Source organism: Pasteuria penetrans (assembly GCF_900538055.1).
Classification (GTDB): Bacteria; Bacillota; Bacilli; order Thermoactinomycetales; family Thermoactinomycetaceae; genus Pasteuria; species Pasteuria penetrans.
This window is the reverse complement of sequence record NZ_UZAC03000004.1, coordinates 1-57,671: the sequence shown is the minus strand read 5'-3', so window position 1 is coordinate 57,671 and position 57,671 is coordinate 1. Positions and strand designations below refer to the sequence as shown.

The window sequence follows — 57,671 nt, the reverse complement described above, 5'->3', positions numbered from 1 at the left end:
GAAGGAAAAATGACTTACATGGATGGATGGGAGGATGCCACATCTGCCACCCATCTTTATGAGGCATGCAGAGGACGCTTTAAGGAAAAAAATGCACCCTAGAGGATAACACCCCCCCTAGAACGAGAGAACGGAGGGAGTATGCGATACGTCTGGCGGAAAACATAGGGTACCCCTCACTATGAAAGGGGGAGAGCCTTGCTTCCGGATCATGGGATTGTCAGAAAAATATCCTGCTGTTGTGATGGGAACATAGGGTTGGGATGAGGGAGGGATGCTTAAGAAATAGTAAAATAATCGCGGAAAGAAAGGAATAGGGTTCGCTATAGAAAAACGCTGGTGTAGGAACACAACCAACCCCCTGGAACAGGGGGGGGTCATGCGATGTGGCTTTGGTAAGAGAGGTAGGGTATCTCTATTGTAGAAGCGGGGGCTTCGATTCTGGACCACACGGTTGCTGGAAAATCCCCTGTTGTTGTGGTTGGACCATGGGGTTGGAATAAGGGGGGGGTCCATAAGCAATAGGATACCCAGCCGCAGAGGCAGAGAACTGTTGCCCACCGTAAGAGGACTGCTGAGGTGCCCCCCAAGATGGTGACTGGGAACCATATGCCTGTTGTGGATACTGTGGATGACCAAATTGTGAATACGGCTGTATACCGTAGGAAGGGGGGGAAACCATACCACCCGCACTGCACGAGGGACCGGGGGTAGAAGGACTAAAGGATTGTTGCGCCTGCTGCTGCGGATTCCATGATTGCTGTTGGGGGGGTTGTGGTTGTAAACCCCAAGGTTGTGATTGCGGTGGCTGGGGTTGTTGTGGTTGAATTTGGGGACCTGAAACCGACAGTTGTCCTAATTCCATCTGGCAATTCCTCACAATCTGATTGAGTTGCTGAATCAATTGGACGTTCGTTGATTCCTGTTGTTGCTTTCGTTGTGTCGTTTGAAAGTTGATTTGTTCCCGCTGCTGTAATTGTTGAATAATCGTTTGCAACTGGGTAAGGTTAGCACATACACGCGAAACAGCATTCTTGACCTGCGAATAGGGCATAAAACGAAGTACCCCCCCTCCTTTGCCAATTGTGACGCGAACCCACCGAAAAGCGGGCACAGAATCTATTGTGATGCAGACAGACCCGATTCATACCTCATCCACATGATTTTTCCAAGAAACCAAAGAAGCCAAAAATCAGGTGTTGATAGCTAGGTGGGAAGGGGACATCCACAATAGGAATTTTTACTTGTCCTAAATTTCTATACCATAGGACTCCATTGTGTGGGTTGATGGCCTACCGACGACTGTGGTGGTACAGGGTACGGAACAGCCGCAGACCACGGTTGTTGCCTGCCATAGTAGGCATCGGACAACTTCTGTCTTCCATAGGCATTGGGATCATACCCAGGACCCACCCGCTGTTTCCCATAGGCATCACTATATTCCCAACCTGGTGGTTGCCTCCCCGGGGGATATCCCCATCCCAACTGTCGACCTCCATAGATAGTATAAACACCGGGATGGTTTGATTCGTAGACCAACTGGGAATTACAAGATGACGAATGCATTGGTCGCGTGGGTATGAAATTACCAATCTCCTGCTGACAACTCTGAACTAACTGTTCTGCCTGACGTGCCAATTTCATTGTGCTGGCTTCGTACTGTTGTTTTTCCTGTGTAGTTTGGTGGCTATAGGCCTCATATTGCGCAAGATGTTGGACCAAAATTTGTAATTTCTCCAAATTAGCTACCATACGTATTACCTGTGGAAACATCGAAATCTGAGGTAGGATAGCGGACGCTTGGGAAACTTCCAGCTGACAATCGCGTATATGCTGGCCCAAACGTTGGACAAGCTGTACACTTTGCGATTCGTTTTCTTCCTTTTGTTGTGTAGTACGTTGGTTGGTTTGCTCATACTGCTGCAGTTGTCGTACATTAGTCATGATTTGCTCAATATTTTCATTCAGTCGGGAAAATGCAGGATAACACTGCATACGCAACCATCGCCCCCTCGGAGTTTATCGATCACTGTGGGAATTCCTCCTAACGAAATGCTATGTTGGACATTCCAAACGGACGAAACAACATCCTGTCTATCATCGACAGACGAATCCGATGAGATGGAAAATCCCCATTGCTGTTACTAAACGGAAGAGGTGGCAAGCTGAGGGGAAAAACACTGTTGCTGGGAAGAATTAGGATAGGAATCTTGTCCATGGGAAGCACTGTATGCATAGTGATAAGGAAAAAATGAAGGAGCTACGGTCGGCTCGACAGGGAAGAACGAACGAACTGCAGCACGATGCGCCATATGACACGCAATTTGATTGATCTCCTGCTGGCAATTTCGTACATATTGTCCCAGTTGCTGAACGAGATGCACACAAGTCGATTCCCTCTGTTCTTTATGCTGTGTCGTTTGTTGGTTGGACTGTTCCATTTGCTGTAATCGTTGGGAAATTACCTGAATCTGCCCCAGATGGGCGTTCAGGCGGGCCGCAATTGCGGAACAGGCGTAAAGAGATGGGGGATACATCGTTGAACCACTCCTCTTCTCAATTTCCATTGCTGGGTAAAAGAATAGACAGTCTTACACGCCATTATAGGGTAAATTTCAATCCCTTATACGTAAGGAATACCGTGTTTTAACTATCTGTTCCCCACTGTATAACATCGATTTACTTAATAATCAATAATGTTCCTTTTTGTAAAATTTTATAAATGGCACTATCCCTGTAGGCGTAAGGTCAAGGAACACAGGTTTAAGCCAAAACCAGACCCCAAGGGGAAGGGTCGCCAATATTTTTTTCTGGACCCGGATTCCCTACCTGAAAATAGGTTCCTGCTATGAAGTAATGAAATTGGCGGTCGGTATGAAGGACCCCGAATGGGAAGTAAGGTGGCAGCGCTAGATTGGAATTTTTAACTGGTCGTCGATCTCACATCACCCTGGGATAGGGGATTAGCCCAAAAATTGTATTGTGAGGAATCCAATTTGTAGAAATTCTCGATTGGGAAAAGTTTCCTCAGATAGTACCCCTGAATTTGTGTAACGAACCCCTTTTCCTATGTTGATTTTTCTGTTACAATGGTTCTCAAAATAGTGTTTCCTTGTGCATTGCCGGGGTGGCGGAACTGGTAGACGCACAGGACTTAAAATCCTGCGATCGTTTCGATCGTGTCGGTTCGATTCCGACCCTCGGCATTTCGTTTGTTAGTGTGTTGTTCGTATCCCATATGCTGGACACAAATCATGGGGCTCGTTTGATCCATGGATCGGTGGAATATTTTTAGCTGTACCGAGTCCCCCGCCTTACCGAATCATTATGGTAAAATCACCGGGGGATCTCAATTAGGTACGTAATACAATGAAATCACCAGATCTGATGCAAAAGCAAAATTGCCCCGCTGTTCCCTGTTTACCTATTGGTTTTCTATTTTTAGAAAATTTTGTTGAATGGATATGCAAAGAATAAATTGGCGGATAAAAAAAGGATCTTGGCCGTATATCGGACCTGGGGGTTCAGTCCCAGGGGTGAGGTTGGACCATGGTTCGATAGGTCCAATGCACCGTGGTAGGTTTCTATGTTTATATCTGCCGATTCCACGGCGATTTCGGTGGTTCAACAAAAAATAACCAGTCGTACGAAATTTTCAGGTGCAGTCCCCCAGAAAGGGGTACCTTTCCACCCCAAAGCACTTACGCCGGAAATACTCAAAAATACTGTAATATTCTAATAAGTTTGATATATTTTTTCGCAGTAGCACCGTGTGTCAAGAAGTCGTTCAAGAGATGAAGGTTGCTCGGCCCTTCGTAACCGGCTGGTAGGTAGCAGGTTACAAACCGCATAGTGCTGCTGGGGTCAAATGCCCTGGTTGTGAGCGATCTAGGAAAAGGCAGGGCATGACCCTGTCAGGTGGGAATCGGGGAGATCAGCGAAAGCGAACCGTTCAAAGACGCATCGAAAAGCGCAGTCCATGTCAAAACCGAGGTGGGGTGCTAACGTCGGGATGAACCGTGGGGGATGACCTATCTTCTGCCCCGGTGGCATGCGGTGTATAGGCGGGATGAACCCGATGTAGGCTCTTGATCGGAACTTGAGAGATCGTCGTACGGCGTCTGGCTGTCGCCAGATGGAAAAAGACCGAGGATAAAACCGAGGTTCCGTGCACGAAGTCGGATCAGCTCATAGTAGTGAGGAAGCTTCTGTAATGGAAGTGGAGCGAAGGGGCTGACTCATTCTGCGAAGGACAGTTAGATGAGAACTTTAGTGGGGAATCCACGGAAGGAGATCAAACGACAATTTTAGTAGGAGATCCACTAGAGGAGGTCACTGGAACCTCGAAGCAACATCCTCATAATCGAAGTAGGACCTAAAGGGTCTGAAGATTGGGATGGGATGAGAAGAGCCGGTCGACATCTGCCTAGATTTGGATTCTCTCCCACCATTGCTCTTTACCCCAGCAACACTAGGCGGTTTGTAACCTGCTACCTATCAGCCGGTTACGAAGGGCCGAGCAACCTTCATCTCTTGAACAACTTCTTGACACACGATGCATCCTCGAACGGTTTCGTTGAGCTCCCTAATCCCCACCGAACGAGGATTTCAGACCCCCGCCTTTGCCTAAACCGATCACCCCCCGGGACGTTTCTACAGCGTTGGATAGTTGGAATCCTTTCTGCCCGAAGGGCCGTTTACAACCTCCATTGCTTACATAGCTCACTTGACACACGTTTGGGGGGATTTTTTATAGAAAAGTAGTAAATAATACTGAGGACCAGGAACATCTGGAAAGATCCCATGTTGTAATGCTTTGCTTGGCATATAATGACTTAAAGTTGAAATTAAATATAAATTTTCTCCATACCAAGGGAGGATACGAATGTAGATATGGAATTCATCATAGAAATGAAAGAAATGATAGAAAATATTATAAAAAATATTGCGGAATCGACTCCTCTCCTGGCTTCATTTTTGGCGGGTATAATCTTCTTTTTCTCTGGTTGCTTTTTTCCCTTATATCCCACCTATTTGGCCTATATAACAGGTATATCCGTAACTTCCCTCCGGGAAGGAAAAAAGACCTGGGCCGTCTCCCGTGCTCTGGTCATGCACAGTCTCTGTTTCGTGGCGGGTGTATCCTTGATATTTTATATACTTGGATTTGGGACAAGTGCCGCCGGTTCCTGGTTCAGCACTTTTTGGAGCAACCAACAGGGTACCCTGCGCATCATAGGTGGTGTCGTCCTGATCCTTGCAGGTCTTATTATGGCGGGGGTATTCCAGCCCACATGGTTGCTCCGCATGCAACGACACGTTGATATTCCCAACAGACCTGTGGGCTACATAAGTTCCTTCCTCATCGGTCTGGGTCTTGTTTCCGGTTTGTCCCCCTGTTTTATGGTCGCAATGGGTCCGATATTTACCTTCATGGACCGGGAACCTGATCAAATATTCAACTGCATGACCTTGTTGTCCCTGGGTTTTGGTACTCCCTTCCTACTGTTTTCCTTTTTCCTGGGCTGGATGAAGTTTCTCGTTCGTTATACACGAATGATACAGACCATAGGTGGTTCTATCATGGTGTTCCTTGGATTGTTGCTGATTGTAGGTAAGTTGCATGTTTTAAATTATTAAATATTTTATTTTTTATCCAATAATCCCCTTCGAGATCGATGTACCCAATAGCCCTCTCGGGAACCAGATATGGTGCCTCCCCGATTCCATATGGTAAATGGGGAGGCACGCAACCCCCTACCCGAACGCAGCTGTATTTAAACTGTATTTAAATAGTAATAATTTTAAAATAAATTAAAAGACGGATTAAATAAGGCTTACATATAGCATGAATTTATTAATATATAGAATGTTATGATTATATAGAAGCAAAACCGGAAGGTAAGATAGGGGAGGGCCTAAATGGCCAACCAGTGCCGTCCATACTTTTGACCCAACACCCATAAGAGCCGCATAATGCGAGAGTATTACGTGTGGTTTTGTGAGAGGGTTGGCTGAGATGCTAGCCCTACTCGACGTGAGAGACTCAGCTGAAATGATAGGCTTACTCTCGACATTTAAAACGCATTACGAACAAAGCTCGCTACTATCCTGATGACAGGGCCGCTTATCGGATATCCACCCTCTTCTGTCTCCGTGATCACCAAAAACGGCAGGGAACAACGGACCAGAAGATAGCATGAACCATAGGGAGGCTCTTGGCCAAACTTCGGACCTGGGGGTTCAGTCTCAGGAGTGAGGGCTGAACCATGGTTCGATAGATCAAATGCATCGTGGTAGGTTTCTGTGTTTATATCTGCCTAGATTCGGATTCCCTCCCCCTGTATTCCAAAGTATTCTTGTGGGAACACAGTAGGACATATACGTTGTTTTTATAAAATTTAAGTTTTATATGTTATAATAATTGGCAACTCACCCTCTATCAGGGAATAAGGGGTTGTCGAGATGAAAACAGAACTAGATTTCCCAAGGCCCCCCTTTTCGGACGAAGTGAAAATCATGAAAATAGAGAAATTAGGGCCCACAGGATCAGATAAAATGAGAATTCGTTATATCCTAAAGTCCATTGTCAACCGTCCATCCCCGGGAATCAGGTGTTCCTGTGAGGATTTGGGAAATTTGGGACAAAAATTTGTGAAAGCGGGACTCGACAAGAAACGGAAAATAAAACACGGCATCCTTGGCTTATGGGAAATTGAATCCGTTATGAAACCCCAACGATGGAGATGTACCTACTGCGAGGACAAATTCAACCATGTGTATGCATTTGTTGGGAAAGGGAAAAAATATGCAGATTTTTGTAGGGAAATGTTCTCATCAACGGCAATACTATCTTCAGCAGCGAAAGCAGCAAGGTTACATGGAATACCGGTGAGAACAGGTTATACCCTATTTTTTGATGAATTTCTTCCTAGAAAGAGAAAAGAACTCGAGGAAAAGGCCATTAGGCAGGCCAGGGAACAGGGACGTTGTTTGACCATCGGTATAGATGATACATCGACAAGGAAAGGTAAGAACTACGCAAGCTATATCTATGATACAAAACTTGGGTCTGTATTGGCTGTGATAAAAGGCCGAAAATATGAGGAACTTATGGACTACCAGAGGCAAAATCACCACCTACATGAACTTGATCCAGCGGTTATTGCCATGGACCGAGCCCCTACCTATACTAAGTTTGCTCTATCGGAATTCCCTAACGCGCTTATTGTGTTTGATCGCTTTCACATCATCAAGAATATAAGGGATCTTACCTTACACCCCCCTCTGAAAGTCACTCTTAGGGATAAGCAATTTGCCCCCACCATAAAGGAATTGTTACTTGACCTACTATGGAAAAATTATCGGGAGGAACTTTCCGATCAAGAGAGGAATATTCTTAATGAATTACTTAGTTGTTCAGAAAAATTAAAGAATAAGTATGAATATATTACAGATTTGTTATCATTTTACAAGAAAAAAGAGAAATTCTTCCCCCGTGATTTCTTTGTTTTCCGCTGGCATTTGTCTTGTCATCTGCACTGGGAATGGGTGGACTGTATGTATAAGGAACTCGAAAATGGGAAATATCTGTCCAGGATCAAAGGGTTCGTAAAGGACGCCCTGAAGAAAAAACACAGAGGGTTACTTCCCGAATCCAAGAGGCTACTCCTGGAAAAAATATTTCATCTTGCAGATTGGCATAAACTTGGGGAAGCCTACGAATTTATAGAGGATGTCGGAAAATGGTATGACACCGATTATCCCACTTTTACCGAGGCTTACAATAATCTGCACGCTCTCATCGGGGAAGGATTACAGCACGACCACAAGAACATTAGAAAAGGTGCAGAGAGCCTACAGAGGGGGCAACAGTCCATTGCAAATTACCATCGAGGAGACAAGGCTACCAATGCTCTTATAGAGGGAAAGAACTGTGCCACCAAGCTTGACTTTCGCCAACGTTTTGGGGTTCGGATTTGGAGGAACTATGAGAACCTTGCTATCGTATGTCGCAATAGCCACCTGGAAAACGATCAGGGGGTAAATTGCCGGAATGTTTCATAATATTAATATAGTGTTTAATAAACATAAAATAAAATAAAAATGCATTCAATAATTTTGGATACATAATAGAAAAAAGCACATACTTTTGTTTCTATTTATTTTATAAATTAATAGAGACAGATGCTCTTCGGCATGGGCTCGTGTACAATAAACTGAATAAACAAACTAATTATGGGGAAGAATGGGTCCCACCTAATTCATCCTTAAAACTCAGAGTAGAAAAAAACCGCCCAAGGATATTCCGGGTCCGAAGTTTGGCCAAGAGCCAATATTATTACACAATATCGATATCAATAAACATATTTTTGGGTAGTAATACTTATAGACGTAAATAGGAGGGGGCTGTTCGCACCCCTCATCAGCATAAGAATTTATGGAATGCTTGTCGGGGGACTCCCCTTCAAGGACTATGAAACCATTGCCCACCAAAATGTAAGAATAATAATAAAATTACTACATAATACCACCCTTCATCGTAAGTATGGCCTTGCCCATAGGAAATCGAATCAGGGTACGTGAGACAAAAACAACAGGGAGGGCATGGGCTCCCCGAATCCGCATATTATTTTCTACCCATCTCCGGTACGACGATGATGGGTACGCCAATTAGGCCCCTGCACGCTATGGACTACCACATGGGGCTGAATACGTTCCAACAACCGCTTGGCCTTGATGGCCTCCATTCCCCCACGTTCTGTACAAGCCAAATGTTGTTCCAATTCCTCAAGACAGAGATTGGAAGTATATACCACTGGCTTTCCCTCCGCACTACGGTATTGAAGAATGGAACCCAGTACCTCATCCCTCTTCCAAGGTGTCAAAACCTCTGCACCTATATCATCCAAAATGAGCACGTCCACCCCCTTAAGGGCCAATAACCGTTCCCCCACGCGATTCTCTGAAATCGATTCCTGTAAATTACGAAGAAAATCAGGAACATAAAACATATAGGATGAATGGTTGCTCTCCGCAAGGCAATTGGCAATAGCACCGGCGATATGACTCTTACCGACACCAAAAGGACCATAAAGATAGAGACCCTGAATAGGACATTTTCCCTGTCGTACCGCACTACAAAAATTGATAGCAGCCGTAATCGCATCCACCCGTTGATCATCCACAAGGAGGGAGGAAAAAGAAGCGCTTCTTACATCACGAGGAATGCGGTGAGTGCGAAAGAGCAAATTCCTCTCCGTCTCCTCCCGTTTCTGTTGCAACAGGGGACAGGCCCGTAGTACGAGATCTACAGACCCACGATGAGCCACCAAATGTGATACGTAACCTTGTACAGAATTAGGACAACGATCCAAACCCGGACAGGAACGACAGGAACTCTGTTCCCGCAAAAACTGATGCACACGTGGTAGCGATTGCAACAGAGACTCTTTCTCCATTTCCGGATGATCCTTACAAAAACTAAGAACCTTCGGGTGATTCAACAACTTCTCACAATCCACCCCTACCTGTCTGCGTAGCTTCTCTGGCACCGCTTCCAACCAGGACTTCATGAGGATACCCCCTCTGACTCAGATCCTCGTCCCCCCCTCCTTCCATAATCATCTAGTGTACGCAACAGCGCTTCCACCGTTGCTTTTCCCTCTTCTGATTCACGTGGCAAACCACCAGGGCCCTTCCCCCCCCCTGACGATTGTAGAACAGATTCTTGCTGCTCAATGGAACGTGGTAATCGGAGAGCACGGGTTGCTGTTTTCCGGGTTTTTCCCCGGATCACCTTGAAATCGGGCTCTCGACGCGCCTGTTGGACTGCTTGTTCCAATGTTTGAATACCCAAGCGACGCCACTGCGCTGCAATCTTCTCCACCAGAGGGCGTGGCAGACGTTGATCATAACGCAACATAACAAACTCCAGTAAAACATTAACCACGGCTGCTGGCAACTGATGGGCATTCAATAGTTCCTCTACCAAACGAATCTCACTCTCTGGGACCTTTGCACCCCTCTGATAACGGGCCAACAAACGCAGGGGAGAAACCGTATTCAGAAGGGAAAAATGGACAGCCTCATCGGGGGTATGGGCCAACCCTGTTGAAAGCCAACGCTGCTGGTCTTTGATTTGCTCATTTCCTTCTTCGGGGCAAGGAACTTCCCCCGGCAACGAACTGGAAGCGATGGATTCATGCCGATCCTCCCCAGTACCTTGTTGGATCATTTTCGTCACAGGTGATGCTGATCGTTGCTGATGCAACGTGCGCGCATAGAACTCAAAACGCTCCACATCGATCACACCATCATTTTTCACAATACTTGGGTTTTGTGATATTTTAATAATATCCCAATTGTTCAAATTATAAATAAACTTTATGTGAGATATCCGTTTCCGCAAACTCTGATTCCACTGAATAGAAATTCCACCCGGTAGTTCCTCCGGCAATTCCTCCAGCACTGGGGGGGGGTCCAATTCCTGAGATCCATCCGAATCCAATCCACTAGATTCATCCTCAGAAGGAGCATCGGAAGAACCATGGTGGGTAAAGAGAGGGGATTCTGGATCTCCTGGATTTGATACAACCTCGGTGTTCATCTCCCCATGATCAGACCCTATGATGGGTTCCTCCGTTTCCTCAGTCAGAGGACAGATTCTCCCGAAAACTTCATTAAAATCCTTGGTTAACTCCACGGGATCTTCTTCCTCGTCCAATGAATCCAGCACTTGGGGCAAAAATCGATGCCGGAGGATTACGGCCCGTCGTTCCCCGATCTGTCGAACAAGAGCAGCAAATAGAGGCTCATTTCGGAAAAATTCCTCCGGACTACATGGAGATAGAAGTTCGTAATCATAATAAAATTCCCCCCCATTGGAACGGTCAAAGGTCCGCAACAAACCTACGCCTTCTAAGCGATAACGAGCTTTTACAAGGCAGGGAGAAGAAATACCACATGTTTGCAAAAGATCCTTGGTGGGGCGTACCATCGAAGCCCCAATACGGCGGGCAGGTAAATGGTGGATGAGGGTTTGGTACAAAGCAATACCAATACTCCCCACCAGTGGTTGATAGAGACACAATAAACAAGGGAGGTCTACTAATAAGAGCTGGCGTGTTTTGCAACGCCAACCGGTTTGGCGATCTAACACGGCATATATCCCCCCTCACACGCCACCTATCATTGTACACCCAGGAGCCTTATCTTGGAAACATCCTTCCCCATTTTACTATATTCCTTCTCTTTCGATCAGAATATATTTTTGCAGGCCGTAAAATCATAAAACACTTGATATGCACACCATCCTGGAAATCCTGTGTTACCCCTACGGGATGAAATCGTACATATCGTACTCCAAAGAGACATCTAAGATCACGGGCGAAATAACCTCCCCAGTGACACCAGGCTTGTCCCAATCCCACATCATTCCGTCCCCAGGTTGTCCCCAGGGAATTTTCCATAAAAAGGGAAGACAAACCCCCTTCTACATATGGATAGGAAGGGGTTGCGGTGATCCCCCCATCGTCATTCCATGAATATAATGTAACAAGTCAACAACTCGACAAGCATAACCCCATTCGTTGTCATACCACGCTAATATCTTAGCCTGATGGTCTCCTACCACTGTCGTCAGCAAACCATCAACAATCGCTGAATGGGGATCACCGTTGCAATCAGCCGAAACTAGGGGGGCCTCCACAAAACTCAAATATCCCAAAAATTCCCCCCCCGCCGCCATCTGTAAAACCTCATTGATCCGCGATCGATCCACTGGCTGGGTCAAGTGAACCACCAAATCAAGCAAAGAAACATTGGGAACGGGAACGCGTACAGCTAACCCGTGCAATCGCCCTGCCAACTCGGGTATAACCTCACCAATCGCCTCAGCCGCACCCGTTTTAGTAGGTATCAATGTCAAGGAAGAAGCACGAGCCCTCCGTAAATCCTTGTGCGGATTGTCTAGCAGCTGCTGATCATTGGTGTATGCGTGCACTGTTGTCAGTAATCCGTACTCAATACCAAAATAGCGATGAAGAACCTTCACAATGGGAGCCAGAGCATTGGTAGTACAGGAGGCAGCGGAAAGCAATTGATGTTGCTGTGGATCATACCTATCATGGTTGACCCCCATAACAAGGGTTGCATCCAAATCCTTCCCAGGAGCGGTCACCACTACCCGCTCAGCACCTGCCACCAAATGGCCCGCGGCGCCCTCACGATGTACGAAACAGCCCGTTGCTTCCACAACTACCTCAACACCCAATTCCTTCCACGGTAGTGCACGCGGTGATCGTTCCGACAGGCAACGGATCCTCCGGTCTGCCAATTGTAAAGAATCACCCTCTACACCCACATCGTGCACAAAACGACCATGAACCGTATCAAAGGTAAGCAAATGGGCTAGGGTAGCGGGTGGGTGACAAGCATTGACCGCAACAACCTCTATATTGGGACAGGTAACGGCGCGTCGTAATACCATTCTTCCGATACGACCCAGCCCATTGATACCCACGGAGAGAGCCATAATGAATTACACCCCCCGAAAGCAAATTTCTTCCCCATTCGTACATACCCATACAAGATTCCCTTGGCAAAAACCTCAACAGTCCCCATCCCTAAAATCCTCCCATAACCGGTTCACCTGTTCCTCTGTCTCCGCCCGGGTACCCTGATTGTCAATGATCCAAGTTGCGTGGGATCGCTTTTGCTCTATATCCCATTGTGCAGACAATCGCTGGGTAATCCCCACCTCGGGGAGACGATCCCTCATTCGTAACCGCTCCCGCTGTACCGATTGGGGCACATAAACCAACACAATTCCCTCGGGGAAATAGGATACCCAACAGGCCTCGAAGAGCAAGGGTACCTCCCAAACAATGAAACGGGGGAGAAAACGTTTCAAAATAACCCTCTCCTCCTCCCGCATCCCTTCCAGGATACAGGGGTGTAACAACTCCTCCACACGACGTCGCTGTTCTGGACAGCTAAAGATACAACCAGCTAGAGCATTACGCTGTAAAACCCCATTCTCATCAAAAAAACGGGACCCGAACACTACTCGTAACCTTCGCCATCCCTCAGCACCGGGCTGTACAATAGCACGGGCAATCCTATCAGCATCGATCACGTGCACCCCACGGAAACGAGCTAGCATGGCGGCCACTGTACTCTTACCCGTAGCTATACCACCCGTCAAACCTAACCTCCCCTCCCATGATCGCACATCAGAAACCATGACTCCCCCCCTTAGTCCGGGTAACTGGATGGTTAGTTGATACGGGTAGGCGGGGGTTGGCAACGGGGACAACTATGCGTACCGCGACCCACAATCACCTGTTTCTCAATCGGGGTTCGACAGTGAAAACATGGCCGGCCTGCCCTTCCATAAACACGCAGGGCAGACTGAAATCCCCCCATCGTACCATCGATGTGTCGGTACGAACGTACCGTAGTGCCACCGGTACGTAAAGCTCTCCCGAGCACACAACGAATGGACGCGTGCAAACGTATCATTTCATCCTCCCGCAAACTACCTGCCCTACGCAATGGATGCAATCGCGCCAAAAACAACGTCTCATCCGCATATATATTCCCCAAACCCGCAATGTGCTGCTGATTGAGCAAAAATCCCTTGAGGGAACCACGGCGATTTCGCAAAATTTTCCGTAAATCCTCCCAATTCCATCCCCTATCCAGTGGTTCAAATCCAAGATGTACCAACGGGGGGCATTGAAAAACCGTAGACAGGGGAACAAGATCAAAGGTACCAAAGGTACGTACATCGCGGTAACGGAGTTCACGTCCATCGTCCAATCGGAAAATCATATGGGTATGTTTGTCTAATGTTTCCACAGCCATAGCGATATGGTAGCTTCCCTCCATACGCAAATGGGAAACCAAGGCCCAAGGAGGTACAAGTAAAAGTAAAAACTTTCCGCGACGCTGAACGGCTGTAAATTCCCTATCCTCAAGGGCCGCTGTGAAATCCTCTAGGGTTGGGGAACGGACCAATCGTGGTAAACGAACCTCCACCGATGCAATCCTACGACCCACTAACTCAGGAACCAAGGCCCTCCGAATCATCTCCACCTCGGGTAACTCAGGCATTTTTCTTCGCCTCATACCAATTCGGACCCGTGGCCACATGAACCACTAGGGGAACAAGAAGGGGGTAGGTATTTTCCATGATACGGCGAACATTTTCTGCCACATGGGATAACTCAGAAGATGGGCCCTCCAATATGAGCTCATCATGAATCTGCAACAATAGGGAGGATTGTAGGCCCTCGCTTCGCAACCAAGCCTGCAATTGCACCATAGCTTGTTTGATCAAATCAGCCGCCGAACCCTGCACGGGGGTATTGATTGCCATTCTTTCTGCCATCCGTCGACTCGGTGCATGCGGGGAACAAAGATCAGGCAAGGCGCGTCGGCGTCCGAGGAGGGTAGTCACAAAACCAGATTCCCTAGCTCTCTCAATGATTTTCTCCTGGTATCTCTTGATCCCTGGATAGGTTGCAAAATAGCGATCGATGAAGGAACAGGCCTCGGAATGGGGTACATTCAATTGCTTGGACAAACCAAAACCGCTCATTCCATACACAATACCAAAGTTGATTGCCTTCGCCTGATGACGCATGGATGGTGTTACAGCCTCACGATCCACCCCAAATACCTGTGCCGCCGTTTCCGTATGTACATCATGGGATTTCAGAAAGGCAATCCGCATAATCTCATCCTGAGAGAGATGGGCCAAAATACGCAACTCGATTTGTGAATAATCAGCAGTCAACCAAAACCAATCCGATTGTGAAGGAACAAAGGCCCGGCGAATCTTATGCCCCGCCTCCAAGCGGATCGGGATATTTTGCAGATTGGGTTCCGTACTACTCAATCGACCCGTTGCAGCTACTGCGGTTTGAAAGGTAGTGTGAACTCGATCCCCATCCCCTAACTCCCGTTGCAATCCCTCCACATAGGTAAAGCGAAACTTCCCCAATTGGCGGTACAGTATGATGAGTTCGATTACCTCATGTTGGGGAAGCAAAGAAGTCAATACATCCATATCAGTGGAAAAACCCGTTTTCGTACGTTTTCCTGTGGGTAATCCCAACTTTTCAAATAAAATGGTGGCCAATTGCCGAGGGGAATTGAGGTTGAAAGTAGAACCCACAATCCCATAAATAGTTCGTTCCAGATCTTCCATTTGCTCTACCAATTCTAGCTTCTGTTGTTCTAGAACGGCCCCATCAATTCGGACCCCGCGTAGTTCCATCGCCGCCAGAACTCCCAACAAGGGCTGTTCCACATCATGCAACCACTCCCACAAGCCCTGCTCCCTCACCCTATCCATAAGAACAGGGGCTAAACAAGCCAAGCTAATAGCCTTCTTACCTATATGACGCATCATGACCCCATTGAGGACCCAACGACGTTGGGAATCCCTAGTATATACATTTCCATCTTCCAACAGCGGGGTAGAAAGGAAGGAAGCGGTAAGGGACGCCAAACTAGGCTGCGAACGTGTGGGATTCAACAGATACCCAGCCTGAAAAGTATCACATTGAATCCCTTCCAAGGACCAACCTACCCTTTGCAACAGAATGGAACTCCGCTTACCATCATGCACCCACTTAGGAACCATCGGATCAGCCAAATAACGGCGTAAACCATCCACTGACTCCATATGGTCCCAGGGCACACAGTATGTAGTTTCACCATCCGACAAAGCCATGGTAAGCAATGGACCCCGGTGTGGATTGGCTGAGGCACCCTCAAAAACAAGAGAACGGGGCTTATCCAACGAAAGCCAGTGGGTAAGGGATTTTCGTTGCTCTTCTGTTCCCACAAACACAACAGATTCCTGTTCTCCCTCTACAGCAGGTTCCTCTCCCTCGTTGGTGGAATTCGTAGAATCCCCCGAGGGCAACCGGGACAACAGGGACTGAAAGGAAAGCTCAGTAAAAAGAGCGGAAACCCGTTCCCAGGGGGCCCCGGAAAACCCTAGCGTATCCAATGGCTCCTGAGGTAAGGGTGCATCCGTAACAATCGTTGCCAATTGCTTACACAACAGAGCATGCTCCGCATATTCACACAAATTGATCTCCCAGCGTCTACTACGTTTTTCCAATTGCTTTACATGCTCGATAGCATTTTCCAAACTAGAAAAACGTTGGAGTAAAGTGAGGGCTGTTTTGCTCCCGATCCCAGGCACACCAGGAATATGATCCGAAGCATCCCCCGCCAAACCTTTAGCATCAATCAATTGTGTAGGGGATAGACCAAAATGATCCCGTACTGCTTGTTCATTGTAGCACTGCGTATGGGAAACACCTTTACGCATCAAATGAACTTCCACCCGGTCCCCCTCCACCAATTGGAGGAGATCCTGATCCCCCGTCACGATCACTACCCGCAATTCGGGGGCCCAACGACGCGTCAATGTACCCACAATGTCATCTGCTTCGTAACCCGGCAGGGAGAATTCCCGTAAACCAAATGCCGAAAAGAGTCGACCCAAACCCGCTATTTGCATGGCCAACTCGTCCGGCATTTTCTGTCGCTGTGCCTTGTAATCACTATAGACCCGGTGGCGAAAGGTAGTTTCCCCCACATCAAGAGCCACCCCTACATGGGTAGGCTGCAGCTCTCTCAATACCCGTAGGAGCATAGAGGCGAATCCGTACACCGCCTGTATGGGCCTCCCCATCGGGTCCGTCAGGGGAGGAAGTGCAAAAAAAGCTCGAAAAGCAACACTATAGGCGTCCAATAGGAGGAGTCGTTTCATATGCCCCTACGACAACTCCCTTCAATTCAAATCCGCTGAATGTCCCGTCTCCGTGTACACAACATGCTCAGCAATATTCGTCGTATGGTCTGCAATTCTCTCCAAATAACGGGCTACGAAACAAAATTGTAGAGCTATGAAAGCCGATGCACTACCACGAGGAAAATAGGAGCCCCACTCCAGTAAAGCATCACGATAGCACCGATCTACCTCATCATCTGCCTCTGAAACAACATAAGCACGTTCACTATCGCCCTCCACATAACTAACGATACCAGAACGAATCATTTGCTGTGTCAACTCGGCCATTTTCACGATAGGGTCCGTTGGTAACAGAGTGGGATCCTGATCCCGCAATACCATAGTCACATCAGCGATGTTGGTGGCCAAATCAGCCATACGCTCAAAATCAGCCGCCATCCTGAGTGTAGATATTAACTTCCGTAAATCCTTCGCAACAGGTTGTTGGGTTGCAATCAACTTGATCACAGTATCATCAATGGTGGCTTCCAAAGTATCAATAGTCTGATCAGAATCGCGAACCTGCTGAGCCAAAGCAACGTTTTGTGTTAGGAGGGAATCCACCGCCTGCTCCACTGCTGTAGCCACCTTCTCTCCCATACCCAGAAGCATCCTTTTCAAATCGGCTAATGCTTGATCAATGGAGCGTGTTCTTCCACCCATTCTCTACCTCACTTTTCCTTACCTTTCTCGTCGACCCCCTTACCGGCGATCGACGGTATCCTAAATTTCAACCAAAACGACCCATGATATAATCCTCCGTACGCTTTTCACGCGGGGTAGAAAATAATTTTGCTGTTATAGCGCACTCCACCAGTTCCCCCGCCAAGAAAAAGGCCGTCTGATCAGAGATTCTTGCTGCCTGTTGCATATTATGGGTCACGATCACAATGGTATAATGCTGTTTTAATTCTCTTAACAATTCCTCAATTTTGGTGGTGGAAACAGGATCCAGGGCAGACGTTGGCTCATCCATCAGCAAAATATCGGGCTCCACCGCCAGGGCACGAGCAATGCAGAGACGTTGTTGCTGTCCTCCCGACAAACGGGTAGCGCGATTTTGTAGACAATCCCTAACCTCATCCCACAGGGCCGCCCGCTTTAAACTATGCTCTACCAGGGAATTCAGGAGTTTACGCTCACGTACACCATGAATCCGTGGACCATACGCCACATTATCATAAATACTCTTGGGAAAAGGATTGGGGGCCTGAAAAACCATTCCCACCTGACGACGCAACAAGCCTGTATCTACACCAGGACGATAAATATCCTCCCCATGAATACGCACTGCACCCGTCATGCGTACGTTGGGAAACAGGTCATTCATACGATTGAGGGTACGTAGAAAAGTTGACTTTCCGCAACCCGAGGGCCCTATAAGCGCCGTGATACTGCAAACTGGCATCGTTAGACTAATGTCTTGCAATGCATGTTTATCCCCATAATACAAATTGACACGCTTAGCCTCGATGGCTGGTGGTTTCACCAGAATTCCCCCCTTCGCACAAACTCCCTAAGGACGAGATCGTTCCCTGATGATCAGAGCAATGATATTAAAGGCAAATAATCCTGCTAGGAGAACCACAATGCCCGCAGAGGCTAAGTTTTGAAAATCGTTTTGCGACTCCGAAATCCAGTTATAAATTTGAACGGGCATAGAAGTAAAATCATCCAAGGGTGTTATGGGTAGCCGTGTGAGAAAGGGAACCACCCCAATGAGAATCAGAGGCGCCGTTTCACCGAAAGCCCGCGCTACGGCAAGCAACATACCGGTTACCATCCCGGGAAGAGCACGGGGTAAAACCACCCGACAAATCGTCTGCCAATGAGTGGCCCCCATAGCATAGGAGGCTTGGCGAAGAAAATCGGGCACACCACGAATTGCCTCCTGGGCCGCAACAACAACAATCGGCAATACCATGAGAACCAATGTGAGTGCGGCCGAGAGAACACTCGTTCCGAGATGCAACGCACGAACAAATAAGGTAACGCCTAACATTCCATAAACCACAGAGGGTACAGCCGCCAGGTTAGACAAATTAAGCTGCACAAAGCGGGTCCAACGGCTAGGTTTAGCATATTCCTCCAGATAAAGTGAGGTGGAGATGGCCAGGAAAAAGGCAATCGGTATCACGAGAAGTATCATAAAAACCGAACCCCATATGGCCCCTAAAAAACCCGCACGGGAGGGTAAACGCGAGGGCATTACCTCGGTGAAAAAGGTAGTAGTAAGCCAGGGCAAACCTCGTTGTACCACATCAACAAGCAACCAAAAAACAATACCAACACCCAGCCAAGCTGCCATACCACACAGCGCATAGACTAATCGATCCAACCATTTACGACGCCATTGCCATGACAATCGCGTTGGGATTGAATCCTGCCCAGGGGAAAACGGCGAAGCAGCGGAGGAAGAAGCGGAGGAAGGGGGACGCACGGGATCCGGTGAGACAGCCATTACGCATGCCTCCTCTGTAAAAGACGCGTTACCCTAAGGGCTATGGAATGCAGGAAAAAGGTGAATAAGAAGAGCAATAGACCCACTGCATACATGGAATGATAGGGTAATCCTCCCTTAGCCGTATCCCCATCGGATACCTGGGCCATAAAAGCCGTCATCGTTTGCACGGCCTCTAGGGGGTTCAAAGTCAAATTAGCCGTCGCCCCAGCGGCAATAGTTACAATCATGGTCTCACCAATAGCCCGGGACAATGCAATGGCAAAGGAGGCTACCACACCAGAAACGGAGGCCGGTAGAATGACACCCCAAGCCACCTCAAAACGCGTGGCCCCCAGGGCATAGGCGGCCTCACGGATACGCGGCGGCACATTGCGCATGGCATCCTCACTCAGGGAGGCAATGATGGGAAGAATCATCAAACCCACTACGATCCCGGCCGACAAAGCATTGAAGAAACCAATCTTTGGGAAAATAGATCGCAGGGAAGGTGTAACCGCCATGGAGGCAAAAAAACCATAAACAATGGTGGGAATGCCGGCCAACAATTCCAGAAAAGGTTTTAGGATTCGACGCGATCGAGCCGAAGCATACTCGCTCAAGTAAACCGCTCCCCCCAGTCCCAAAGGTACGGCCACTAGGACGGATACCCCTGTTACCAATAAGGTTCCCACAACCAAGGGTAGGACACCGGCCCGCTGCTGGTCTGCCGAAAATAGGACCGTCCACTTCGTGTCCGTCAGGAAGGTTTGAACCGGTACGATTCGAAAAAAGGGAATAGACTCCCAAACTAACGTAATCACGATACCTAACATAGTTAGGACAGAAAGTAAAACGGAGGAAAAGAGTACCCAAGGGACAATTCGTTCCCTGCGCTGTTTTCTATTGTCGACGGTTCGAAAACGAAACATTGGTTGCCGCAAAACGGCTCCCCCTCCTCATTTTCTAGAAAGCCGCTGTTCCCAAGACGAATATTCTTGCGATGGAAGGGGCACTCCATGCACACCGATGAATACAACCCTCCCCCGCAGGAAAAAACGCAAGAATTCCTGTATCTCCGGTCGATATAAAACTTCCTCATTCACATATAGATAAAGCTTCCTCGTCAACGGATAAGAACCGTCTGTTACCGTTTGTACAGTGGGGGCAATCCCATTCACTGCCAGGGCCTTCAATTTATCCCTATTTTCCGCATAATATCCGAAGCCCAAATAACCTAAGGAAAAACGATCACTGGCAACAGCCTTAACAAGGATATTGTCTCTACCACTTTGTTGATAATCCGTACGACTGAACTTTTCTAAACCCGTTATCAACTTTGTAAAAGACTCAAAGGTTCCAGAGGCCGTATCTGGACCATACAAAGTCAGTTTCTCATCTGGCCAGATGGAATTGAGATCACGCCAAGTGTGAACCTGGCTACCCGGCTGCCACATCCTACGTAGCATACCCAGATCAATTTCCCCTAGGAGAGGATTGTCCGGATGAACAATCACAGCGATACCATCACGAGCTAAGGGAAATTCGACCCATCGAAGACCCCTAGCAATGGCCTGTTTTCGCTCTTCCGCATTGATAGGCCGCGAAGCGGTAGCAATATCGATCTGACCCCCGATGAGTTTACGGATACCCCCCCCGGTCCCCGAGGTGCCTACCTTGGGACTGACCCAAGGGTACTCACGACTGAATTCCTCCGCTGCCGCTTGCACGATGGGATAAACGGTACTTGAACCATCCATATAAACCGTCCGCTTGGCGTCTGAGGGGGATTCCTGACAACCCCCAACAAAAATCATCACGAGTATACCTAAGCTTACCAACAATACAAGCAAGGGAACTGACGTGCGCCGACGACACCGTGTTGCCAAATCCCTGCCCCCTTACCCCGCCTACACTGCCTTCAAAACTTGCAACACGCTGCGGACAGAATTTACGGAAAATTCCAAAGCCGACTTTTCCTCCGAAGTGAGATCGATGGTTAGAATCCTCTCCACCCCACTCGCACCCAAAACGGCGGGCAGACCCAGGTAGAAATCCCTGTAACCGTACTCACCCTGTAGATAAACAACAGCAGGCAGAACACGCTTGCTATCCTGTAAAACGGCCATTGTCATTTCCACCAAAGCGGCACCAGGGGCAAAATAGGCACTGCCAGTTTTCAGCAATTGGACAATCTCGCCGCCACCCTTTCGAGTCCGTTCGACCAAAGCAGATATTTTGCTTTCATCCAACAACTGAGTAAGAGGAACCCCACCCACGGTCGTATAGCGGGTGAGCGGTACCATAGCATCGCCATGCCCCCCTAACACGAGACCACAAACATCTCTGGGGGCTACGCCCAATGCCTCCGATACGAAGTAACGAAAACGGGCCGTATCCAATACACCCGACTGCCCGATGATACGCTGCGGGGGGAAACCAGTGGCTTTGAAAACCACATACGTCATGGCATCAACCGGATTACTCAATACGATGACCACAGCATCAGGGGCAAACCGGGCAATATTCTTCCCAATTCCATGAACAATCTGCTGGTTCGTCACTACTAAATCATCACGACTCATCCCGGGTTTACGAGGAATACCAGCCGTGATGATGACCACATCGGCCCCTCTCAAGAGTTCCATTTCACTACCACCCTGCAAATTTCCTGTCGTTTGCAGAATGGGACTCGCCTCGGCCAGATCAAGACTCCTGCCCCTCGTGGGATCCTCCACCTCCGGTATATCAAGCAAAACAATATCCCCTGCGCCCTCCTGTGCCAAGAGTAACGCCGTCGTCGTACCTGTGGCACCCGCACCTACAACCGCTATCTTTCTACGCGAACAGGCCATCGTGACTGATTCCTCCCAAAACAAATTTTTCCCCACCATACATTCAATCCCCCATACATGCAATGACCCGATCGGCAAAGCCAGAACAACGGACCCGAGTGGCCCCCTCCATCTGGCGAGCTAAATCATACGTTACGGTTTTTTGGGAAACGGCGGCCTCAATACCCTCCTCCACCTTTTCTGCAGCCCGCGTCCAACCGATATGGCGAAGCATCATGGTACCAGACAAAAGCAACGAACTAGGATTTGCCCTATCCTGCCCTGCATGTCTGGGTGCTGTACCGTGAGTAGCTTCAAAAACAGCGTGCCCCGTAACTTCGTTCAGATTGGCCCCCGGTGCTACTCCAATTCCGCCTACCTGAGCAGCAAGTGCATCTGAGAGATAATCCCCATTCAAATTGAGCGTAGCAATGCAATCATATGCCCTAGGACGCAACAGAATCTGTTGTAAAAAGGCATCAGCAATGACATCCTGGATTACAATCTTTCCCTCTTCCACAGCCCTATCGGCCGCCGACTGGGCTGCTTCCACCCCCTGTTCCTTTGCTATTTTCTCATACTGCAATCCGGTGAAAGTCTTCCCTCCGAACTCACGCTCTGCCAGCTCATAACCCCACTTTTTGAAAGCACCCTCCGTGTATTTCATTATGTTACCCTTATGAACCAGAGTAACATTTTTCCTCCCCCAGCGAAGGGCATACCCGATGGCGGAACGAACCAGTCGTTCCGTACCCTCACGGGACACAGGTTTGATACCGATCCCGCAGGAGTCAGGAAAACGAATCGTTGAAACCCCCATTTCCTCTTGTAGAAAACGAATTATTTTCTTGGCTTCAACGGAGTCTGCCTCCCATTCGATCCCAGAATAAATATCCTCTGAATTCTCCCTGAAAATAACCATGTCCACATCACCAGGTCGTAGAACAGGAGAAGGCACGCCCGGGATATGGCGAATGGGACGCAAACACACGTAAAGATCCAATTCCTGCCGTATAGCCACGTTGAGGGAACGAATCCCTTCCCCTACGGGTGTGGCCAAAGGGCCCTTGATAGCAACCCGATAACGTCGTAAGGCATCCAATGTGGTCCTCGGCAACCAACTCCCCACCCGTTGCTGGGCTTTTTCACCAGCATACACCTCATACCAAACAATTTTCCTCTTTTTTCCATAGGAACTGGTTACCGCGGCGTCGAGCACCCGGCGCGTAGCCATCCACACATCGGAACCCACGCCATCCCCCTCGATGTAGGGAATGATCGGCTGATCGGGTACCTGTAAAGAAGAATCCTTCCATGAAATAGGCAACCCTTCGGAAACCGTTTGCAACTCCGCCATGAAATCCCCCCTACACTCGTTTTTCAATACTTACATAGGTATTATCTGTAGCACCCGTATAGGCGGCCCGCGGACGAATCAGACGATTGTCAGCATACTGTTCCAAAATATGAGCAGTCCACCCCACCATACGACTCATGGCAAAAATGGGTGTGAACAAATCCCGAGGGATCCCAAGATAGGCATAAACAGAACCGGAATAGAAATCAACATTGGCTTTCAAATTTTTTCTATGATTCATGAGTTCCTCAATGGCCACCAAAATCTCGTACCATGTCTTATCCCCAGCACGTTCGGACAATTCCTTGGACAAAGCACAAAGATAGGCAACACGTGGATCCCCGTCCCGATACACACGATGGCCGAAACCCATGATTTTTTCTCTTCGCTCCAAACGTTTTTCAATGAAAACCCCTACACGATCGGGGGAACCAATTTCCTCTAGCATGGCCATCACACGCTCATTCGCTCCCCCGTGCAGGGACCCTTTCAATGCACCCAAAGCAGCCACCACCGCGGAATGCATATCCGCCAACGTACCCGCTGTTACCCGCGCTGCGAAGGTGGAGGCATTGAGCTCATGGTCCGCATGCAACACCAGTGCCTTATCAAGAGCGCTTACCTCCACGGATGGGGGCTCCTCACCCCTCAATAGGTACAAAAAACCACGGGCAATACCCATGTTCCGGGGTAAAGGGATCGGCTTATGTCCAGCCCGCAAACGAGCGTAAGAGGCAAGAAGGAGGGGGAATTGGGCCGTGAGTCGAACAGCCTTACTCAGACTTGCTGCCGTAGAAATATCCTCCGCCTGGGGATCATAGAGGGAAAGCGCAGAAACCATAGTCCGCATGACCGCCATCGGATTGGCGTCACGGGGTATAGACCGCAAAAGCTGTTGAATCTCCTCCGACAGAACAGCCTCCTCATGGAGTTTTTCCTTCAGGGCATGAAGCTCAGGGGAGGTGGGTAACCTCTCATACCATAGTAGATAGGCAACCTCCTCGAAAGTGGCATGATTTACCAGATCATCAATGCTATAACCGCGGTAGGTAAGTACACCGTCCACAATAGAACTAATTTCCGATGAGAGCGCTATGACATCTTCCAAACCCTTCTTTACGGTCATCCATTCTTCACCCCTTCCCCTTAATCAATGGGATGCACCCAGCCCAATCTATACGCTTACCACAATCCGAATGGACAAAATTTGCAATGGCACTCTCGCCCCCCGAGCCACCCCATGCGAAACTTCCGTACCCCTCTGTTATACGCCACGGACTCCCACCATTTGCCCTCTTTACGTCCCAACCTGTGACTGCTGCTTATCCAAGGTAAAAACCAGTCTTTCAGGGCCAATTATAGCCAGTCCATCCAAGCAATTCAAATGAACGGCTACCCAGAAGATTATCCGTCCCATAAATTCTAACGAGGACACCCTATTAGGTCAGCAAAAAAACCATCCGCGAATTGTGAAAAAAAAATCCTAACGATCCGCGCTGGAAAAAGAACGACGGTCGCGTTATCCTCAGAAGGGTACAAGTCAAGCTACCCAGAATGGAGGAACAATTGGTGACATCCTTTTCTATACCCCCACCTTGGAAACGTGCGTTCATTCTGCTCATCTGGTTTCTCGCGCTGTTTCTCTTTCTTTGTTACGGCTTAGGACTCATTTATCCTTTTCTACTGGCTTGGATTGTAGCTGCCTTCTTACATCCCGTTGTTGTCTTCCTGGAAAAACACCTTCGTTTGCCACGCTGGCTCGCCATTCTACTCGTACTCTCTTGCATAGTGGTTGTCACTCTTACAGCAACTACCCTATTGGTCATCGAAACGATAAAGGGATTCGCTTATTTCATGTCCCTCCTGCCCGAACTTATGAACGAAATACAACGGGAAATCCTTTTCCTTCAAAATAACCAAACAGTACAGGAACTTTCACGAGTTTTTCAGTCGCACTTCACCGAGTATCAGTCTCATTTTTTGCAAAAAATAGTGGATAGCTTAAGCTTCTTTACACAAAAGGTAACGGCACTCATTGCCACATCGATACAGGGGATTTATAATCTACTCACTCATTTCCCCTCTTTTCTGATTTTCTCCATCTTCTCCCTCCTAGCCACTTTCTTCATTCTACTCGATTGGTACCTCCTTCGTCATTGTCTGCGCGGACTCTTGCCTCATCGTGTACGGAACAAATCCGGTGTTGTACTCAGCGACATCCAAAAAGCCCTTGTGGGATTCGTACGTGCCCAGATTCTACTCATTCTCATAGCCTTCGTAATCATACTCACGGGACTGTGGATTCTTCGGGTCCCCCATGCCATTACCGTCGCGCTCTGCATCGCAGCAGTAGACCTGCTTCCCTATCTGGGGGTGGGGGCTGTTATCATTCCCTGGTCGATCTATCTATTCATAATAGATAGCTATAAGATGGCGATAGGCTTGTTGATCCTATGGGGTATCGTTTTCCTAACGCGGCAATTCATTGAACCCAAGCTGGTGGCCACCCATGTGGGGATGTCCCCTTTGCTCACCCTCATAGCCATTTTCGTTGGCTTGCAGATCTTCGGGTTCATTGGAATCCTGATCAGTCCCTTGATCGTTATCTTCCTGCTAGCCCTGAGACGAGCCCATGTTTTTGAAGACCTTCGCATGTATATACTCACAGGTTCACCCCGTCCCCAGAAACGCCCCCATACGGACTGAGTATCTCCACCCAAAATAGGGCCCTAACAAAATCCGAATCCATCTTGTCCATGGGATCAAGTGGATTGGCTCTGATCATAGAGAACCACCACAATTATAGAATCGCAATTCATCCTGAACAAGGGGGCAAATACCCGACGAAACACAACAAATGGGGGTGATTCTGAACCCCCCTGGTGAAAAAATAATGGCCAAAACAAAAACAACCGAACCAGGGCCTTGTATTTCCAAATACCACATCATTCATTTGGGAGAATTCAGTAACCGAAGGAGAACAAACCATAAGGAGGGGAGAAAAAACAACGAATCATCTGTCCCTATGGACCTCATGACATGAAAGAAACTCTTGCATTCCCCATGGTACCTACTAAGTTGTGTATAACAAGGGGGGCCTACCGGATGACTTTAAATGGTCTTAAACACTAGTTTGTGATAACCTCTTTGGGAGGATAAACGCCTTTTATGGAGGTTCTTGGAAGAACATGATCTTTAGTGTACATCCTTCACTTGGTCGATTTTTCATAAAAGGGATCCCAATGAAAACCATCGTGCCAATGGATTCATCAGTCCTAATGCCTGGGAATGATCCTACAATTTTCTGCACGGGGATTCCCAAACACTAGAATTTGTCCTCCCAAAATCGCACAGATTTTTTATTTGGGTTGGGATCATCACATACTATTGCGATGGATCCTAATTTCCTTGAAAACCTCTGTCCTCAACGACATCTCCATAAATACTGATATACAATGATATTATTTTTAATGTATAATTACGTCAAATTGAACCATAGACGCATAAGATCGTGTGGATTTATGAGACAAAAGGGAATGAACGCTATAGTAAATCCAGGGATAAGAAAAGCTAATGGGACCCTTATGACCCATCATGCTACGCCCAACGGGCGGGACCGACGATGGGACGAACGAGGGCGAGATCGATGAGGGGATGAATGAGAGGGTCGGATACTCAATTTCTTAATCCTATGTTTTTTGGATAATGATGGTGTACTAGGACGCTCCCTCGGAGGCGACCCTGCGTTGCGAATGAAATGTGGGTTGGTACGGGGAAAAGTATGGGTGCCCTGTGTTTGAATCACACTAAACTGTCTCTTAAAATTCTTTTGCGATGAAACATGCGAAGATAAATACCACCAGAGGCTCATGCCCCCACACAAACCCAATATGAGAGCTAAGTTCATCCATTGCCAACGTCGACAGGGAATCCAACGTTGGTAGACATGTTCAGACAACGGATCATACCCCCTTTTTCGCAATGGTACGGCCGAGAATACCCAATGAGGAGGAGAGCAGGAATACAATCGAAATGCTACTTCCCGAAAACAGAACCCCGTGGGCCGGAGTAATCGTCCCAACCTGTGTTTTCATGTATTAAGAATATTGTACAGAGGACATGAATCCAATCCCTGTAAAACACATGATCTGTGAGACATCCATAGCCCAAGTGGGCCAACCCACCGCGAATGAAATTCCTCGCACCTGTGCCCAAATAGTAAAATGATCTCTTTTCGATCCTAAATATTGACTACCCACGCGCACCCAAAATTGAGGGAACCGTGGGATAGCCCCCTATTGAAAGGTGATACCCTAAATATAGGGAATGATGCCAATGGATGGAAATGAATGGACCTAACTATACGAAATTATAATCCTATAGGCAATGAATCGCAACTTTTTCAACATAAAAGGAATAAATGTACACCAATGAATGGGTCCAAACCCTCCATAGATTCTGAGTCTGTTGCACTATTCATATTCAAAGTTATAGTTTATCATTTTTACTTCAAAGCCTATTTCCCAGTATAAAAAATCACTCGCATGCTGAATCAAACTGATTAGCCTGATCCTTCCCTCGTCTTTGATTGTAAGGAGGAGTGGCGCAGACGGCGGCAAGAGGGGTCTTCCCATCCGGAATACGGTCCCCATCGCCCATCGAGAATCGAATCGGGGATACACCAACGCTTTGTACTATAAAAATTATTATATAAATAAAAAAATTCAGGTAATCACCCTATACGAATCGTACCTTTTGCCTCCCCCTCCTTACTAGCTCTGTGACAAAAGCCCACTTCTTGTTTTGCTCCAATTCCGGCAATAAACCAATAGCATCTTCTCTCTCCATTTCCAACATTCGCTCATCCGCCGCGGATCAACAAAGGGAAAGTGAGACAGACCACTTCGACGAACATCTAAAAACTCCCCTGATTCCCCCCAAATCCCTTTCCGTAACCATAAATCCATCTTGGAAGGATTTTAAAATCCCTATTCTCTTCACGCTCTGCTCCGTCTACGGATCGGCAACAAATACACATATAGAAGACTTTACTTCCCAACCCCACACAACCCCGCAACGGATACAACTGTGCCCATCCAAAACAATCAGCCGCTTCAATGATCATCATCGTCACATTGGAATCATTTGCACCCACTCCGATCACTGTCGTAGCCACCACACCTATACATCCATTCGACACAAAAGCCTGTATTTCCTCTTCCCTTTGCAGGGGATCCAAACGATTATGTAGTGAGCCCATCCTATGGGGGACAAGCTGTTTTTCAACTCCTGATACCGCTGCCCTGCATAGTCAATATCCCCCTCATGTATAATATAGCCTCAATCCTCAGACCAACTATAGTAATCTTTCACCCCGTTCCCATACAACCCATAAACATTTCACAAGCTGTGGGCTACTTCGCTGACCGTGCCCAAAATAGGTATCCACAGGCTTTCCTCTCCTCGATCTCTCCCATAACGAGGATATATCCCATTCTTCGAAAACCGTTACCGTCGGGGTGCGGGGGAATGGGTGTCGTCGCATAGTCATAACACAACAGGCCTGGGTAGAAGTCCCCTAGCATACAAAGCAGCACGCCCAAACGATACCCCCCCATCCGTCACCACTAGCCCTAACCTGGTAAATTCTACATGATCCTAAATCAAACATGCGTCCCTACAACCACATCCGCCCAACGACACGGTGCCTTACGTTGAGCCCGTGCCAACATCCAAATGGTCAACAAAACGAGACGACCCCCCAAAAAGGTACCATCGCATTAGGGCGGTGTAATGTTGACATGTCAAGATCCTCGTCGGTACCATACAGGAACCCTGATGACCACTGGACACATTGACATATAAAGCGAGTACTGCGACAACAGTTCTCCCTATACCCATATTCCCTTGAAGAAAACAATGCCTAGATGGGGGAATATAGATCCCCTTAGCGTCCAATGAATACCAATGGACGAATAGGTTCCCATACTTTTCTTGCATGTACTGAATCCACCTGCGGTCCTTTCGCATGCTATTGGGTTTCTTGTACTTTTTTTGGGCCCGCCAAGTCAAAACATGGTCATCGAAACTGCGTAGAGCTTTTCTTAGATGTGAGGGATAAAGAGCTCCATATCGGTATCCTGGTAGCAAGGTAACCCCCAACTCATCACATACCAACCGGGGAAAATAACAGGGGTAGGATGGCGACCTACCCCTATCCCTCTGCGATTTTGGGAGTGCAACCCAAAATAACCATTAGTAATCAATTTTCACGTGCAATCTTCCGAAAAGTGATACTTTTAACCGAAAATTACTTATTAATTAGAATAGAAATATTTATATATATTGTTTTTATACTTAATTAACAATGTAAATATTTACTTAATATATTTTTTTATTCTTAATTTAAATATTATGGTTGTTTTTATACTGTTTTCTGCAGTAGAATCATTCATTTGTATTGTAAAGAGGGGACGCGACTAAGGTACCGGGGCCCATTTTATCGTTTGCCTCCCGATGACCCATCAAGATCCAGAAACCCCTTATTTTCTCAATTCCTATCCCTATTCTTAGTGAAACATTCGGAGGGTTGCAATCCTGTAACTCTTTAGTTTATAATTCGAAAGTAACTTTTCCTATTTTGATCCTATTCAGAGAGTCGGGTTTGTATTTTGGAGATGGTACAAAAAGAAAGGGGATTGCAGTTTATGAAATTTCCTAAGTATAGAGGGTTTGACCTCAAAAACATAGCTTGTTTTCTTTTTCTATTAGGGGGGCTCTTTCTGGGCTTAACTGACGTGTCGGCTGCTTGTACGGGGAGAAACGTTGATTGCGCTGCACAGTATGCCACTTGTATGAAGAAAAACTACGAAGCGCAATGCTATGCGAGTTGTATGAATAAAAAATACGAGGCCAAATGCCCTGCGAAGAAAAAAAGGAGTATTAAGAAGGTTAGCAGACGTACATGTCATACACCCCCCCAACCGTGTTGGTCCAGATGTTAGATCCCTTGGTGTAATAGAAAAACCCAAAAACAGGTTCCACATAAGGGTCGACGTAAAGATTGTTTCGTAAGGATTCTGCCTATTTGGGTACCAGTCTGGTATTGCATTCTTCGTGCCCCTTTCTGTTGTGTTTGTTCGGGTTCCTGTCCGAATATCGTCTGATCCAACCCGCGATCAACCCCTCTTTCTGAAGATGACGGACGACCTGGGATCAATTGTAAGCCAATTTCTTTGCCCGTTCTCACCTGTGCATACTCCATCCTACCGAGTATCTTTCGTCCTAGCGACTTACAAGCGATCCCTTTTATAGAGGAAATAAGACCCATCCATTTCTGAAGAATCTCCATAGGTCTTTTCGTTTGAGTGGGCTACAATCCCGTGCCCATTCCCCCCGAGTTAGTGGTACATGAGGTTGGTCGAGGGTCTTGCCACCAGGGCACTGATTGGTCTTTCCATCCTCTCCCTTCCTGAACCAGTTTTGATCCTATTTTCAGGGAATCGGGTTTGTATTTTTGGAGTGAATATGGTGCAACAAGAGAGGAGATGTGCAGTTTATGAAATTTCCTAAGTATAGAGGGTTTGACCTCAAAAACATAGCTTGTTTTCTTTTTCTATTAGGGGGACTCTTTCTGGGCTTAACTGACGTGTCGGCTGCTTGTACGGGGAGAAACGTTGATTGCGCTGCACAGTATGCTACTTGTATGAAGAAAAACTACGAAGCGCAATGCTATGCGAGTTGTATGAATAAAAAATACGAGGCCAAATGCCCTGCGAAGAAAAAGAGGAGTATTAAGAAAGTTAGCAGACGTACATGTCATACACCCCCCCAATCGTGTTGGTCCAGATGTTAGATCCCTTGGTGTAATAGAAAACCCCAAAAACAGGTTCCACATAAGGGGCGACGTAAAGATTGTTTCGTAAGGATTCTGCCTATTCGGGTACCAGTCTGGTATTGCATTCTTCGTGCCCCTTTCTGTTGTGTTTGTTCGGGTTCCTTTCCGAATATCGTCTGATCCAACCCGCGATCGACCCCTCTTTCTGAAGATGACGGACGACCTGGGATCAATTGTAAGCCAATTTCTTTGCCCGTTCTCACCTGTGCATCCTCCATCCTACCGAGTATCTTTCGTCCTAGCGACTTACAAGCGATCCCTTTTATAGAGGAAATAAGACCCATCCATTTCTGAAGAATCTCCATAGGTCTTTTCGTTTGAGTGGGCTACAATCCCGTGCCCATTCCCCCCGAGTTAGTGGTACATGAGGTTGGTCGAGGGTCTTGCCACCAGGGCACTGATTGGTCTTTCCATCCTCTCCCTTCCTGAACCAGTTTTGATCCTATTTTCAGGGAATCGGGTTTGTATTTTTGGAGTGAATATGGTGCAACAAGAGAGGAGATGTGCAGTTTATGAAATTTCCTAAGTATAGAGGGTTTGACCTCAAAAACATAGCTTGTTTTCTTTTTCTATTAGGGGGACTCTTTCTGGGCTTAACTGACGTGTCGGCTGCTTGTACGGGGAAAAACGTTGATTGCGCTGCACAGTATGCTACTTGTATGAAGAAAAACTACGAAGCGCAATGCTATGCGAGTTGTATGAATAAAAAATACGAGGCCAAATGCCCTACGAAGAAAAAAAGGAGTATTAAGAAGGTTAGCAGACATACATGTCATACACCCCCCCAATCGTGTTGGTACAGATGTTAGATCCCTTGGTGTAATAGAAAAACCCAAAAACAGGTTCCACATAAGGGCCGACATAAGGGTCGACGTAAAGATTGTTTCGTAAGGATTCTGCCTATTTGGGTACCAGTCTGGTATTGCATTCTTCGTGCCCCTTTCTGTTGTGTTTGTTCGGGTTCCTTTCCGAATATCGTCTGATCCAACCCACGATCAACCCCTTTTTCTGAAGATGACGGACGACCTGGGATCAATTGTAAGCCAATTTCTTTGCCCGTTCTCACCTGTGCATCCTCCATCCTACCGAGTATCTTTCGTCCTAGCGACTTACAAGCGATCCCTTTTATAGAGGAAATAAGACCCATCCATCTCTGAAGAATCTCCATAGGTCTTTTCGTTTGAGTAGGCTACAATCCTGTGCCCATTCCCCCCAATCGTGTTGGACCAGATGGTAGGTCTCTTGGTGTAATAGAAAACCCCAAAAGCAGGTTCCCCGTGGGGCCAATGTGAAAATTGTTTCATAAGGATTTCTGCCTATCCAGGTACCAGTCTGGTAGGGTCTCCGCTGTTTATAGCGGGTGGATGAACAGAGGCTTTAGGATATGAAATTATTGCATGAATCAGGCAGGCAGTATTATGGAGTAGCATATGGAGAACGGATTGATCCCTTTGCTCTGCCGCTGAGTACGTTCGGTCGGTCAATCTTACGGTTCTTCCCCCCGTTTTGTTGGGTTTGCCAACGCACTGATCCGCAAAGGGGCACTTCTTGCAATCCTCCCTATTGAAATAAGCCACACTGGTCCCGCTCCCTGGTTTTCCCCCTGGTTTGTACCGGCTGTTCTCGGGTTCCTTGTTTGCCGCGCATCGTGTAATTTCCTTTGTTCTTTTGTCTCGCACAAACGTGCTTGCCCTCAATTGATTGGGGTTCTCCCTTTGGCCCGTCATATTGGTGAAACATAGGGAAATACCCTTTGATTGGGCCAGCTCGCTGATCTCATGGCTGTAGTACCCTCCATCGGCACACGACTGCATTCCAACATGGGAAACCCATGTTTCTATGTACTCCTTCGCAAAGGTCGTATCTGGATGCAGGGAACCTCTCAGATCAAAGAAGGAAATCAGGCTTATTCCCTTCTCTCCATCACGATCCTCTACGATCTGGCCGGAATATCCCCAACATTCCTGTTTGTTCTTCTTCCTGTACTGAGCATCAGGATCATAAGGGCTTTGTAGACTACCAGAACGCACCTTGGGGAGCATCCTGAGATTTCCTTGTTCATCCTCCTCCGTCTGTTCCCAGATCATCCTTTCTAGCAATGCATACTCCTTGGTTGATCTGATTTCGTCATATTCAGAGGCGTAGTTCCTTATAGCCAAGCAAACTCCAACTAGCTCCGCAGTCCTATGATTGCTGACAATCGATGTCTGTTTGTTTGCATCCCTTTTCCAAAAAGACCCCCCACTCCGCGGGGAGGGGAATCTGAAGTTCAGCCGAGATACAAACCACATTTTTTGCCACCAGATAAATCATTTCATTATGGGTTACTTTCCTTATGTTGCTGTTGATTAGTGTGCTATCCATTCTACGGCAGGTGGATATCATACCTACTATTGACTTTGAAAAGGTGGTGAAGTTCTGAAAGGAACCCTGTGTACCATTGCATCTTGCTTTCTCCTCGTATGCCAACAACCGTTTCCTGCCATCATATAATGTCCTTCTACCTATAAGGGGCTTTCCTTTCTTCCCCCCCAGAGCTTCAAAAAATAGTCCCTCCCGTGGGAGACGTTCGATCAATTCCCTGTCGGTCCACCCGAAGGTCTCTTTAACGAACTCCATGGTTAGGGTAAATTGGTGGAACACCAGTGCCACTGATCCGCAAAGCATTCCATCCATTCCTCTACCTTTTCCAAATTCGATTGTTCCATGGTACAATGCTTTGAGACCATCTGTTATCAACCTCCTTTTTTATGATATAAAGAGGATTGTATAGAAATAACAGATGGTCCTCAAGTTTCTTTAGCAGTAATTTTCAGGTGAAACATAAAAGTTGTTTCGAATGTGTATGGGAGGAAGGGGTCACATCTTGTTTTGTGTATATATTTCAGAATATTATTATAAATATCGATGGCCCAGCCGTAATTCGAAAACCGAACTGCTATGGATAATATTATTTCTTAAAAGTATATATAATTATTTTTATGAATCCGCAAAGGATCATTTCCCATTTTTATTGGAACCTCAAGAAACAATTGTGAACCTTGTTAACAGCACCAGCACCAGCACCAGTGATAATTCCGGCTCTTGGCCAAACTTCGGACCTGGGGGTTCAGTCTTAGGAGTGGGGGCTGAACCATGGTTCGATAGATCAAATGTATCGTGGTAGGTTTCTGTGTTTACATCTACCCAGATTTGGATTCTCCCCCACTGTATTCCAAGGTATTCTTGTGGGAACACAGTAGTACATATACATTGTTTTTATAAAATTTAAGTTTTATATGTTATAATAATTGGCAACTCACCCTCTATCAGGGAAAGAACTGTGCCACCAAGCTTGACTTTCGCCAACGTTTTGGGGTTCGGATTTGGAGGAACTATGAGAACCTTGCTATCGTATGTCGCAATAGCCACCTGAAAAACAATCAGGGGGTAAATTTCCGGAATGTTTCATAAGATTAATATAGTGTTTAATGCACATAAAATAAAATAAAAATGCATTCAATCAATAATTTTGGATACATAATAGAAAAAAGAACATACTTTTGTTTCTATTTATTTTATAAATTAATAGAGACAAATGCTCTTCGGCATGGGCTCGTGTACAATAAACTGAATAAACAAACTAATTATGGGGAAGAGTGGGCCCCATCTAATTCATCCTTGCAATCCAGAATTAGGAAAAAACCGCCCAAGGATATTCCGGGTCCGAAGTTTGGCCAAGAGCCGATTCTTCCAGCATCAGACTGGGTATCCGCTCCATCTCAATATCTATTACACCCCTGAATCCCGCAGTGGTAGAGTCCTGTCCAACCCATTATTTTCTGAATTTACAATAAATTAGTGATCAAAGGAACCTTTATAAATATAAGATAAATACCCCTGGGATACAAAAACAGGAACAGTGTCATAACAAAATGTTATTATGTTACTCAATTGCTTTACGAAAAGGTGAGACTAGATTCATAGATAGGGCATTCCCCACAAGAAATTACACGGTCCCATCACTATGAATAAAAATAGAATGATATAATAAAATACTATATAAACTTTATTTAAATAAAAATGTATACCCCTTTTGTTAGCCACCCTCACTATAGTGACATAGGTAAAAAAGGGGGGAAGAGCTAGAAAACCGAAATATATGTTTTATATTTTAATATAGTAAATTTATTTTATATAGTAGTCCATGGGGGAAGCACCTCAAATGGGGGGAAATCCTCCCCCAAAAACCCTGTTCAGAAATTCACACCCCCAACGGGATGCTGCCCCATTCGGGCGGGCGCCGGAGCAGATTGCAGATTGAGGAAAATGGGCGAAACGCAAATATATTGGTCCCACGGATCCCCATTGCTGTTTCCATACATCCCCATACCCACGAACCGAAAATGCCTTTAATGGGTTTCTGCAACTTTACCAACAAACCCACCCTACTACACTACACCTTGGACAGACCGGACCAACAACGTTCATATCCGCAAGGAAAGGGTTCATATCGCCTACGGTTCCATGTCCAAGTTGGGGAACTATATACGCTAGACTGCAGACGCGCAACCATCCCTCTCTCCCAAGAAGTTAGGAAACCTTTATGCCATTTCACACCCAATAGTGTAGAAAGACCATCTGCCAGGGAACTACAGAGAACGGAAACACAAGGCAATGGGGACAACAGATCCGACAACGGCACCGATGCGATCATCTGTTGCTGTGCTAGCCGATACCAAGGATGGGTTTTTCGCACCCCCCCCAACCGCCCATGATCTGTTAGCCGCAAATGACGCAAACGAAGAGAACCGTGTTGTAGGACAATCCCACGAGAACAAATCTGAGCGTTACCCCCTAACTTTCGCCCACCAATCACCAGGGAACCGGAGGCTATCATAGAAAAACAAGCAGCCGCCCTTCCCCCCATTGTGGTAGAACGAGCCGCTGATACATCCACCCACACACCCATTTTTGCCAAACCAACGGCCAAACCAGTAGCCAAAAAACGTGTCAACCCGGCTACTGAAGTAGGTAAACCGGGATGATAACGGGAAAGAACAAGGGAATAGGTAAGCTCTTCACCGTGCCAAACAGCCCGTCCCCCCGTAGGACGTCGAACCATATCCACTGACCCAAGTAAAACATTTCGCTCTACTTCCCCTGCCCGTTGTCCTCCCACCATGTCCTGAAAACGTCCCAGGGATAACGTTGGCCGCTTCCATCCGTAAAAACGCAGGGTAGGTGGCCCGTGGTGGCTATGCATCGATCCCAATAGGGCTTCATCCACAGCCATATGATAAGCCGCATCCCCAATCTCGTAGGCTAACAAACGCCAGGGGGAATCCACCCCCCCAGGTTCGCTGATGAGTTCCCTTCCCCTTTCATCCTCCATTTCTCTTCACCTCCCCCATTTAGAAATGAACCCCCCAAGGGGTAAAAAAAAACACCCTGCGAAGGCCATTTCAGACCGAAGCACAACACCTTCACCCCGTAATTGGATGAATCAGGTCCAGCCCTTCCCCACTAAGATTCATTGTGAACCCATGCAAAGGAATTCAGGAACTTCAACGATCCTCCTGCAGGAATTTCCCAATGCTATGGGCTTACATCCGCAACATGAACCCAACCTCATGGTTGGTACTTTCCAAATCAATAGGACCATCGATAGCACCGCCCTCTTTGCATACAATAACAACCTGGGCGGCTCCAGGGAAAGGGATAGGCAATCCTCGCTTACGCTACCAGGAAAATAAACCATATACCGAAGCCGCCCATAACAAACATGTACAGACAACCTGTTTCCCGCACACAAACCATGATCCTATCATAGGGGACGAGACCCCCCAATAACAAATCATGGAGGTAGCCTCCCCATGCTCCCTTGCCCTGTTTTTTTTGAACGTACCTGGCTATCATTTTTCCGGAAAGCCCGTGAGAAACCTGTCTCCTATGAACAATGGTCCCTGGCCATTGAGGCAGCAAAATACAACTGCCTACCCCCCTTTGATGAATTACAGGCACCCGCGGAATTACCTTCGCTCCAACCGTTACCTCACCAAATCGCGGTTGCTCGTAAGGTAATCCATGAGCTGCATGGCCGGGCAATCCTAGCAGATGAAGTAGGGTTGGGAAAAACTATTGAGGCGGGCCTCATTCTAAAGGAATATTGGTTGCGCAATCAAGTAAAAAGGGCCCTCATCCTCACCCCATCCTCCCTAGTCTTGCAGTGGGTGAAGGAGTTGACAAACCGGTTCCAATTACCTGCCCGTGCACAGAAAAAAAACTGGATGTGGGAAACAGAATCCCTACTAGTAGCCTCCCTCGATACCGCCAAACGTCCCCCTCATAGAGAAATCATTCTATCCCAAAAGTACGATCTATTGATCGTGGATGAGGCCCATAAACTAAAGAACCCACGCAGTCAGAACTGGCTTTTCGTAAACCGGATGGCTAAGATCTATTGCCTGCTATTGACAGCCACCCCCCTACAGAATCGATTGGAAGAACTGTACAACTTAGCACGGCTTCTTTATCCCGGTCGCCTGGGATCCATTAAGGAATTTTCGAAGCACCATGCATGCAAACAGAACGAAATAGACCATGTCCCTGAACTCAAAGAGGAAATCTCCCGAATGCTCGTGCGCACGCAGCGTACGCAAGTACAAAGATACCTGCCGCAAATACAAAGGAAGGTGTATTGCATTCCTATTTCCCTTACAAAAATGGAAAGAACCCTCTATGATGCTGTTACTCAGTTCGTTTGTGATCACTACCACCAACAAAAAATCCCCCTATTACAGCTCATTATGTTGCAGAAGGAAATATGCAGTGGTCGTGATGCCACTCTCCTGGGACTCACCCGATATCTAAAACGGGAACCCGATCATCCCGAAGCCCTCTCCCTACTCACACTGCTACGCAACGTTAGTCACTGCAGTAAAGCAGACCATGCCATACAACTGATCCGAGGCTTGGTTCCTGAGAAGGTGGTGATATTTACAACGTTTTACGCCACGCAAGCTATGCTCTTGCGCCAGCTACAAACAGAAAAAATTCCCGCTGTGGGTTTCCGGGGTACATTCAGCCGAAACAAAAAGGACTGGATGATGGAAATATTTGAAAAAAAAGTACAAGTACTGGTGGCAACAGAAGCCGGTGGAGAGGGAATCAACCTACAATTTTGTTGCCATATCATCAACTTCGATCTACCATGGAATCCCATGCGTTTGGAACAACGGATCGGCCGTCTACACCGTATAGGACAACAAAGAGATGTACATGTTTATCACTTACTGGCCCAAGACACAGTAGAAAATCACATCTGGGAATTATTAGAAAAAAAGATAGGTTTGTTTGAAACTCTATTCGGGTCCATACCCACCCTACTACAAGCAAAGGGGGGAGAAAAGAAATGGGAACAACAACTACTCCATTGCTTGGTTGCCCACCAAGAACCACAGGCTTTTCATCAGGCCATGGCACAATGGTTACAGGAACAAAACATTACAAAAAAATTAAAATATGCCCATAAAATAGAGGGAACACACCAATATTCAGGGAAGGGGATGGATATACAATAGAATCATTTGTTGCAAAAAACCACGGAAAATTAGTCCATCGGGAATTCATACAACGTTATCTCAGAGCCTATGGAGCCACCATCCTGTCCAAGACAGAAAACGAAATCCAGGTGGATCTCCCCTCCTCCATCGACACGGACCTCTTCCCAAGACCTTCACTCCAATGGATCCAGTCTCAGGGCAGTCCCCCCCCTTCTTCAGTCACCCGTACGCTCCATCTCCAACCACCCTCATCATCAGTTCCGGTGCAAACGGTTTTCCGTCCCGGCACACAAGGATGGGGGAATTTATTGCATAGTGCCCTACAAAACGGAAGATTTGCCCATCTACGGGAGGAAACCATCCACCCTGACCTATATAAACCATGGTTTTTTGTATTTTTCCATATCATATATCAATGTGATCGAAAACAAAGTCGTATAACCCACTGGGCTATTTCGCTCACGGACGGACAAATGATCCGCAATGCCTATTCCCTATGGCAGAAACGCTCCCTCCATACCCTGGATGATCCGAAAATGATGCCCCATCATCCTATCCCTATGAGTCTGGAAAAAGCAATCGGTTGTCTGGAAGAAAAAGTTCTCCAGGAATTGGAAGCTGAAGATCATTCATGGGCTACGAAAGCCACGCAACGATTCCAGAAAGCCCAGCGTGAACTCTCGCGTCTGTCCCTAGACGAAAGGGAATTAGAACAACGTTCACAGGAAAATGCAGTCCATCAGCAACCACGCATCGCTGTCAATGTAGCGGCGGCAGCACTCATCTATCTTGCATACAAGGGGGGAACCCCCTAGGATCATAAAAATTATTGGGTCCTACGTACGTCCCCCCATCCTGTCCCTACTCCCATCCATTACCCCGATCACCCTATCACGGTATTTCAAATCTGCGATACCTGCAGGAAACATCACCCTGAAGGATCAGCCCAGGACATGGCGGACTGGGCTTTTTACCCCCTGAACCCCTCCGAAGACTGCGGAAAGGCCTACCCTCACTCCCCTGGCCATTCCTCAAAAGTGATCCCTAACCGCCTACAAGCATCACGAAAATGGGAATTGTAAAACTGTGAGTCCAGCGAGGGACGTAAAACAAGGGAATGACCCCCCATCGGCCCACGCTTCCTCACAGCCTCTTCCAACAGATCAACGGCGTGTTTCGGGAGACATGTTCCCTGTATAACAGAGCTAATAATCCACCGATCAGATACATCCACGAGGGTTACGATATAGGTGTGGATCACCTCCCCCTTCTCCAAACGCGGAACCACCCTGATACCCATCTCCCATAGCTGATTCGGGCCTGTAATAGCGTCGTAAGGGGTCAATCCCTTTTCCTTCTGAAACTGTATAGCCTGTGCAAGCTTATCGGGATCCACATTCTGCCCGATTTCCTGATTATCCACGCCAATTTCCAAATTCATATCCACCCTTGACCTCCCCATGCAGGATCTTTTTATACATAATATTTCGTTTTTTTCGTCATTATGTTGTTCATTGTCACCACCATAATCCAAAAAGATGGAATTTCTAGTAGTAAATTAAAGATAATATTTATAAAAATATAAAAAAATAAGGAGTCGTCCCCCTAGGCCCCTAAACAAGGGACTAAATAACCCCCGACGATTCTACCCTTTCGCGGATTCACGCCCTGCTCTTCTTCCATTCTTCATAACTAGGACGAGGAAGGGAAAAGGTTCCCCCACCAGATACATAGTTTGTACCGGATAGTCTACCAACAGGATCCAGGGCCCCCACATCAATCTTTCCCTCTCTATATATTCCGCTCTGTATATGAAATTGAACAATCTCTCCAATGAACAAGTCCGCTTGCGGTTTCGCGTCCTCTCCATCTATAGGCAGTGACTGCTGCAACCGGCATTCCATCTGAATCTTGGCGGTGGCGATACGGGGAACCCGTACCACCTTGCTGGGAACCATGGACAAATTGAAAGCCTTCGCTTCACTCTGATCCGCGGGAAATTCTACTGCTGTTTCATTCATCACATCCACATTCTGGGTATCCACTGTGTGCACAACAAATTCCCCTTGGGATAATAGGTTGTTTGCCGTATCCTTACGCCCCCCATCCGGGCGCCGTCCGCAACTTACAATAATCATCGGTGGATAGGAAGCAATAGCGTTGAAAAAACTAAAAGGGGCTACATTGATGATACCTCGATCATTCTGAGAGGATACCCATGCGATGGGCCGTGGTACAACACAGCCGATCAGAAGACGGTAATTCTCCGCCCGTGTTTGCTCCGATGGATCAAGGTCTATATACTGCACTAATCTTCCCTCATTTCTTCCCAATGAATACACGGACATTGCATCCCCATTATACCCCCCCTCCATCTATCCGAGAACCCTAATTCCTGCTATCAAAAGAGTCCACATAGATTACCTGTACTCTCAACTGTACCCCTAAAGGGTAACCTGAACCCATAGAAATACCCTAATAAAACCAGTCATGCGCAGAGTCGATGGAAACCACCAAAAACAACCCAGAGGGATACAGTAGGAGGGGGGAAGCCACATATCCCCGAAACTCATAACAAATCCAGGTTGAGGATGGAAAAACATTGCCTGTATTTTTCTCCATTTGGATAGGAATAGGATTAATCCTCTCCCTAGGATGTCTCCACTATAGTGAACGATGTTCCCCCTCTAACGCAAAGTTTTGGAACGCACTAGGATGGGGCAATTTCGCGAACATCGTAGGGACACTGATGACGGTAGGAGGAAGCTTACAAATTTTCCGTTTCCATAACACGACATCAAAGGAAATCCTATTTCCCTGGCTCCTCCATGATGCCCTCATGCTAAGAAAAAATGTAGACCTTACTGCCGTATGGAACCAGCTTGTATGGACCCCATCCCTGCTCCTGATCCTCCCCCTGTTGGGTGTAATGATAGCCAGTTCCCCCACTGTTACTCGCGCCCTGCTCCCCCGCAACAAGATGAATGCGGCACAGCGACCCATTTACAGACTATCCCTGGCCCTAGTCCCCACCATGCTCTCCATACCCCTTTTTTCCTCCATCAGCAATATTGACCTTACAGGGGGTATCTACAGTTTCCCATCCTCTTCCTCAACCGGTTTCATGAGAACACTGTTTCTCCTCCTCGTCCTTAGCACCTTTTTTCTCTTCCTGCCCTTTGTAGCTGCAATAGGCAACGGTTGGCCTATTCAGTACCCCTGGTATGCAATGAAAACTCTTCGGAAAAGATTGCGCATTCACACCCTGTCCTGCTCACAATGCTTGCGTATGATCGGATACGGAGTAAGTTGGCCCTTCGGTACCATGGGAATCCAATTCCTGGTTGCACAAATCCTGGATATGATCCCGCTCCATGCCCAAAATATCAAACGAACCCTCTGTCTACCCATTGTTTTCGGAGTAGCCCGAAGCGAAAATGGCCTCCTCCCCTGGTGGCAGGGTCTCCAAGCGAATGTACCTGTAACGGAAATATTGCCCTATTTGATTTTTTGGATATCCCCGGCAACCATTGAAATACTCTTCCGGGGTACCCTATCACCCAGACTCGGATGGTACGGGACATTATTATCCACCTTTCTCTACCCTCAGCAAAATGGCTCCCTCCTCCTCTCCCCTCTCCCCTTTGTCTTTGGACTGTGGTTGGGTTATATCGCACGGCGTTGGAATACCACAGCAGCTATCCTCGTGCATACTACCTCCTTCACTGCGGCGAGCATTCTCTCATTAGCCCTAATCTCCGACCATCCTTCCCCCCATACTAATAGGTTAGCAATTGTTTCTTTACGGTATGAATGCCGTCTATAGAGGGTTTATCATAAAAATTTGGGGGGAGGAGACGAAAAATTGAACAAGAATTAGGAAAAAAACATGAAAGTGATGTTCCCCTTATCACCCCCACTAACGACCTAATTGGCACCACAAGATTCTATAGCCACCCCACGGGATAAGGGGGAATTGTCGCACGGCAGCGTCGGATTGTCGCGGTTCTACCTCTGTACTGGGCCTACTCGATAATAAGAGGTACTTTGACTTCCCATTCCATTCCCTATACAATGTGCGTACGCTGCTGTTCCTCATGGGAGACAGTGAAGTGTCCATTTCCAAAAAACACGGGGAGGGGAGAGGAAATAGGAAAAACAATCAGAACACCATTTATCCCTGCCCCTTGTCCCTGCTGCCATGATCATGGCAGGGGAGAGGGACTCCATTTCCGAATCCGAAAGCAAACAACAGAATCGTTTCCGGGGATGCTCCGTAAGGGATCCGTCCCGCTAGGGATTGTCATTATAAAATAGTGAAAGGTCAGATCGTATTTTACATATCATTATAAATATAATAAACTTATATAATTTCATAATACAAGGCATAGCAACGGGTTCTAAAGAAACTGCACTGATTTCTCTTTCCCCTATTTAGGTAATTTTTATGGTATAAAATTATCTGAATGTAAATTATGTGAATTTTAATAAATTAATTTTTTAACAAAATTAAGATAAGTAAGATAAATAGAAACAGGAGGTAGTTTACTATATGAATTTCATCCCTAGCAAAAAAAGGTCTAGAGCCCTAGTCCTCGGTATCCCCCTAGCAACCTTTATTACCATCCTACCCACTGAAGCATCGTCTAAAAAATCATCACCATCCCCTCCGGCAACCAACATGAAAACCTTGCAACAAACGCCATACCGCTCCTACCTCACGGCCAACAACGGGAACCTACCGCCTGCGGGGGTAGAAGACCCCACTTGGGAACCACATACCGAAAGAAAACTCACATCGAACCGAGCAGATGAAATTACGGAGAGTATCCTTAGGGTATTGGGAAAAAACAGGGATAATCCACCCGAATCAAGGGAAAATTTATCTGAAATAGAGAAAGAAATCAATAAAGTATTCCATAGGGAATTGAATCATTACTCAGGGGACACTATAGCGGAACGGAAGGAAAGGACGCGCATAGCAGAACAAAAGGGGAAATTCATGATAGAATACAAGGAAATGGTCCAAAACAATCCGTTGGAATTGCAGGATTCATCTATGCTGAGGAAAAAAGTTGGGGAGATCCTATCCAACTCCGACAACGTGGTGGATCAATGGGAAAAAACAGGGAAAGTAGAAGACCCCGCTGAGGAAAAAAGTTGGGGAGATCCTATCCAACTCCGACAACGTGGTGGATCAATGGGAAAAAACAGGGAAAGTAGAAGACCCCACTCTGGGTCCACATGCCGAAAGAGAACTCACATCGAACCGAGCAGATGAAATTACGGAGAGTATCCTTAAGGTATTGGGGAAAAACAGAGATAATCCACTCGGATCAAGGGAGGGTTTTTCTAAAATAGAGAAAGAAATCAATAAAGTATTCCATAGGGAATTGAATCATTACTCAGGAGACACTATAGCGGAACGAAGGGAAAGGACACGCATAGCAAAACAAAGAGAAAATATTATGGGAAAATACAGAGAAATTATGAAAAAAATAAGTTGGAGAGAAAAAAACAGGTTGAAAACACGATTAGAAATACGGAATGAAATTGAAAATGTTTTGTTCTAACCCGGCAATCAGAAGGAATCAACAAAATAATGGACATAAAGCAAACCAAGAGAAAACAGATAAGGGGAAACACAACTAGCCTATACAGACAAAAGAAATACATTCAACCAGAAAAGAAGCCAAAGATGGTGCTGCAGGGTAGAGTTCCATTTTGGAGTTGCAAGGGAGATTTTAGGCGGTCGAAGGGCCTACCATTTCAAAAGCATACTCTTATTTTTTTAAAAGTTATTAATCATCACAATTTTAGGATTAATTTTAGGATTCAGGAAATAATATCCAACTTTGACGAATCAAGACAAAATTGAGTAGGTAGTAAATACATGAAAAAAGGGGGAATAGGATCAGGGCCCCAATATACCTTAGATGGGAAAATCCCCCGAGAACCTCATTCAGGAATTCACATCCACAATGGGATGTTGCTGTCTCAGGAGGGCCAAAAATTAGGACTAAAAATTCCCCTGAAAATGCTGCACACCCGCTCAAATTCTGCCCCCTCCCGCCGGTTTCACGGGCTGGTCGCCATCTTGTTACAATAGGGACACAGATGAGTGAGGAGGAGTAGATTCGGTATGGGATTACGATCAGACCAATGGATCCTGCGTATGGTGCAGGAACAAAATATGATTGACCCTTTCGTGGGGAACAATATCGGTAAGGGGGGGGCTGTTAGTTTTGGCCTGAGTAGCTATGGTTATGATTTGCGTGTAGCGGATGAGTATAAGATTTTTCATAACACCTGGACCTCTGTCATCGATCCTAAGGCGATCCACGAATCCTCTTTTTTAGATTTCAAGGGACCGATATGTACGATTCCCCCTAATTCCTTCGCCCTAGCCCATTCTGTAGAATACTTTCGTATTCCCAGAGGTGTTTTGGCTGTTTGTGTGGGGAAGTCGACCTATGCCCGATGCGGCATCGTTACGAACGTAACGCCCTTTGAACCGGGCTGGGAGGGTCATGTTACCCTGGAGATTTCTAATACAACACCGTTACCGGCGCGTATTTATTCCAACGAAGGCCTTTGTCAGGTTCTCTTTTTTGTAGCTGATGAGCCCTGTGAGGTTTCCTACGACGACAGAGGAGGAAAATATCAAGGGCAGAGGGGTATATCCCTACCACGTGTATAAAGGAGAGGACAACGATTTGGCCTCCTAGATCCTTTTTCGGCATTTTTCGTCGATTCACAAAACGGATCCCATTTCTTACTCCTTGTACCTAGAAGATGAAGAGGGTCTCCAGACTTCAATTATGGCGGGATTGGGGAGACCCAGGGGGGCAACATTCCGTTGTGGGTGTGAATTCCTGAACAAAGGTTTTCAGGGAGGATCCCCCCATCTTTGGGACCCCCTTTTCGTACGGTACATTCTCCAGAAAACCCCCGAAGGAACTCTCCCGAGGAATTTACGCACGCAATCGAACACGGCCCACCATTACCGGGACAAGATCCCCGTCCTGTATGATTTTTCCTATTCGGATGGGGTCTCCTTCACACATACGATGCATATCCCTGGAGATACTCCACATTCCTTTTTACATATCACCCTCTATTCATCATGAAACGTAATCTGGTTGGACAAACGCTGGATCATTGCCTTGCCCATACCTGGTACTTTCTCCAAATCGGCCAGGGTACGAAAAAATCCATTCTCCTCCCGAGTCCTCACGATGGCGGATGCACGAACTTGCCCTACTCCATTTAACTTCTGCAATTCGTTGATACCAGCTGTATTGACATTTACCTTCCCGACTTCCCCACCGCCAGTTACTGCTTCACCCATTCCTCCCCCTGAGGAGGGACATCCCTTCCCCTCCACCCCCTTCCGTGAAGGGGCACAGAGTGCCTGTCCATCCGTCAATAAACGGGCTTGATTGATAGCTAGGGGATCCGCAAATTCCTCTAGGCCACCAGCTACCCGTAGGGCATCATATACCCTCGATCCAACGGAAAGGGAATAAACACCAGGTCGCCGTACGGCTCCCTTGACATCAACCACCAGTGACTGGGGGGACTTCTTTCCCTTCTCCCCTTCCAATTCCCTCTGCACCCCCGAATGAGACCGAGGGGGAGATACCACATCTCCAACAGAATCAGCTCCCTGTTGTTGGAACCATAGCAAACCCACCATGACTGTAATAGCCCAAGAAACCAAGATTCCCCCTACTAATTTTCTTTCCCGTTTGGTCTGCAAAAAAATGCCTGCTCACCCCCCGGGACAGAAGAGGAACAAACGTATATTCCATAGTTTTTCCTACCTGGCCCCCTTCCATTCCGCTGCTCCAGAGAAAAATAACTCCCTCATTTCTTTGCAACCTTTGTCGCATTTGCAAAGGGATCAACAAAAAACATGGTCCATTTGCAATCTAACCCAGGGTTGTGTGATTCACCCTAGTAGGACAAGTGAAAATACAATTACGCAAAACGTAGGCCAATACTTCCATAGATCTGTAGGCCTCAGAAAGAATATGATCTGCGCCACCCACCTCGATGAGAAAACTTTTCGGGGACAAGAATGGATGGTATTCTCCACTCCGCCCCAACTCCCCTTTTTTCGCTATTACCTCCCTAGCCAATCCCGGGCAAATCAAATTGAGACCATCATACAAATCAAACGCTAATGCGATATTATGACAAAAGTTCTCACTAGCCCCACCAACAATAAAAGTCAAACCTGCATATTGATCGCCCTCACATTCTACCGTCGATTGATCCCTTCGCGCAGTATCCCTATGTACATCCACAAGATAGGGAATAGGGCCGTAATTTTTCAAAACCCTTTCCACGAGACAACGTGGATCATCACAGGAATTAGGGATAAGGGCGCACGACCCTATGCCAAGTCTTCTCAGTTGATAAGCAAGATAGTAAGCTACTAAAACAACACCTCTATAGGGGGAGGGTTCATCAACAACCTTCCTCCCCTTCCTTGACGACCTCCCTGTTTCCAAAGCATGTAATTCCCCCCAATAGGTACTGTAAACGAGCACCTGAACACATTTCCACCCTGTTCCCCAGCAACCCACATTTTCTGTATCCTTCGGTACCCCCATCAAATCATCCGGTGTGCGGGAATCTAACGGGGATCCTGACATTCGCCTCCCAATTCCCTTCCCTCTGTTTACCTTATTTCCATAGGGTTTTTCCCGGATCAATTGATCTAAGGGAACAATCTCTAAGCCCAACGTCACCCTTAAACCATGAATGATTTGGGGTAAATAAGCCTCATAATCCTTATTATATTTTCCATTATCATGAAACAAAATGATACTACCCGGGCGAGCCTCCCTAAGAACGGAGATTACGATTTCCTTCGGATTACGAATACGATCACCTAATTCCCAATCAAGAGAGTCGACATCCCATCCCACCATCACATAACCGGCTTCGGCAACCCACTTCCTACGCTCCGAATCCGATTCGCCATAGGGAAAACGGAAAGAACGAATCCTGCGATGAATGATTTTATAAACTTCTTCCCTTGTTTTTTTAAGATCCTCCCATACTTCCTCCCTGTTTTTTTTGAGATAGGAGGCATGATCCCAGGAATGGGCCCCCACCGTATGCCCATCGGATACAATTTGGCACAATCGATCTGGATGATGTTGCACATTCTCACCAATAACAAAAAAGTGAGCTTTCACCCTTTCCTTTTTCAATATTTTCAGTATCCTTTGTGTTTGTGAATCACTGGGCGCATCATCAATGGTGATAGCAACAGCTTTTCCACGCCGGGGTCCATGCTCAATAACAGATGGGGAAAAGTCTGATACTGTAATCATTCTCCTCTTCACCGCTCTCTTACCTCTATATATGTTTTTTGATTTTATATTTCACAACCCATTCCACAATCCGGACCCAAGAGGGATCGTTCATTCATCAACCCTATGCCGGTTCAATGTCCCAAGTTCAGGATTGATTTGATATGTATTATAGATAAATTTATATAAACATGATTGCATAACAAATAATAATTTATATAAAAATAAATATATTTAATATTATTTAAATAAAATTAATTATGTATAAAATAAATTAAATTTAAATAAAATTATAAGATAGGACCACCCCTCGGATATTCACCCCCTTCCTGACCATCCAACCACGTCCAAGCCCTTCTCACCTAAAATTTCCCCGATTTTGATCGTACAAGTCCAAATCACCTGGCGGTTTGGACCACCTGCCCTGTTGATACCCCCAATTTCTGTACATAGGATGAATGCCCCAGGGGATCGTTCTCCATTTTTTCCCCGCAATCTAGAGCCGGTGGTAAAGCAATACAAATACCATAGGACATCAGTCTATATACCCCTCTATATCCATAAAATTTTTTTATTTTTATGAAACAGCATGACGGGAGGAGGAGCGAAAAAGAACAAGAATTTGCTACCGTTTGGGATCCATCAAGATGGGATCGATAGGTAGCAAAAACTATGTAGAAGAGGGGGGATAAGATCAGAACCAAAATATACTTTTTTATTTTTTAATATAATAAAATATTTTAAATATGAATCCATGAGGGAAAGGACTGAAGATGGAGGGAATCCCCCCTGAAAATCTTGTCCAGGGGTCCATATCCACAAACAGGATGCTTTGCCACCTTTACCAATCCTGGGCCGTATTTCCCGCTAAAAACCTCTCACAATCAATGGCCGCCATACAACCCGAGCCCGCTGCTGTTATAGCTTGGCGATAGGTAGAATCCTGAACATCTCCACAGGCGAATACGAAGGGGACACTCGTCCGTGTTGTACCCGGCCGAACCACAATATAGCCCTGCTCAGTTTGTTTCACCTGGCCCCGTAAAAAACGGGTATTGGGACAATGACCGATGGCTATGAAGACTCCATCAGTGGATAATGTCTCCTCCCTCCCCTCATTGGCATTATGAACACGCAAACCCACGACCCTTCCCTTTTGGGCAAGAATACGTAATGGTGTACAGGAAAGAGCCCAATCAATCTTAGAATGTTCCCGGGCACGCTCCTGCATAATCATGGAGGCACGCAGCTCGTTACGTCTATGAACAACGGTCACCCGGGTAGCAAATTTCGTCAAATAAACCGCTTCCTCCATGGCAGAGTCCCCACCACCGATCACTATGACATTTCTATTGCGGAAAAAGAAACCATCACAGGTAGCACAGGTACTCACACCACGACCCATGTATTCCTTTTCCCCGGGAATACCTAGCAGTTTTGCCGATGCCCCCGTGGAAATAATCAATGCATCCACCGACAATTTTTCCTTTCCACCTAGTGTTACCTGGAAAGGATTTTGGGAAACATCTACAGCAGTTGCACTCCCCGTCCGAATCTCAGCACCAAAATATTCCGCCTGCCTCCGCATACGTTCCATAAGCTCAGGACCCTGAATGCCATCGGGAAAACCCGGAAAATTCTCCACATCCGTGGTGGTGGTAAGTTGTCCCCCCGGTTCTTTCCCCTCTACTACAACAGGTGATAACCGTGCTCGTGCTAAATAAAGAGCTGCTGTATAGCCAGCGGGACCCGTTCCCAAAATCAGAATTCGAGGCACCCGTCCCCGGGACTCCTTTGTCGCCATAATCCACACCCTTCCCAAATCTATATGATGCATAGCCTCCCCTTATGCTCCACAATCCCATGCCCTTCCCTCCTGATCATAGGATCATTCGTACATCCCATGATCCCCCATAACCGGTCAACTGATGGGTCCCCGCAGGGAAGAAAGGGCTATGATCCGATCCCTTGGGGGATATGGATTGGCATTTTCACCCTATCATCCAATGGATCCAATGCTATGTAATCCAAAAGAAATTACATAGGATTCAGGCCAGGGAACGGCCCCAATACATTATTCTATATAAAAATTATCAATCCCGGGGGGATTGAAAAAAACCCAATCCCCTTCCTTAGAAAGAACTCAATAGGAAAACAACATCTATATCGCAGGGGCCTTTTATCGATCACGCAACATGCCCCCCACACGTAAAATGGGCGACACAGGGGGTGGTGCGGTTGCTCAGCTTTTTGCTATCATCATTAGGTGCCCTGTTACCTAAATGGATCATCGTTGCCTACGTCAAACACAGTGCTTTCCCACAGCCGCTGAGCGAGGAAGAGGAGGATTTATATCTTACCAAGCTAGAGACCACACAGGATCCTCATGCCCGGAGTATGCTCATCGAGCACAACCTGCGACTGGTGGCCCATATTGTAAAAAAATTCGAGAATACAGGGGAAAACACGGAGGACCTTATCTCTATAGGAACGATCGGATTGATCAAAGCCATCGAATCCTATCAGAGGGACAAAGGTACGAAATTGGCTACCTACGCAGCACGTTGTATTGAAAACGAGATCCTCATGCACTTACGATCATTGAAGAAAGCTCGAAAAGATGTCTCCCTACATGATCCCATTGGCGTGGATAAGGAAGGAAACGAAATCACCCTAATCGACGTATTGGGAACGGAAAAAGATGCTGTTCTGGAATTTGTGCAAACCAAGATAGAAAAAATAAAGATTTATCAATACTTTCATGTTCTAACACCTCGGGAACAGGAAATCATTCGCCGTCGTTTTGGCTTGGATAGAAAAGAGGAGCAAACGCAACGGGAAATCGCCAAAACACTAGGCATATCCCGCTCTTATGTCTCTAGAATAGAAAAAAGGGCACTAATAAAATTATTCCAGGAATTTTATAAGACACAGCATCCTGGCCATTTCCCAAACGTAAGGGAAAAAAAATCACGACCCCGGAGGTAGTTGGAAGAAATTCCCGGAAAATGAAAATTCCCTGCAAGGTGAAAATGGCAAAAACCTGTTCCCAATCAGAAAAAGATCACCCTCAAAAAAAATATACGGACCCTGGCTGTGCATTCAAATCCTAGGTACCGCTGAAAATTTCCCTAAATCGGGATCCCATGCATTCAGAGGCATAATTTGGGACGGGTAAGTTGATCCAAGAGGGCTATGGTGGGAAAAGCTACAGGTTAGAAATTCCACTTCAGAATCCCCCAATCTATCAAGTGGGGATTCATTTTCGTATGGGGGATTTTAGGTCCAGGAAGAAATACCGGTGACTCCCCCGAAACCCAGATTCCGACTGGGGAAGCAATTCAGAAACTATCAGTGCAATGAAACCTTCCCATTCAAATTCATACTATTTTACTATATAAAAATAAAAAATCAATCGTCAAATGCACGCAATGCTTTTCCTAATACCCCCCCCTTATCCTCACCCACATCCTCAGCTGCCGCCTTCATCACACGACTTGCCAATCGGACAAAAGGTAAAGATTGTAACCATACGTGACCTGGGCCACGGAGGGTGACGAAAAAAATACCCTCACCACCAAATACAGCACTCTTGATAGTACCCACGTACTGAACAGCATAATCAACGGAGGAGGTCATCGCTGCCAGGCATCCCGTATCAACACGTAGAACCTCATTGGGCGCAAGTTCACGCTCCCAGAGGCATCCGCCCGCATGAATGAATACCAACCCATCCCCAGCTAATTTTTGCATTACAAAACCTTCACCGCCAAAAAAACCTACACGGATCTTCTTTCGAAAAGCAACCTCAATGGAAACACCATGTGCAGCACACAAAAAGGCATGTTTTTCAGCAATGATCTGATTTCCGAATTTGCGAAGATCCAAAGCCAAAATGGAACCGGGATAGGGGGCCGCAAAGTAAACACGCTGTTTACCGAAACCTGTATTGGTAAACACCGTTAGGAACACCTTTTCCCCTACCATCCAGAGCTTTCCCGCTCCTATCAACTTATTCATAAGACCCGCATTTTTTTTACCACCCAGAACAGTTTCCATCTGGATGGCCTCCTCCATAGCCATCATAGCACCTGCCTCCGCAATGACACCCTCCTGCGGATCAAGTTCTATCTCCACAAACTGTGTTTCATGCCCAAAAATCCGGTAATCGATCTCATCAGCGCTCTTTACCATCTCAAAGCCCCTCCCCTTTGTTACCAAAAACCCAACCATCCTCCATCACCGTACAAAAAACAGGATATAACTCGCTACGGAGGGTAAGAACCATGTGATCATAGAGGGAAGACACAAACTGCCTCCTTCATCGCACGACGTACCGCCAGCGGGCGAAAGGCAAAGATTGTACCCGCACACAACCCGGACCACGAAGGATAGCAAGGAAAATACCTTCACCACCCAATAGAGCACTCTTGATAATACCTACGTACCAAACATCATAATCAACGGAGGAGGTATCGCTGCCGGGCATTCCCATATCCATACGTCATTCTTCTCCAGTGGGCAAAAGGCAAGGATTGTACCCATACGTAACCCGGGCCACAGAGGGTGACAAAAAAAATACCCTCGCCACCCAATAGAGCACTCTTGATAGTACCCACGTACTGAACATTATAATCAACGGGGGAGGTCATTGCTGCCAGGCATCCCCTATCCATACGTAGAACCTCGTTGGGGGCAAGTTCAAGCTTCCGAAGACATCCACCTGCATGAAGGAATATCAACCCATCCCCAGCTAATTTTTGCATTGCAAAACCTTTACCACCCTAAAAACCTGCACGGATCCTCTATTTGAAAAGCAATCTCAATGGAAATACCACGCGCAGCACACAAAAAGGCATGTTTTTCAGCAATGATCTGATTTCCGAATTTGCGAAGATCCAAAGCCAAAATGGAACCGGGATAGGGGCCTGCAAAGCAAACGCGCTGTTTGCCAGGACCCATATTGGTAAACACCGTCAGGAACATCTTTTCCCCTACCATCCAAAGCTTTCCCGCCCCTATCAACTTACTCATAAAACCCACATTTCTTTTACCACCCAAAACGGTTTCCATCTGGATGGCCTCTTCCATAGTGATCATAGCGCCTGCCTCCGCAATGACACCCTTCTGCGGATCAAGCTTTATCTCCACAAACTGCGTTTCATTCCCAAAAATCCGATAATCGATATCGTCAGTATTCTTTACCATCCACCCCCCCCTTGTTACTAAAAAACCCAACCATCCTCCATCACCATGCAGAGAACAGGACACAACCCACTACAGGGGCAGGGCCATGTGATCATGGGAGGAAAACACGGAGGGAAAACCGGGGGAATAGAATGCAATCCCCTATTCCCTTTGGACCAAACAAATAATCTATAAAATCCCAAAAACCCCCTCACTAAATCTTGTAGTTCGGGGTTTCCTTGGTAATTTGCACATCATGGGGATGACTTTCGCGCAGGGAAGAAGGGGAAATACGAATGAATTCCGTTTTCTCCTGCAACTCACGCAAAGTGCACGCCCCACAATAACCCATACCCGCACGCAATCCACCGACAAGCTGGTGAACAACATCCGCTAAGGGACCCTTACACGAAACTCGTCCCTCGATACCCTCTGGCACAAATCGAGACGGGTTCTCCTTGGACGAATGAAGAAGATAACAACTACCCTCATGGGAACGAACCCTCATGGCCCCGAGAGACTCCATGCCACGGTACACTTTAGAACGCCTTCCCTGATAAATTTCAATGTCCCCAGGCGATTCCTCCGTACCAGCGAAAAGACTACCAATCATAACGGCGTCTGCACCAGCCGCGATCGCCTTGACAATATCCCCAGAATAACGAATCCCACCATCGGCAACCACACTGACCCCGTGCTTTCGTGCCTCGGTAGCACAGTCGTAAACGGCCGTGATCTGTGGAACCCCTATACCGGCAACAATACGGGTGGTACAAGCAGCCCCAGGACCCATACCCACTCGGATCATGGTGGCTCCAGCAGAGACAAGATCTTTCGTAGCCCTTGCTGTCGTTACACTACCCGCCATAATGGCCAAATTGGGATAACGACTCCGTAGTTTCTCTATCCCAGAGAGGACGCTCCGGGCATGTCCATGGGCAGCATCAACAACAACGACATCCACCTGGGCATCCAGAAGTGCCTCTGTACGGGGGATAGAATCCTCCCCCACACCCACGGCAGCACCCACGAGTAAACGACCCTGTTGATCCTTGGCCGATGTCGGAAAACACATGGCCTTCTCTAAATCTTTGATCGTAATGAGACCGCAAAGAACACCATCCACATCTACAAGGGGGAGTTTTTCAATCCGATGTTTCCGTAAAATCACCTTAGCCTCCTGCAATGTAGTTCCAACAGGAGCCGTTATCAAATTTTTCTCCGTCATGACATCCTCGACGGGTAGGTCATAATCCTCCACAAAACGAAGATCGCGGTTGGTCACAATACCCACCAATTTTTTTTGTTGATCCACAATAGGAACCCCGGAAATCCTATACTTGGCCATCAGGGCTTCCGCCTGATGGATCTTATCCCCGGGATGCAAATGGAAGGGATTAGAAATAACGCCACTCTCAGAACGCTTGACGCGGTCTACCTCCTCCGCCTGCTTCCCGATCTCCATATTGCGGTGGATGATTCCAAGACCGCCCTGTCGAGCTATAGCGATGGCCGTAGATGATTCCGTCACTGTATCCATACATGAACTGATGAGGGGAATATTCAACTTATGATTTGCAGAAATTTCGATGGCAGTATCCACATTCCTAGGACTATGGGAAGAATGACTGGGAATCAGTAGGACATCGTCGAACGTCAAACCCTCTTTAGAAAACTTCTTATCCCACATGTTTACACACACCTTTTTCGAAGGATAAAAAATACCATATACACAAACATAGCAGAGAAGATGAATAGGTAACAGGCTATGAACGAAAAGATACCAGGGAAACAACCCTACTAGGTTCCAAACCCCATCTCCCAGGGACAATTATACTTCGGTAGGGCACAGGGACACAAGACGGGCACAGGCGGAGAACTTCTCTCCTATAGGGGTAAATTCCTATGAAAAATACAAATTCTATCCCTATAACCAATCCATACCAACCTCGGACACTAATCCCTGATTGTATTTATGATGCCCCCGCCGAAAAAATTATCATAACTTATTAGAATATTTTTAAATCAAATTATATGTAAAAAAATTTTTATATTGTTAATTTAGTATAAAACAGTCTGCGTACGTATTTCGGGTGCAAGTACTCTGGGGTTGAAAGATATCCTTTTCTGGGGGAGTGCACCTGAAAATTTAGTACGATCGATTATTTTTTATTGAACCCCCGAAATCGCTGAGGGATCAATGAATCTTGCTTAATTTTGTAAAGGTATATGTAATTATTTTTATGAATCTGCAAAAGACCACTTTTTGTTTTTATTTGAATCTCGAGAAACAATTGCAAACCTTGTTGACCACACCAGCACCATGGAATAGGACATCTGTATCGACTTCCTTGTTTTTATAGATATATTTTTTCATATTATAACAAATAAATAATCATATGTATAGGGCAATAGTGAAAAAATTATTATATTATACATATTTTGTAATAATGAACATAGCGATCAGCTCGGGAAGGTCGAGTAGACCCGGGGCATTTCAGCTGAGTCTCTCACGTCGAGTAGGGCTGGCATCTCAGTCAACCCTCTCACAGAACCACACGTACTACTCTCGCATCATCCGGCTCTTCTCATCCCATCCCAATCTTCAGACCCTTTAGGTCCTACTTCGATTATGGGGATGTTGCTCCGAGATTCCAGTGACCTCCTATAGTGGATCTCCACTAAAGTTGTCGTTTGATCTCCTCCAGCGGATCTCCCGCTAAAGTTCTCATCTAACTGTCCTCCGCAGGATGAGTCAGCCCCTTCGCTCCACTTCCATTACAGAAGCTTCCTCACTACTATGAGCTGATCCGACTTCGTGCACGGAACCTCGGTTTGTCCTCGGTCTTTATACATCTGGCGACAGCCAGACGCCGTACGACGATCTCTCAAGTTCCGATCAAGAGCCTACATCGGGTTCATCCCGCCTGAACACCGCATGCCACCGGGGCAGTAGATAGGTCATCCCCCACGGTTCATCCCGACGTTCGGGACCCACATCGGTTTTGACATGGACTATACCTTTCGATGCGTCTTCGGCTGGTTCGCTTTCGCTGATCTCCCCGATTCCCACCTGACAGGGTCATGCCCTGCCTTTTCCTAGATCGCTCACCACCGGGGTGTTTCCACACCAGCAGCACTAGGCGGTTTGTAACCTGCTACCTATCAGCCGGTTACGAAGGGCCGAGCAACCTTCATCTCTTGAACGACTTCTTGACACACATCCCGCCTGTACACCGCATGCCACCAGGGCAGTAGATAGGTCATCCCCCATGGTTCATCCCGACGTTAGGAACCCACATCGGTTTTGACATGGACTACACTTTTCGATGCGTCTTCGGACGGTTCGCTTTCGCTGATCTCCCCGATTCCCGCCTGACAGGGTCATACCCTGCCTTTTCCTAGATCGCTCGCTACCAGGGCACTTTATCCCAGCAACACTAGGCGGTTTGTAACCTGCTACCTATCAGCTGGTTACAAAGGGCCGAGCAACCTTCATCTCTTGAACGATTTCTTGACACACATACCCTCGGAGGGATTTTCACATTTTTAATAACCGAAAATTGGTACTATTTAGTTTTATAGGGAAAAGGCCCCCAATTTGCTTACGCTAACTACGGGACCGGAGAAAGCAACATTTTTTACATATAAATTCATATTTCATATATAAATAAACAAGAAGTATGAATAAAATAGCATTATTTAATAAAATATTATATAAAATTTATTTAACTGAAAATGTATCCCCCTTTCGTTAACCACCCTCAACATAATTAGATAATACATGACGTACTCTCCCTATTGTAACATCCCCTTTGTCCATTTGAGAGCCACCCTTCCTGTTCTCTGCTGAGTCGATTCCGTAATTCTGATAAATCGCTCCCTTTCAATTTACCCACTGCGCGCTTCGTCAGTATTCCTGGATCGATGATTCCCCACCCCCTGGACCTCAATTCCTCCATCTTTTTATTCACCATAAAATTCCATAGTTCTTCAGGTCTATTCCCCAGTTTTTTGGATATCATCATATTTTTGAAATCATCCACTAGACTTGGTCCCGGTCCTGTAAGCCTCTTTGCCGCTGCCACCTCCCTCTCGAGTACCTCAGTGATCGTCGTTGGTCCTGGTCTGAGACCTTTCTCTCTCCTCATACTTTCTTTAATGCTTGTCCTTATATGGCCAAATAGCCGATCATCATTCAATAATTTGTCAATCTGGGCAAACGACATACCCTTTTTGATAACTTTATCGTAATCTAAAAGAT

Annotated in this window: 53 protein-coding genes, 1 tRNA gene and 1 pseudogene (1 of these 55 running past the window's edge); 15 read left to right on the top strand and 40 right to left on the bottom strand. The window is 46.7% G+C overall.

What is annotated here, in order from left to right; genetic code table 11:
* On the top strand, nt 1–102 hold the 3' end of the coding sequence (locus PPRES148_RS10085) for an inorganic diphosphatase (RefSeq protein WP_149454531.1). It extends 399 nt beyond the left edge of the window; the window shows 102 of its 501 coding nt (coding positions 400–501); its start codon lies beyond the left edge, outside the window; its stop codon occupies nt 100–102.
* A 313-nt stretch (nt 103–415) separates the two neighbouring features.
* On the opposite strand, the gene PPRES148_RS10080 is transcribed toward PPRES148_RS10085, so the two are convergent.
* From PPRES148_RS10080 to PPRES148_RS10070, 3 genes are all read right to left on the bottom strand, one after another.
* Nucleotides 416–1,054, bottom strand: a complete 639-nt coding sequence (locus PPRES148_RS10080; RefSeq protein WP_149454530.1) for a hypothetical protein — start codon at nt 1,052–1,054, stop codon at nt 416–418.
* 203 nt (nt 1,055–1,257) lie between these two features.
* Entirely contained in the window at nt 1,258–1,995 is a 738-nt protein-coding gene (locus PPRES148_RS10075; protein ID WP_149454529.1) for a hypothetical protein, read from the bottom strand.
* A gap of 149 nt (nt 1,996–2,144) precedes the next feature.
* Nucleotides 2,145–2,537 (bottom strand): hypothetical protein, encoded by a 393-nt coding sequence (locus PPRES148_RS10070; RefSeq protein ID WP_149454528.1) that lies wholly within the window; start codon nt 2,535–2,537, stop codon nt 2,145–2,147.
* Nucleotides 2,538–3,121: 584 nt separating this feature from the next.
* On the opposite strand from PPRES148_RS10070, the gene PPRES148_RS10065 reads away from it, so the two are divergent.
* The 4 genes and pseudogenes from PPRES148_RS10065 to PPRES148_RS10055 all read left to right on the top strand — a co-directional run bounded on the left by PPRES148_RS10065 (nt 3,122) and on the right by PPRES148_RS10055 (nt 8,067).
* Nucleotides 3,122–3,206 (top strand) — tRNA-Leu (locus tag PPRES148_RS10065).
* Between the two features lie 1,687 nt (nt 3,207–4,893).
* Nucleotides 4,894–5,640, top strand: a complete 747-nt coding sequence (locus PPRES148_RS10060; RefSeq protein ID WP_149454527.1) for a cytochrome c biogenesis CcdA family protein — start codon at nt 4,894–4,896, stop codon at nt 5,638–5,640.
* Between the two features lie 434 nt (nt 5,641–6,074).
* Nucleotides 6,075–6,203: pseudogene (locus PPRES148_RS13430) on the top strand (IS256 family transposase); the annotation flags it as partial.
* Nucleotides 6,204–6,465: 262 nt separating this feature from the next.
* Nucleotides 6,466–8,067 carry a transposase gene (locus tag PPRES148_RS10055; RefSeq protein ID WP_149454526.1) on the top strand — a complete coding sequence of 534 codons (1,602 nt, stop codon included), beginning with the start codon at nt 6,466–6,468 and terminating at the stop codon, nt 8,065–8,067.
* Nucleotides 8,068–8,636: 569 nt separating this feature from the next.
* Here the strand turns inward: PPRES148_RS10055 and dnaI are convergent.
* From dnaI to PPRES148_RS09985, 14 genes are all read right to left on the bottom strand, one after another.
* Nucleotides 8,637–9,575 (bottom strand): primosomal protein DnaI, encoded by a 939-nt coding sequence (gene dnaI / locus PPRES148_RS10050; RefSeq protein ID WP_149454525.1) that lies wholly within the window; start codon nt 9,573–9,575, stop codon nt 8,637–8,639.
* Entirely contained in the window at nt 9,572–11,161 is a 1,590-nt protein-coding gene (locus PPRES148_RS10045) for a DnaD domain protein (RefSeq protein WP_149454524.1), read from the bottom strand. The genes dnaI and PPRES148_RS10045 overlap by 4 nt, the downstream gene beginning before the upstream one ends.
* 333 nt (nt 11,162–11,494) lie before the next feature.
* Nucleotides 11,495–12,535: a type I glyceraldehyde-3-phosphate dehydrogenase gene (gene gap / locus PPRES148_RS10040; protein WP_149454523.1), complete on the bottom strand. Its 1,041-nt coding sequence runs from the start codon at nt 12,533–12,535 to the stop codon at nt 11,495–11,497.
* 75 nt (nt 12,536–12,610) lie between these two features.
* Nucleotides 12,611–13,246 (bottom strand): dephospho-CoA kinase, encoded by a 636-nt coding sequence (gene coaE / locus PPRES148_RS10035; protein WP_149454522.1) that lies wholly within the window; start codon nt 13,244–13,246, stop codon nt 12,611–12,613.
* A gap of 32 nt (nt 13,247–13,278) precedes the next feature.
* A complete protein-coding gene (gene mutM, locus PPRES148_RS10030; protein WP_246142991.1) occupies nt 13,279–14,133 on the bottom strand; it encodes a DNA-formamidopyrimidine glycosylase in 855 nt (284 codons plus the stop codon).
* Nucleotides 14,111–16,798, bottom strand: a complete 2,688-nt coding sequence (gene polA, locus PPRES148_RS10025) for a DNA polymerase I (protein ID WP_149454521.1) — start codon at nt 16,796–16,798, stop codon at nt 14,111–14,113. The genes mutM and polA overlap by 23 nt, the downstream gene beginning before the upstream one ends.
* 21 nt (nt 16,799–16,819) lie before the next feature.
* Nucleotides 16,820–17,482, bottom strand: a complete 663-nt coding sequence (gene phoU / locus PPRES148_RS10020) for a phosphate signaling complex protein PhoU (RefSeq protein WP_149454520.1) — start codon at nt 17,480–17,482, stop codon at nt 16,820–16,822.
* A 67-nt stretch (nt 17,483–17,549) separates the two neighbouring features.
* Nucleotides 17,550–18,308 carry a phosphate ABC transporter ATP-binding protein PstB gene (pstB, locus tag PPRES148_RS10015; RefSeq protein WP_149454519.1) on the bottom strand — a complete coding sequence of 253 codons (759 nt, stop codon included), beginning with the start codon at nt 18,306–18,308 and terminating at the stop codon, nt 17,550–17,552.
* Between the two features lie 27 nt (nt 18,309–18,335).
* Nucleotides 18,336–19,280, bottom strand: a complete 945-nt coding sequence (gene pstA, locus PPRES148_RS10010; RefSeq protein ID WP_149454518.1) for a phosphate ABC transporter permease PstA — start codon at nt 19,278–19,280, stop codon at nt 18,336–18,338.
* Complete coding sequence (gene pstC / locus PPRES148_RS10005) at nt 19,280–20,203, bottom strand: phosphate ABC transporter permease subunit PstC (RefSeq protein WP_246142990.1); 924 nt, start codon at nt 20,201–20,203, stop codon at nt 19,280–19,282. Before pstC ends, pstA begins: the two co-directional genes overlap by 1 nt.
* A gap of 15 nt (nt 20,204–20,218) precedes the next feature.
* Nucleotides 20,219–21,148: a PstS family phosphate ABC transporter substrate-binding protein gene (locus tag PPRES148_RS10000; RefSeq protein WP_149454517.1), complete on the bottom strand. Its 930-nt coding sequence runs from the start codon at nt 21,146–21,148 to the stop codon at nt 20,219–20,221.
* 21 nt (nt 21,149–21,169) lie between these two features.
* Nucleotides 21,170–22,114: a malate dehydrogenase gene (mdh, locus tag PPRES148_RS09995; protein ID WP_149454516.1), complete on the bottom strand. Its 945-nt coding sequence runs from the start codon at nt 22,112–22,114 to the stop codon at nt 21,170–21,172.
* Between the two features lie 43 nt (nt 22,115–22,157).
* Entirely contained in the window at nt 22,158–23,450 is a 1,293-nt protein-coding gene (icd, locus tag PPRES148_RS09990; protein WP_149454515.1) for an NADP-dependent isocitrate dehydrogenase, read from the bottom strand.
* A gap of 10 nt (nt 23,451–23,460) precedes the next feature.
* Entirely contained in the window at nt 23,461–24,576 is a 1,116-nt protein-coding gene (locus tag PPRES148_RS09985; RefSeq protein ID WP_149454514.1) for a citrate/2-methylcitrate synthase, read from the bottom strand.
* A gap of 443 nt (nt 24,577–25,019) precedes the next feature.
* Here PPRES148_RS09985 and ytvI point away from each other — a divergent pair, with 443 nt between their 5' ends.
* Nucleotides 25,020–26,156 (top strand): sporulation integral membrane protein YtvI, encoded by a 1,137-nt coding sequence (gene ytvI, locus PPRES148_RS09980; RefSeq protein ID WP_223128041.1) that lies wholly within the window; start codon nt 25,020–25,022, stop codon nt 26,154–26,156.
* An 886-nt stretch (nt 26,157–27,042) separates the two neighbouring features.
* On the opposite strand, the gene PPRES148_RS09975 is transcribed toward ytvI, so the two are convergent.
* The 5 genes from PPRES148_RS09975 to PPRES148_RS09955 all read right to left on the bottom strand — a co-directional run bounded on the left by PPRES148_RS09975 (nt 27,043) and on the right by PPRES148_RS09955 (nt 30,801).
* On the bottom strand, nt 27,043–27,408 hold the full coding sequence (locus PPRES148_RS09975) for a hypothetical protein (RefSeq protein WP_149454512.1): 366 nt from the start codon (nt 27,406–27,408) through the stop codon (nt 27,043–27,045).
* 957 nt (nt 27,409–28,365) lie between these two features.
* The gene (locus PPRES148_RS09970) at nt 28,366–28,710 is read right to left on the bottom strand and encodes a hypothetical protein (protein WP_149454511.1); all 345 of its coding nucleotides are present in this window, start codon (nt 28,708–28,710) and stop codon (nt 28,366–28,368) included.
* A 154-nt stretch (nt 28,711–28,864) separates the two neighbouring features.
* Complete coding sequence (locus tag PPRES148_RS12460; RefSeq protein WP_149454510.1) at nt 28,865–29,053, bottom strand: hypothetical protein; 189 nt, start codon at nt 29,051–29,053, stop codon at nt 28,865–28,867.
* A 106-nt stretch (nt 29,054–29,159) separates the two neighbouring features.
* Nucleotides 29,160–29,600 (bottom strand): DEAD/DEAH box helicase family protein, encoded by a 441-nt coding sequence (locus PPRES148_RS09960; RefSeq protein WP_149454509.1) that lies wholly within the window; start codon nt 29,598–29,600, stop codon nt 29,160–29,162.
* A gap of 850 nt (nt 29,601–30,450) precedes the next feature.
* On the bottom strand, nt 30,451–30,801 hold the full coding sequence (locus PPRES148_RS09955) for a hypothetical protein (protein WP_149454508.1): 351 nt from the start codon (nt 30,799–30,801) through the stop codon (nt 30,451–30,453).
* Between the two features lie 59 nt (nt 30,802–30,860).
* Between PPRES148_RS09955 and PPRES148_RS12110 the strand changes: the two genes are divergently transcribed.
* Complete coding sequence (locus PPRES148_RS12110) at nt 30,861–31,022, top strand: hypothetical protein (protein WP_187820979.1); 162 nt, start codon at nt 30,861–30,863, stop codon at nt 31,020–31,022.
* 279 nt (nt 31,023–31,301) lie between these two features.
* On the opposite strand, the gene PPRES148_RS09950 is transcribed toward PPRES148_RS12110, so the two are convergent.
* Nucleotides 31,302–31,652 (bottom strand): hypothetical protein, encoded by a 351-nt coding sequence (locus PPRES148_RS09950; RefSeq protein WP_149454507.1) that lies wholly within the window; start codon nt 31,650–31,652, stop codon nt 31,302–31,304.
* Between the two features lie 59 nt (nt 31,653–31,711).
* Between PPRES148_RS09950 and PPRES148_RS12105 the strand changes: the two genes are divergently transcribed.
* Nucleotides 31,712–31,873 carry a hypothetical protein gene (locus PPRES148_RS12105; protein ID WP_187820979.1) on the top strand — a complete coding sequence of 54 codons (162 nt, stop codon included), beginning with the start codon at nt 31,712–31,714 and terminating at the stop codon, nt 31,871–31,873.
* Nucleotides 31,874–32,152: 279 nt separating this feature from the next.
* Here the strand turns inward: PPRES148_RS12105 and PPRES148_RS09945 are convergent, their stop codons facing one another.
* The 4 genes from PPRES148_RS09945 to PPRES148_RS09930 form a co-directional block, all read right to left on the bottom strand.
* The gene (locus PPRES148_RS09945; protein ID WP_149454506.1) at nt 32,153–32,515 is read right to left on the bottom strand and encodes a hypothetical protein; all 363 of its coding nucleotides are present in this window, start codon (nt 32,513–32,515) and stop codon (nt 32,153–32,155) included.
* Nucleotides 32,516–32,663: 148 nt separating this feature from the next.
* Complete coding sequence (locus tag PPRES148_RS09940) at nt 32,664–33,506, bottom strand: transposase (RefSeq protein WP_187820978.1); 843 nt, start codon at nt 33,504–33,506, stop codon at nt 32,664–32,666.
* Nucleotides 33,507–33,531: 25 nt separating this feature from the next.
* A complete protein-coding gene (locus PPRES148_RS09935; protein WP_149454504.1) occupies nt 33,532–33,924 on the bottom strand; it encodes a hypothetical protein in 393 nt (130 codons plus the stop codon).
* Nucleotides 33,925–35,782: 1,858 nt separating this feature from the next.
* Nucleotides 35,783–36,721 (bottom strand): lipoate--protein ligase family protein, encoded by a 939-nt coding sequence (locus PPRES148_RS09930; RefSeq protein ID WP_149454503.1) that lies wholly within the window; start codon nt 36,719–36,721, stop codon nt 35,783–35,785.
* A gap of 481 nt (nt 36,722–37,202) precedes the next feature.
* Here PPRES148_RS09930 and PPRES148_RS09925 point away from each other — a divergent pair, with 481 nt between their 5' ends.
* Nucleotides 37,203–38,909 carry a DEAD/DEAH box helicase gene (locus tag PPRES148_RS09925; RefSeq protein WP_149454502.1) on the top strand — a complete coding sequence of 569 codons (1,707 nt, stop codon included), beginning with the start codon at nt 37,203–37,205 and terminating at the stop codon, nt 38,907–38,909.
* Nucleotides 38,879–39,706 (top strand): YqhG family protein, encoded by an 828-nt coding sequence (locus PPRES148_RS09920; RefSeq protein ID WP_149454501.1) that lies wholly within the window; start codon nt 38,879–38,881, stop codon nt 39,704–39,706. Before PPRES148_RS09925 ends, PPRES148_RS09920 begins: the two co-directional genes overlap by 31 nt.
* A 197-nt stretch (nt 39,707–39,903) precedes the next feature.
* Here the strand turns inward: PPRES148_RS09920 and PPRES148_RS09915 are convergent, their stop codons facing one another.
* Both PPRES148_RS09915 and PPRES148_RS09910 read right to left on the bottom strand, forming a co-directional pair.
* On the bottom strand, nt 39,904–40,338 hold the full coding sequence (locus PPRES148_RS09915) for an integrase catalytic domain-containing protein (protein ID WP_187820976.1): 435 nt from the start codon (nt 40,336–40,338) through the stop codon (nt 39,904–39,906).
* Nucleotides 40,339–40,552: 214 nt separating this feature from the next.
* A complete protein-coding gene (locus PPRES148_RS09910; RefSeq protein ID WP_246142989.1) occupies nt 40,553–41,266 on the bottom strand; it encodes a flavin reductase family protein in 714 nt (237 codons plus the stop codon).
* Nucleotides 41,267–41,640: 374 nt separating this feature from the next.
* Between PPRES148_RS09910 and PPRES148_RS09905 the strand changes: the two genes are divergently transcribed.
* The 4 genes from PPRES148_RS09905 (at nt 41,641) to dcd (ending at nt 45,591) form a co-directional block, all read left to right on the top strand.
* Nucleotides 41,641–42,717, top strand: a complete 1,077-nt coding sequence (locus PPRES148_RS09905; protein ID WP_149454499.1) for a hypothetical protein — start codon at nt 41,641–41,643, stop codon at nt 42,715–42,717.
* A gap of 726 nt (nt 42,718–43,443) precedes the next feature.
* Nucleotides 43,444–44,172: a hypothetical protein gene (locus tag PPRES148_RS09900; protein ID WP_149454498.1), complete on the top strand. Its 729-nt coding sequence runs from the start codon at nt 43,444–43,446 to the stop codon at nt 44,170–44,172.
* Nucleotides 44,173–44,197: 25 nt separating this feature from the next.
* On the top strand, nt 44,198–44,464 hold the full coding sequence (locus PPRES148_RS12455) for a hypothetical protein (protein WP_223128040.1): 267 nt from the start codon (nt 44,198–44,200) through the stop codon (nt 44,462–44,464).
* A gap of 569 nt (nt 44,465–45,033) precedes the next feature.
* Nucleotides 45,034–45,591, top strand: coding sequence for a dCTP deaminase (gene dcd / locus PPRES148_RS09895; protein ID WP_149454497.1), 558 nt, complete (start codon nt 45,034–45,036; stop codon nt 45,589–45,591).
* A 417-nt stretch (nt 45,592–46,008) separates the two neighbouring features.
* Here the strand turns inward: dcd and PPRES148_RS09890 are convergent, their stop codons facing one another.
* From PPRES148_RS09890 to trxB, 4 genes are all read right to left on the bottom strand, one after another.
* The gene (locus PPRES148_RS09890; protein WP_149454496.1) at nt 46,009–46,653 is read right to left on the bottom strand and encodes a ComEA family DNA-binding protein; all 645 of its coding nucleotides are present in this window, start codon (nt 46,651–46,653) and stop codon (nt 46,009–46,011) included.
* Nucleotides 46,654–46,825: 172 nt separating this feature from the next.
* The gene (locus PPRES148_RS09885; RefSeq protein WP_149454495.1) at nt 46,826–48,241 is read right to left on the bottom strand and encodes a polysaccharide deacetylase family protein; all 1,416 of its coding nucleotides are present in this window, start codon (nt 48,239–48,241) and stop codon (nt 46,826–46,828) included.
* 377 nt (nt 48,242–48,618) lie between these two features.
* Nucleotides 48,619–48,756 carry a hypothetical protein gene (locus PPRES148_RS12100; protein WP_187820975.1) on the bottom strand — a complete coding sequence of 46 codons (138 nt, stop codon included), beginning with the start codon at nt 48,754–48,756 and terminating at the stop codon, nt 48,619–48,621.
* Between the two features lie 305 nt (nt 48,757–49,061).
* Complete coding sequence (trxB, locus tag PPRES148_RS09880) at nt 49,062–49,997, bottom strand: thioredoxin-disulfide reductase (protein ID WP_149454546.1); 936 nt, start codon at nt 49,995–49,997, stop codon at nt 49,062–49,064.
* Between the two features lie 461 nt (nt 49,998–50,458).
* Between trxB and sigK the strand changes: the two genes are divergently transcribed.
* Nucleotides 50,459–51,208 (top strand): RNA polymerase sporulation sigma factor SigK, encoded by a 750-nt coding sequence (gene sigK, locus PPRES148_RS09875; RefSeq protein ID WP_149454494.1) that lies wholly within the window; start codon nt 50,459–50,461, stop codon nt 51,206–51,208.
* A 423-nt stretch (nt 51,209–51,631) separates the two neighbouring features.
* On the opposite strand, the gene PPRES148_RS09870 is transcribed toward sigK, so the two are convergent.
* The 7 genes from PPRES148_RS09870 to PPRES148_RS09845 all read right to left on the bottom strand — a co-directional run.
* Complete coding sequence (locus tag PPRES148_RS09870; RefSeq protein ID WP_149454493.1) at nt 51,632–52,414, bottom strand: TIGR00266 family protein; 783 nt, start codon at nt 52,412–52,414, stop codon at nt 51,632–51,634.
* A gap of 127 nt (nt 52,415–52,541) precedes the next feature.
* Complete coding sequence (locus PPRES148_RS09865) at nt 52,542–52,721, bottom strand: AIM24 family protein (RefSeq protein ID WP_149454492.1); 180 nt, start codon at nt 52,719–52,721, stop codon at nt 52,542–52,544.
* Complete coding sequence (locus PPRES148_RS13125; protein ID WP_149454491.1) at nt 52,681–52,986, bottom strand: AIM24 family protein; 306 nt, start codon at nt 52,984–52,986, stop codon at nt 52,681–52,683. Before PPRES148_RS13125 ends, PPRES148_RS09865 begins: the two co-directional genes overlap by 41 nt.
* A gap of 10 nt (nt 52,987–52,996) precedes the next feature.
* On the bottom strand, nt 52,997–53,428 hold the full coding sequence (locus PPRES148_RS13120) for an AIM24 family protein (RefSeq protein WP_149454490.1): 432 nt from the start codon (nt 53,426–53,428) through the stop codon (nt 52,997–52,999).
* Between the two features lie 193 nt (nt 53,429–53,621).
* Nucleotides 53,622–55,097 carry an IMP dehydrogenase gene (gene guaB, locus PPRES148_RS09850; RefSeq protein ID WP_149454489.1) on the bottom strand — a complete coding sequence of 492 codons (1,476 nt, stop codon included), beginning with the start codon at nt 55,095–55,097 and terminating at the stop codon, nt 53,622–53,624.
* 1,209 nt (nt 55,098–56,306) lie between these two features.
* Nucleotides 56,307–56,480, bottom strand: a complete 174-nt coding sequence (locus PPRES148_RS12095; protein WP_187820525.1) for a hypothetical protein — start codon at nt 56,478–56,480, stop codon at nt 56,307–56,309.
* Nucleotides 56,481–57,180: 700 nt separating this feature from the next.
* Nucleotides 57,181–57,671 (bottom strand): hypothetical protein (locus PPRES148_RS09845; RefSeq protein WP_223128039.1); only part of this gene is annotated, 491 nt, incomplete at its 5' end.

Excerpts from the sequence above, each read along its gene's own strand:
- PPRES148_RS10080 (WP_149454530.1), bottom strand. The coding sequence starts at position 1,054 with ATGCCCTATTCGCAGGTCAAGAATGCTGTTTCGCGTGTATGTGCTAAC.
- PPRES148_RS10075 (WP_149454529.1), bottom strand. The coding sequence starts at position 1,995 with ATGCAGTGTTATCCTGCATTTTCCCGACTGAATGAAAATATTGAGCAA.
- PPRES148_RS10070 (WP_149454528.1), bottom strand. The coding sequence starts at position 2,537 with ATGTATCCCCCATCTCTTTACGCCTGTTCCGCAATTGCGGCCCGCCTG.
- PPRES148_RS10060 (WP_149454527.1), top strand. The coding sequence starts at position 4,894 with ATGGAATTCATCATAGAAATGAAAGAAATGATAGAAAATATTATAAAA.
- PPRES148_RS10055 (WP_149454526.1), top strand. The coding sequence starts at position 6,466 with ATGAAAACAGAACTAGATTTCCCAAGGCCCCCCTTTTCGGACGAAGTG.
- dnaI (WP_149454525.1), bottom strand. The coding sequence starts at position 9,575 with ATGAAGTCCTGGTTGGAAGCGGTGCCAGAGAAGCTACGCAGACAGGTA.
- gap (WP_149454523.1), bottom strand. The coding sequence starts at position 12,535 with ATGGCTCTCTCCGTGGGTATCAATGGGCTGGGTCGTATCGGAAGAATG.
- coaE (WP_149454522.1), bottom strand. The coding sequence starts at position 13,246 with ATGGTTTCTGATGTGCGATCATGGGAGGGGAGGTTAGGTTTGACGGGT.
- mutM (WP_246142991.1), bottom strand. The coding sequence starts at position 14,133 with ATGAGGCGAAGAAAAATGCCTGAGTTACCCGAGGTGGAGATGATTCGG.
- polA (WP_149454521.1), bottom strand. The coding sequence starts at position 16,798 with ATGAAACGACTCCTCCTATTGGACGCCTATAGTGTTGCTTTTCGAGCT.
- phoU (WP_149454520.1), bottom strand. The coding sequence starts at position 17,482 with ATGGGTGGAAGAACACGCTCCATTGATCAAGCATTAGCCGATTTGAAA.
- pstA (WP_149454518.1), bottom strand. The coding sequence starts at position 19,280 with ATGGCTGTCTCACCGGATCCCGTGCGTCCCCCTTCCTCCGCTTCTTCC.
- mdh (WP_149454516.1), bottom strand. The coding sequence starts at position 22,114 with ATGGCCTGTTCGCGTAGAAAGATAGCGGTTGTAGGTGCGGGTGCCACA.
- icd (WP_149454515.1), bottom strand. The coding sequence starts at position 23,450 with ATGGCGGAGTTGCAAACGGTTTCCGAAGGGTTGCCTATTTCATGGAAG.
- PPRES148_RS09985 (WP_149454514.1), bottom strand. The coding sequence starts at position 24,576 with ATGACCGTAAAGAAGGGTTTGGAAGATGTCATAGCGCTCTCATCGGAA.
- PPRES148_RS09970 (WP_149454511.1), bottom strand. The coding sequence starts at position 28,710 with ATGGGCTCACTACATAATCGTTTGGATCCCCTGCAAAGGGAAGAGGAA.
- PPRES148_RS09955 (WP_149454508.1), bottom strand. The coding sequence starts at position 30,801 with ATGGAGATTCTTCAGAAATGGATGGGTCTTATTTCCTCTATAAAAGGG.
- PPRES148_RS12110 (WP_187820979.1), top strand. The coding sequence starts at position 30,861 with ATGAGGTTGGTCGAGGGTCTTGCCACCAGGGCACTGATTGGTCTTTCC.
- PPRES148_RS09950 (WP_149454507.1), bottom strand. The coding sequence starts at position 31,652 with ATGGAGATTCTTCAGAAATGGATGGGTCTTATTTCCTCTATAAAAGGG.
- PPRES148_RS12105 (WP_187820979.1), top strand. The coding sequence starts at position 31,712 with ATGAGGTTGGTCGAGGGTCTTGCCACCAGGGCACTGATTGGTCTTTCC.
- PPRES148_RS09945 (WP_149454506.1), bottom strand. The coding sequence starts at position 32,515 with ATGGAGATTCTTCAGAGATGGATGGGTCTTATTTCCTCTATAAAAGGG.
- PPRES148_RS09930 (WP_149454503.1), bottom strand. The coding sequence starts at position 36,721 with ATGGAGGATGAAAGGGGAAGGGAACTCATCAGCGAACCTGGGGGGGTG.
- PPRES148_RS09925 (WP_149454502.1), top strand. The coding sequence starts at position 37,203 with ATGCTCCCTTGCCCTGTTTTTTTTGAACGTACCTGGCTATCATTTTTC.
- PPRES148_RS09910 (WP_246142989.1), bottom strand. The coding sequence starts at position 41,266 with ATGGAGGGGGGGTATAATGGGGATGCAATGTCCGTGTATTCATTGGGA.
- PPRES148_RS09905 (WP_149454499.1), top strand. The coding sequence starts at position 41,641 with ATGACGGTAGGAGGAAGCTTACAAATTTTCCGTTTCCATAACACGACA.
- PPRES148_RS09900 (WP_149454498.1), top strand. The coding sequence starts at position 43,444 with ATGAATTTCATCCCTAGCAAAAAAAGGTCTAGAGCCCTAGTCCTCGGT.
- dcd (WP_149454497.1), top strand. The coding sequence starts at position 45,034 with ATGGGATTACGATCAGACCAATGGATCCTGCGTATGGTGCAGGAACAA.
- PPRES148_RS09885 (WP_149454495.1), bottom strand. The coding sequence starts at position 48,241 with ATGATTACAGTATCAGACTTTTCCCCATCTGTTATTGAGCATGGACCC.
- PPRES148_RS12100 (WP_187820975.1), bottom strand. The coding sequence starts at position 48,756 with ATGTCCTATGGTATTTGTATTGCTTTACCACCGGCTCTAGATTGCGGG.
- PPRES148_RS09870 (WP_149454493.1), bottom strand. The coding sequence starts at position 52,414 with ATGGTAAAGAGCGCTGATGAGATCGATTACCGGATTTTTGGGCATGAA.
- PPRES148_RS09865 (WP_149454492.1), bottom strand. The coding sequence starts at position 52,721 with ATGGATATGGGAATGCCCGGCAGCGATACCTCCTCCGTTGATTATGAT.
- PPRES148_RS13125 (WP_149454491.1), bottom strand. The coding sequence starts at position 52,986 with ATGCAAAAATTAGCTGGGGATGGGTTGATATTCCTTCATGCAGGTGGA.
- PPRES148_RS13120 (WP_149454490.1), bottom strand. The coding sequence starts at position 53,428 with ATGGTAAAGAATACTGACGATATCGATTATCGGATTTTTGGGAATGAA.
- guaB (WP_149454489.1), bottom strand. The coding sequence starts at position 55,097 with ATGTGGGATAAGAAGTTTTCTAAAGAGGGTTTGACGTTCGACGATGTC.